General features: G+C 70.2%; 53 protein-coding genes and 1 riboswitch (1 of these 54 running past the window's edge). Of the genes, 37 read left to right on the plus strand and 16 right to left on the minus strand.

Translation table 11 applies throughout. From position 1 onward, the window contains the following. Positions 1-1361, minus strand: a 1361-nt coding sequence (locus ABR571_RS07460) for a DUF222 domain-containing protein (protein ID WP_409452557.1), incomplete at its 3' end; no start/stop codon positions are given. 149 nt (positions 1362-1510) lie between these two features. Between ABR571_RS07460 and tsaB the strand changes: the two genes are divergently transcribed. The 7 genes from tsaB to ABR571_RS07495 are packed head-to-tail and all read left to right on the plus strand — an operon-like array spanning position 1511 to position 8823. After that, a complete protein-coding gene (gene tsaB, locus ABR571_RS07465) occupies positions 1511-2170 on the plus strand; it encodes a tRNA (adenosine(37)-N6)-threonylcarbamoyltransferase complex dimerization subunit type 1 TsaB (protein WP_409452558.1) in 660 nt (219 codons plus the stop codon). Further along, positions 2167-2625 carry a ribosomal protein S18-alanine N-acetyltransferase gene (gene rimI, locus ABR571_RS07470; RefSeq protein WP_409452559.1) on the plus strand — a complete coding sequence of 153 codons (459 nt, stop codon included), beginning with the start codon at positions 2167-2169 and terminating at the stop codon, positions 2623-2625. The genes tsaB and rimI overlap by 4 nt, the downstream gene beginning before the upstream one ends. After that, the gene (gene tsaD, locus ABR571_RS07475; protein ID WP_409452560.1) at positions 2622-3644 is read left to right on the plus strand and encodes a tRNA (adenosine(37)-N6)-threonylcarbamoyltransferase complex transferase subunit TsaD; all 1023 of its coding nucleotides are present in this window, start codon (positions 2622-2624) and stop codon (positions 3642-3644) included. The genes rimI and tsaD overlap by 4 nt, the downstream gene beginning before the upstream one ends. Continuing rightward, positions 3641-3862 (plus strand): hypothetical protein, encoded by a 222-nt coding sequence (locus ABR571_RS07480; RefSeq protein WP_409452561.1) that lies wholly within the window; start codon positions 3641-3643, stop codon positions 3860-3862. The genes tsaD and ABR571_RS07480 overlap by 4 nt, the downstream gene beginning before the upstream one ends. Before the next feature lie 38 nt (positions 3863-3900). Continuing rightward, complete coding sequence (locus ABR571_RS07485; RefSeq protein WP_409452562.1) at positions 3901-6903, plus strand: AMP-binding protein; 3003 nt, start codon at positions 3901-3903, stop codon at positions 6901-6903. Between the two features lie 40 nt (positions 6904-6943). Next, complete coding sequence (locus ABR571_RS07490; protein WP_409452563.1) at positions 6944-7462, plus strand: SigE family RNA polymerase sigma factor; 519 nt, start codon at positions 6944-6946, stop codon at positions 7460-7462. Beyond that, positions 7459-8823, plus strand: a complete 1365-nt coding sequence (locus ABR571_RS07495; RefSeq protein ID WP_409452564.1) for a hypothetical protein — start codon at positions 7459-7461, stop codon at positions 8821-8823. The genes ABR571_RS07490 and ABR571_RS07495 overlap by 4 nt, the downstream gene beginning before the upstream one ends. Position 8824: 1 nt before the next feature. Here ABR571_RS07495 and ABR571_RS07500 read toward each other — a convergent pair whose 3' ends face one another. Further along, positions 8825-9172, minus strand: coding sequence for an MmcQ/YjbR family DNA-binding protein (locus ABR571_RS07500; RefSeq protein WP_409452565.1), 348 nt, complete (start codon positions 9170-9172; stop codon positions 8825-8827). A 189-nt stretch (positions 9173-9361) separates the two neighbouring features. Between ABR571_RS07500 and groES the strand changes: the two genes are divergently transcribed. Further along, positions 9362-9667, plus strand: a complete 306-nt coding sequence (gene groES, locus ABR571_RS07505; RefSeq protein ID WP_409452566.1) for a co-chaperone GroES — start codon at positions 9362-9364, stop codon at positions 9665-9667. A 75-nt stretch (positions 9668-9742) separates the two neighbouring features. Then, positions 9743-11383: a chaperonin GroEL gene (gene groL, locus ABR571_RS07510; RefSeq protein ID WP_409452567.1), complete on the plus strand. Its 1641-nt coding sequence runs from the start codon at positions 9743-9745 to the stop codon at positions 11381-11383. Between the two features lie 119 nt (positions 11384-11502). On the opposite strand, the gene ABR571_RS07515 is transcribed toward groL, so the two are convergent. The 4 genes from ABR571_RS07515 to ABR571_RS07530 form a co-directional block, all read right to left on the minus strand. Then, the gene (locus ABR571_RS07515; RefSeq protein WP_409452568.1) at positions 11503-11784 is read right to left on the minus strand and encodes a WhiB family transcriptional regulator; all 282 of its coding nucleotides are present in this window, start codon (positions 11782-11784) and stop codon (positions 11503-11505) included. A 199-nt stretch (positions 11785-11983) separates the two neighbouring features. Next, positions 11984-12364, minus strand: a complete 381-nt coding sequence (locus ABR571_RS07520; protein WP_409452569.1) for a DUF5319 domain-containing protein — start codon at positions 12362-12364, stop codon at positions 11984-11986. 93 nt (positions 12365-12457) lie between these two features. Then, complete coding sequence (locus ABR571_RS07525; protein WP_409452570.1) at positions 12458-15010, minus strand: ABC transporter permease; 2553 nt, start codon at positions 15008-15010, stop codon at positions 12458-12460. Further along, positions 15007-15768, minus strand: coding sequence for an ABC transporter ATP-binding protein (locus ABR571_RS07530; protein ID WP_409452571.1), 762 nt, complete (start codon positions 15766-15768; stop codon positions 15007-15009). The genes ABR571_RS07525 and ABR571_RS07530 overlap by 4 nt, the downstream gene beginning before the upstream one ends. Before the next feature lie 151 nt (positions 15769-15919). On the opposite strand from ABR571_RS07530, the gene guaB reads away from it, so the two are divergent. Further along, positions 15920-17449 (plus strand): IMP dehydrogenase, encoded by a 1530-nt coding sequence (gene guaB / locus ABR571_RS07535; RefSeq protein ID WP_409452572.1) that lies wholly within the window; start codon positions 15920-15922, stop codon positions 17447-17449. 2 nt (positions 17450-17451) lie between these two features. Here the strand turns inward: guaB and ABR571_RS07540 are convergent, their stop codons facing one another. Both ABR571_RS07540 and ABR571_RS07545 read right to left on the minus strand, forming a co-directional pair. Continuing rightward, a complete protein-coding gene (locus ABR571_RS07540; RefSeq protein ID WP_409452573.1) occupies positions 17452-18126 on the minus strand; it encodes a response regulator in 675 nt (224 codons plus the stop codon). A gap of 85 nt (positions 18127-18211) precedes the next feature. Beyond that, entirely contained in the window at positions 18212-19600 is a 1389-nt protein-coding gene (locus ABR571_RS07545) for a GAF domain-containing protein (protein WP_409452574.1), read from the minus strand. Positions 19601-19870: 270 nt separating this feature from the next. Between ABR571_RS07545 and ABR571_RS07550 the strand changes: the two genes are divergently transcribed. Genes ABR571_RS07550 through ABR571_RS07560 form a run of 3 tightly spaced genes read left to right on the plus strand, consistent with a single transcriptional unit; the run spans position 19871 to position 24589 of the window. Next, complete coding sequence (locus ABR571_RS07550) at positions 19871-20989, plus strand: GuaB3 family IMP dehydrogenase-related protein (RefSeq protein WP_409452575.1); 1119 nt, start codon at positions 19871-19873, stop codon at positions 20987-20989. A 43-nt stretch (positions 20990-21032) separates the two neighbouring features. Further along, positions 21033-22037 (plus strand): glucose-6-phosphate dehydrogenase (coenzyme-F420), encoded by a 1005-nt coding sequence (gene fgd, locus ABR571_RS07555; protein ID WP_409452576.1) that lies wholly within the window; start codon positions 21033-21035, stop codon positions 22035-22037. 5 nt (positions 22038-22042) lie between these two features. Then, complete coding sequence (locus tag ABR571_RS07560) at positions 22043-24589, plus strand: bifunctional FO biosynthesis protein CofGH (protein ID WP_409452577.1); 2547 nt, start codon at positions 22043-22045, stop codon at positions 24587-24589. Here ABR571_RS07560 and ABR571_RS07565 read toward each other — a convergent pair. Further along, a complete protein-coding gene (locus tag ABR571_RS07565) occupies positions 24584-25573 on the minus strand; it encodes a magnesium transporter CorA family protein (RefSeq protein WP_409452578.1) in 990 nt (329 codons plus the stop codon). The two genes, ABR571_RS07560 and ABR571_RS07565, sit on opposite strands and share 6 nt — an antisense overlap. 67 nt (positions 25574-25640) lie before the next feature. Between ABR571_RS07565 and ABR571_RS07570 the strand changes: the two genes are divergently transcribed. The 3 genes from ABR571_RS07570 to ABR571_RS07580 are packed head-to-tail and all read left to right on the plus strand — an operon-like array spanning position 25641 to position 28542. Beyond that, positions 25641-26540, plus strand: coding sequence for an oxidoreductase (locus tag ABR571_RS07570; RefSeq protein ID WP_409452579.1), 900 nt, complete (start codon positions 25641-25643; stop codon positions 26538-26540). A 23-nt stretch (positions 26541-26563) separates the two neighbouring features. Then, complete coding sequence (gene guaA / locus ABR571_RS07575) at positions 26564-28114, plus strand: glutamine-hydrolyzing GMP synthase (RefSeq protein WP_409452580.1); 1551 nt, start codon at positions 26564-26566, stop codon at positions 28112-28114. A gap of 23 nt (positions 28115-28137) precedes the next feature. After that, on the plus strand, positions 28138-28542 hold the full coding sequence (locus ABR571_RS07580; RefSeq protein ID WP_409452581.1) for a cupin domain-containing protein: 405 nt from the start codon (positions 28138-28140) through the stop codon (positions 28540-28542). 32 nt (positions 28543-28574) lie between these two features. On the opposite strand, the gene ABR571_RS07585 is transcribed toward ABR571_RS07580, so the two are convergent. Beyond that, positions 28575-28736, minus strand: a complete 162-nt coding sequence (locus ABR571_RS07585; protein ID WP_409452582.1) for a hypothetical protein — start codon at positions 28734-28736, stop codon at positions 28575-28577. Between the two features lie 433 nt (positions 28737-29169). Here ABR571_RS07585 and ABR571_RS07590 point away from each other — a divergent pair, with 433 nt between their 5' ends. Further along, on the plus strand, positions 29170-29550 hold the full coding sequence (locus ABR571_RS07590) for a PH domain-containing protein (protein ID WP_409452583.1): 381 nt from the start codon (positions 29170-29172) through the stop codon (positions 29548-29550). A 283-nt stretch (positions 29551-29833) separates the two neighbouring features. Here ABR571_RS07590 and ABR571_RS07595 read toward each other — a convergent pair whose 3' ends face one another. Continuing rightward, positions 29834-30646 carry a M23 family metallopeptidase gene (locus tag ABR571_RS07595; RefSeq protein WP_409452584.1) on the minus strand — a complete coding sequence of 271 codons (813 nt, stop codon included), beginning with the start codon at positions 30644-30646 and terminating at the stop codon, positions 29834-29836. Positions 30647-30709: 63 nt separating this feature from the next. Beyond that, positions 30710-30850: riboswitch (cyclic di-AMP (ydaO/yuaA leader) on the minus strand. Positions 30851-31041: 191 nt separating this feature from the next. Continuing rightward, positions 31042-32253, minus strand: coding sequence for a PspC domain-containing protein (locus ABR571_RS07600; protein WP_409452585.1), 1212 nt, complete (start codon positions 32251-32253; stop codon positions 31042-31044). 124 nt (positions 32254-32377) lie between these two features. On the opposite strand from ABR571_RS07600, the gene ABR571_RS07605 reads away from it, so the two are divergent. The 5 genes from ABR571_RS07605 to ABR571_RS07625 all read left to right on the plus strand — a co-directional run bounded on the left by ABR571_RS07605 (position 32378) and on the right by ABR571_RS07625 (position 37551). Next, positions 32378-33556 carry a PspC domain-containing protein gene (locus ABR571_RS07605; RefSeq protein WP_409452586.1) on the plus strand — a complete coding sequence of 393 codons (1179 nt, stop codon included), beginning with the start codon at positions 32378-32380 and terminating at the stop codon, positions 33554-33556. Further along, entirely contained in the window at positions 33553-34218 is a 666-nt protein-coding gene (locus tag ABR571_RS07610; protein WP_409452587.1) for a LuxR C-terminal-related transcriptional regulator, read from the plus strand. The genes ABR571_RS07605 and ABR571_RS07610 overlap by 4 nt, the downstream gene beginning before the upstream one ends. A 146-nt stretch (positions 34219-34364) precedes the next feature. After that, on the plus strand, positions 34365-35705 hold the full coding sequence (locus tag ABR571_RS07615) for an ABC transporter substrate-binding protein (protein WP_409452588.1): 1341 nt from the start codon (positions 34365-34367) through the stop codon (positions 35703-35705). 5 nt (positions 35706-35710) lie between these two features. Continuing rightward, positions 35711-36691, plus strand: a complete 981-nt coding sequence (locus ABR571_RS07620) for a carbohydrate ABC transporter permease (protein WP_409452589.1) — start codon at positions 35711-35713, stop codon at positions 36689-36691. Continuing rightward, positions 36688-37551 (plus strand): carbohydrate ABC transporter permease, encoded by an 864-nt coding sequence (locus ABR571_RS07625; RefSeq protein ID WP_409452590.1) that lies wholly within the window; start codon positions 36688-36690, stop codon positions 37549-37551. The genes ABR571_RS07620 and ABR571_RS07625 overlap by 4 nt, the downstream gene beginning before the upstream one ends. Here ABR571_RS07625 and ABR571_RS07630 read toward each other — a convergent pair whose 3' ends face one another. Continuing rightward, the gene (locus tag ABR571_RS07630) at positions 37552-40275 is read right to left on the minus strand and encodes a LuxR C-terminal-related transcriptional regulator (protein ID WP_409452591.1); all 2724 of its coding nucleotides are present in this window, start codon (positions 40273-40275) and stop codon (positions 37552-37554) included. A 141-nt stretch (positions 40276-40416) separates the two neighbouring features. Here ABR571_RS07630 and ABR571_RS07635 point away from each other — a divergent pair, with 141 nt between their 5' ends. Further along, entirely contained in the window at positions 40417-40746 is a 330-nt protein-coding gene (locus tag ABR571_RS07635; protein WP_409452592.1) for a hypothetical protein, read from the plus strand. 99 nt (positions 40747-40845) lie between these two features. Here ABR571_RS07635 and ABR571_RS07640 read toward each other — a convergent pair whose 3' ends face one another. Together ABR571_RS07640 and ABR571_RS07645 are read right to left on the minus strand one after the other, a co-directional pair. Beyond that, on the minus strand, positions 40846-41181 hold the full coding sequence (locus ABR571_RS07640) for a chorismate mutase (RefSeq protein WP_409452593.1): 336 nt from the start codon (positions 41179-41181) through the stop codon (positions 40846-40848). Between the two features lie 190 nt (positions 41182-41371). After that, the gene (locus ABR571_RS07645) at positions 41372-43078 is read right to left on the minus strand and encodes an APC family permease (RefSeq protein ID WP_409452594.1); all 1707 of its coding nucleotides are present in this window, start codon (positions 43076-43078) and stop codon (positions 41372-41374) included. A 94-nt stretch (positions 43079-43172) separates the two neighbouring features. Between ABR571_RS07645 and pcrA the strand changes: the two genes are divergently transcribed. The 14 genes from pcrA to ABR571_RS07715 all read left to right on the plus strand — a co-directional run bounded on the left by pcrA (position 43173) and on the right by ABR571_RS07715 (position 57397). Next, complete coding sequence (gene pcrA, locus ABR571_RS07650) at positions 43173-45560, plus strand: DNA helicase PcrA (RefSeq protein WP_409452595.1); 2388 nt, start codon at positions 43173-43175, stop codon at positions 45558-45560. A gap of 46 nt (positions 45561-45606) precedes the next feature. After that, positions 45607-46071, plus strand: a complete 465-nt coding sequence (locus ABR571_RS07655) for a group II truncated hemoglobin (protein WP_409452596.1) — start codon at positions 45607-45609, stop codon at positions 46069-46071. A 406-nt stretch (positions 46072-46477) separates the two neighbouring features. Continuing rightward, positions 46478-46618: a hypothetical protein gene (locus ABR571_RS07660; RefSeq protein WP_409452597.1), complete on the plus strand. Its 141-nt coding sequence runs from the start codon at positions 46478-46480 to the stop codon at positions 46616-46618. Between the two features lie 63 nt (positions 46619-46681). Next, the gene (locus ABR571_RS07665; RefSeq protein WP_409452598.1) at positions 46682-47083 is read left to right on the plus strand and encodes a cobalamin B12-binding domain-containing protein; all 402 of its coding nucleotides are present in this window, start codon (positions 46682-46684) and stop codon (positions 47081-47083) included. A 105-nt stretch (positions 47084-47188) separates the two neighbouring features. Further along, the gene (gene sucC, locus ABR571_RS07670; RefSeq protein ID WP_409452599.1) at positions 47189-48358 is read left to right on the plus strand and encodes an ADP-forming succinate--CoA ligase subunit beta; all 1170 of its coding nucleotides are present in this window, start codon (positions 47189-47191) and stop codon (positions 48356-48358) included. A 3-nt stretch (positions 48359-48361) separates the two neighbouring features. Continuing rightward, positions 48362-49237 carry a succinate--CoA ligase subunit alpha gene (gene sucD, locus ABR571_RS07675; RefSeq protein ID WP_409452600.1) on the plus strand — a complete coding sequence of 292 codons (876 nt, stop codon included), beginning with the start codon at positions 48362-48364 and terminating at the stop codon, positions 49235-49237. A gap of 159 nt (positions 49238-49396) precedes the next feature. Beyond that, the gene (locus ABR571_RS07680; RefSeq protein WP_409452601.1) at positions 49397-50194 is read left to right on the plus strand and encodes a hypothetical protein; all 798 of its coding nucleotides are present in this window, start codon (positions 49397-49399) and stop codon (positions 50192-50194) included. Positions 50195-50338: 144 nt separating this feature from the next. Further along, positions 50339-51673, plus strand: coding sequence for a hypothetical protein (locus ABR571_RS07685; RefSeq protein WP_409452602.1), 1335 nt, complete (start codon positions 50339-50341; stop codon positions 51671-51673). A gap of 57 nt (positions 51674-51730) precedes the next feature. Next, positions 51731-53050, plus strand: a complete 1320-nt coding sequence (locus ABR571_RS07690) for a DUF6350 family protein (RefSeq protein WP_409452603.1) — start codon at positions 51731-51733, stop codon at positions 53048-53050. Positions 53051-53059: 9 nt separating this feature from the next. Further along, positions 53060-53629 (plus strand): phosphoribosylglycinamide formyltransferase, encoded by a 570-nt coding sequence (purN, locus tag ABR571_RS07695; RefSeq protein WP_409452604.1) that lies wholly within the window; start codon positions 53060-53062, stop codon positions 53627-53629. 4 nt (positions 53630-53633) lie between these two features. Further along, positions 53634-55205 (plus strand): bifunctional phosphoribosylaminoimidazolecarboxamide formyltransferase/IMP cyclohydrolase, encoded by a 1572-nt coding sequence (gene purH, locus ABR571_RS07700; protein ID WP_409452605.1) that lies wholly within the window; start codon positions 53634-53636, stop codon positions 55203-55205. 44 nt (positions 55206-55249) lie between these two features. Further along, positions 55250-56116 (plus strand): bifunctional methylenetetrahydrofolate dehydrogenase/methenyltetrahydrofolate cyclohydrolase, encoded by an 867-nt coding sequence (locus ABR571_RS07705; protein WP_409452606.1) that lies wholly within the window; start codon positions 55250-55252, stop codon positions 56114-56116. A 1-nt stretch (position 56117) separates the two neighbouring features. Beyond that, positions 56118-56399 (plus strand): DUF3017 domain-containing protein, encoded by a 282-nt coding sequence (locus tag ABR571_RS07710; RefSeq protein WP_409452607.1) that lies wholly within the window; start codon positions 56118-56120, stop codon positions 56397-56399. A 26-nt stretch (positions 56400-56425) separates the two neighbouring features. Next, entirely contained in the window at positions 56426-57397 is a 972-nt protein-coding gene (locus ABR571_RS07715) for a malate dehydrogenase (protein WP_409452608.1), read from the plus strand. On the opposite strand, the gene ABR571_RS07720 is transcribed toward ABR571_RS07715, so the two are convergent. Continuing rightward, positions 57390-57671, minus strand: the 3' portion of a protein-coding gene (locus tag ABR571_RS07720; RefSeq protein WP_409452609.1) for a hypothetical protein. It continues 99 nt past the right edge of the window; only the last 282 of its 381 coding nucleotides appear in the window; its start codon lies beyond the right edge, outside the window; its stop codon occupies positions 57390-57392. The genes ABR571_RS07715 and ABR571_RS07720 overlap by 8 nt on opposite strands.

Consider the following 57671-nt stretch of genomic DNA (forward strand, 5'->3'; position numbering starts at 1 on the left):
TCGATGATCACCTCACTCGTGTCGGAAAGCTTCTTGAGCAGGTTCGGGTCACTCATCGAGCAGGCCGGCGTGGTGGAGGACGTTGTAGCGAGGTGTCTGCGCCGGGGGTCGATCCAGCGGGGCGGGATCCAGGCGATACGACCGTTGAGGAGTTGCGCCGTCCAGCCTTGTCTGACCTGTTCTCGGTGGTCGTGTCCGCACACCAGGGCGCCGTTGTCGACGGTCGTGTTGGTGCCGTCGTAGTCCTTGAGGTGATGTATGTGGCACTGGCCGGGTGGGGCCGGACAGTGGGGGAACGTGCAGCCCCGGTCGCGAGCCTCCATGGCGAGACGTTGTTGCTCGGTATGGAGGCGGTGGCTGCTGCTGTAAGCCGTGATTCCCTTGATCTTGTCGGTGACGACCGCCAGTAGCCGCAGGTCCCCGCCGGCCCATTGCAGGGCTTCGTCAGCGGGAATCTGCGCGCCGTGGCCGGTCGCCGCGAGTCCGCGCCCGGTGCGGTACGCGTCCTCGGTCATCGTGACCACGATGGTGGCGCGCACGCCGGCAGCCGTCGGCAGCGCGTCGGCCCGCTGCAGGATCGTGATGGCGTCGAGCAACGCGTCGTGGCGCCGTTGTCCCGCGGTGCGCGGGTCTTTCACTCCATCAGCGGCCGGCTTCGGGGCGGCGAGGGAGTCGAAGGTCACCAGGAGCCGTTCGGTGAGCTCGGCCGTCGCCTCAAACACCCCTCGGCTGGATCCGTCGGGGCGCACGTGCAGCGTGAGGTCGCGGGTGCGGAGCCGGTAGTCGACGTCCTTGTACTTGCCGTCCGGATCGAGATGGTCGCTGATACGTCGGGCGACCCGAGCCAGCAGCACGGGGTCGAATTGCCCCGCGTAACCGACCAGATCGGCTTCGACCTGGGCGGCGTGTTCCCACCGGACCTGATCGGGCAGTTTCTCCACAGTGTCGACGACGACTCGCGCGTGCCGCTCGGAGACCAGCCCCGCGGCTTGTGCCGCCGCGAGCGTCGGGTAAGCCGGACGGAGGACTTCGCCGGTCAGGCTGCGCCGCTGCCCGGCGGCTTCCGCGGCTCGGACGCGGCTGGCCGCTTCGGAAGGGTCCAGGCGCAGCAGCATGCGGAGGAACTGGCCGGTGGTCCGCACCAAGTGCGCCGCCGGTACGCCCCGACGTTCCAGCTCGAGGATCTGTGCGTGCTGGACGGCCGCGATCCGGCGGCGGAGCCGCTCCGTCTCGCGTACCACCTCGAGCAGCTCGTCCTCGGAAAGCAGAGTCAGGTCGCCCGCGAGCAGGTCGTCCACGGTGGAGTGCGCAGTCGCGACCGCGACCGGGGCTCCGGTCGTGTGCTCCAGCACCGCGCTCATGCCCCGAGTCTGCGGTGAACAGCGGTGGGCGATGCTTGGTTTCGACGATTTGTGGACAACGGTCGACTGTCCACAGCCATCGACCGGGAATTGTCGCCGGTCGGTGCTAGGCGGCACCGGCGGCACCGACGCCATTACGCTGGGTCATCGTGCTCGTACTCGCGATCGACACCTCGTCACCGGCCGTGACGGCCGGCGTGGTGACGGTCGGCGGCGACATCGCCCTCGCCGCCGAGCGCACGGCCCTGGCCCCGCGCGGCCACGGTGAGCTCCTCACGCCCAGCATCGCCGCGTGCCTGGCCGATCTCGGCGTCACGCCGCGCGACGTCGCCGCCGTCGTCGTCGGCATGGGCCCCGGTCCGTACACCGGGCTTCGCGTGGGCATGGTCACCGCGGCGGCCTTCACCGACGCCGCGGGCATCCCCGTCTACGCAGTCGGGTCGCTCGACGCGCTCGGTGCCGCCTGCGCCCACGAGCCCTCGCTGCTCGTGATCACCGATGCGCGCCGGCACGAGGTCTACTGGGCCCGCTATGAATCCGGCCGCCGGCTCACCGGCCCGGCCGTCGACCGCCCGGCCGACGTCCCGCTCGAGGGGGTCACCGCCGTCGCCGGCGCGGCCGCCGAGCTGTACTCCGACGTCTGGCCCGAGCTGACCCGTCGCCCCGAGCACTACCCGGACCCCGTCGCGCTCGTCCGCCTCGCCCTCGAGCGGATCACCGCAGGCGCTCCCTCCGAGCCGCTCAACCCGCTGTACCTGCGCCGTCCCGACGCGGTTGTGCCCGGCGCGCCCAAGACGGTGAGCCAGTGAACGCCACCATCGTCGCCATGCGCCGCTCGCACATCGACGCCTTGATGCCTTACGAACATGACATGTTCGGCACCGAGGCCTGGTCGCGCGGCAGCTATCGAGCCGAGCTGGTCGACACCCGCACGCGCCACTACGTCGCCGCCGAGGGACCGGACGGCGAACTGCTCGGCTGGGCCGGGGTCATGGTGATCGCCGACACCGCGCAGATCCTCACCGTGGGCGTCGTGCCGACAGCTCGTCGCACCGGCGTGGCCCGACGCATGGTCGACGACCTGCTCGCCGAAGCCGTCCGCCGCGGCGCACGCGAGGCGTTCCTCGAGGTTCGGGTCGACAACCTCGCCGCCCGCGAGCTCTACACGAGCGAAGGCTTCACCGAACTCGGTCTGCGCCGCGGCTACTACGACGGCGGCCGGGTCGACGCCGTCACGATGCGCAAGGAGCTGGTCGGTTCATGACCATCGTCATGGGCATCGAGACGTCGTGCGACGAGACCGGCATCGGCTTCGTCCAGGACGGCGTGCTGCTCGGCGACGCCTTGGCGTCGAGCATGGACGAGCACGCCCGGTTCGGGGGAGTCGTCCCCGAGATCGCCGCCCGCGCCCACCTGCAGGCCATGGTTCCGACGGTCCACGCCGCTCTCGTCAACGCCCGGATAAACCTCGGCGACGTCGGCGCGGTCGCCGTCACAGCGGGACCGGGGCTGGCCACCGCCTTGCACGTCGGCGTCGCGGCGGCCAAGGCGTACTCGCTCGCCCTCGGCGTCCAGCTCTACGGCGTCCACCACCTGGCCGGGCACGCCGCGGCCGACACCCTCGAGCACGGCCCGCTGCCCGACCGCTCGGTCGCCCTGATCGTGAGCGGCGGGCACACCTCGCTGCTGTTCGTGCGCGATCTCGTCCGCACCCCGATCGTCCACCTGTCCGACACGTTCGACGACGCGGCCGGCGAAGCGTTCGACAAGGTCGCCCGGTTGATCGGGCTGCCCTACCCCGTTGGCCCGTCCATCGACCGGGCGGCCCGGGACGGCGATCGCACCGCGATCGCCTTTCCGCGTCCGCTCACCGGCGTGAACGACCCGCCGCTCGGCTTCTCGTTCTCCGGGCTGAAGACCGCCGTCGCCCGGTACGTCGAGAAGAATCCAGGCGCCGACGTCAACGACCTCGCGGCCAGTTTCCAAGAGGCAGTGGCCGACGTCCTCACCGCCAAGGCGATCCGCGCCTGTCGGCAGCAGGACGTCGACACGCTCGTCGTCGTCGGGGGAGTGGCCGCCAACAGCCGGATCCGGGCGCTGGCCCAGGAGCGGTGCGATTCGGCGGGCATCGAACTACGCGTCCCGCCGATGCGACTGTGCACCGACAACGGCGCGATGATCGCCGCGATCGGCGACCTGCTGGTGCGCAACGGCGCGTCCCCGTCGCCGCTGGACTTCTCGGCCGTCCCGACCGTCGAACTGCAACAGGCCCAGCTGACATGACACGCACGACCATGTGGGAGGCCAAGGCGGCGGACGGGTGCAGCGACGACCTGGTCGCCTGGGCGCTGGCCCACGCCCAGCCGGACGCCGACGTCTACCGCAGCGCCGACGGGCGGGTCGTGGTCATCGACGCCACCGGACAGGGCCTGCCCGACGCGCCGCCCGTGCTGGTCGCCCGGGCGCCGCACGTGTGGTCTTTCGAACCCGTTCCCCGCTGAGCTTGCACCCCGCCGCAAACAGAGACACAGTGCAAACCGTGGCCAACTCCCCCGACAACCCGGACCCCGAAGAGGTCGACCGGCCGCGTCCCGGCGCAGCGCCGGCGAAGCGCCCCGGCGGACTAGGGCCGGCCTCGGCCGTCCGCTACGCCAGACGTGTGTCCCACACCGCGCGCAACGTTGCCGAGGTGATGCGCTTCGGCGGCCTCGAGACCGACGAGGAGGAGTCGCCCTACACGGTCGTCGCCGAGCAGCCGAACTACCGGCTGCGCCACTACTTCGCCGACGACCCGCCGGCCGGCGCGATGCCGGTCCTGCTCGTCCCGCCTCTGATGATGGCGACCGAGGTGTGGGACGTCTCGCCCAGCACGTCGGCCGTTGCCGCGCTGCACGGCGCCGGCATCGACGCCTGGGTGGTCGACTTCGGCAACCCCGACCGGGAGCCGGGTGGTCTCGAGCGCACCCTGACCGACCACGTGCTGGCGGTCAGCGACGCCGTCGAGCGGGTGAACGAGGCGACCGGGCGATCGGTGGTTCTCGCCGGCTACTCGCAGGGCGGCATGTTCGCCTACCAGACCGCAGCTTACCGCCGTGCCAAGGGCATCGACTCCCTCGTCACCTTCGGTTCCCCGGTGGACACCACCGCCCCCTTGCCGATCCCGATCTCACCGGACGTGGTCGCCCGGCTGGCCGGCGAGCTCGTCGAGAGCGGGCTGCTGCGCCGCGTCGCCCTGCCGAGCTGGATGGTCCGGATGGGCTTCAAGATGCTCAGCCCGGCCAAGTCGGTGCAGGGCCGGGTGCAGTTTCTGCTGGCGCTGCACAACCGCGACGCGCTGCTCCCGCGCGAACGGCAGCGCCAGTTCCTCGACCAGAAGGGATGGACGGCGTACTCCGGCCCGGCGATCGCCGAGTTGCTCGAGCAGTTCGTCACCCACAACCGCATGCTCGAGGGCGGCTTCGTCATCGACGACCGACTCGTCACCCTGGCCGACATCGACCTGCCCGTCCTCACGTTCGTCGGCGCCACCGACACGATCGGGCATCCCGATTCGGTCCGGGCGGTCCGCCGCGCGGCGCCGCGGGCCGACGTGTACGAGGTGACGTTGCCGGGTGGGCATTTCGGCCTCGTCGTCGGATCGTCGGCCACTCGGCTCACCTGGCCGGCCGTGGCCGGCTGGGTCGACTGGCGCACCGGCAAGGGCGAGCTGCCGGACACGATCAAGCCGGCCGAGACGGTCGAGCCCGGCAATCCGCCGCGACCCACCGCCGCGGCGACGGCGATCGCGCAGGCCACCGAACTCGGTCTGGCGGCCGGGCGGGTGGTGGTGACCTCCACCCGCCGCGCTGCTCGGCTGGTCACCAACGTCTCCCGCGAGGCGCCGCTCCAGCTGCCCAAGCTCGCTCGCATCCAGCAGCTCAATCCCACGACCCGCATCTCGCTCGGCCTGCTCATCGACGAGGCCGCCCGGCGCGCGCCGAAGGACATCGCGTTCCTGTTCGGCGACCGCGCCTACCGCTGGGACGACGTCAGCCGCCGCATCGACAACGTGGTCAAGGGCCTGGTCAGCATTGGCGTGCGGCACGGCGACCGCGTCGGTGTCCTCATGCACACCCGGCCGAGTGCGTTCACCGTCGTATCGGCGCTGAGCCGGCTCGGCGCGACGGCCGTGCTGCTGCGCCCGGACGGGGACTTCGCCCGCGAGACGGCGCTCAGCCGTGTCACCTGGATCATCTCCGATCCGGAGCACGCGGCGCCGGCGGAGAAGATCGACGGGGTGACCTGGGCCGTCCTCGGCGGCGGCGCCCCCGACGCACCCCGCCGCGATGTCGACCCCGCCGTCATCGACATGGAACAGATCGACCCCGACGAGGTGGAGCTGCCGGCCTGGTACCGCGCCAACCCGCACCGGGCCGGGGACATCGCGTTCGTCCTGTTCACCGGCGAGGGCACCGGCACGAAGCCGCTGCACATCACCAACCGGCGCTGGGCGTTGTCCGCCCTCGGCACGGCCAGCGCCGCGGCGCTCAAGCCGGGCGACACCGTCTACAGCGTGACGCCGGTGCACCACACGTCGGCCCTGTTGATGAGCATCGGCGGAGCGGTCGCGGGCGGGGCCCGGTTCGCCATGGCCAGCGCCGACGACCCGAACACGTTCTGGGAGGAGGTCCGCCGCTACGGCGCCACGCACGTGTCCTACACATGGACGTCCCTGCGCCCGGTGGTGAACGCCCCGCCGCACCCGAACGAGCAGCACCATCCCATCCGGATGTTCATGGGATCCGGCATGCCGCGCAATCTCTGGCGGCGGACGAACGAGCGGTTCCCGTCGGCGCGGGTGCTCGAGTTCTACGCGTCGGCCGAGGGCGAGGCGATCCTCGCGAACGTCAGTGGGCGCGCGGTCGGGTCGATGGGCAAGCCGCTGCCGGGCACCCCCGAGGTACGGGTCGCGGCCTACGACTTCGTCGCCGGGAAGCTGAAGCTCAACGCCGACGGCTTCGGCCGCGAATGCCGCGTGGACGAGGTGGGGTTGCTGCTCGCCCGCGTCAACCCGGCCGACTCGATGAGCGACGCGACCTTGCGCGGCATCTTCGACAGCGGCGACGCCTGGCGCTCGACCGGCGACCTTTTCCTGCGCGACGATCAGGGTGACCTCTGGCTGGCCGGGCAGGCCGCGGAGGTCGTGCAGACCGCCTCCGGTCCGGCGCTGCCCTCGGGCACGCGGTACGCCCTGGGCTCGATCCCCTGTGTCGACCTGGTGATCGCGTACGGGCTGAACGACGGCGGCGCGGACGTCCTCGTCGGCGCGGTGACTCTGCGCCCCGGTGCCGAGCTGAGCGCGGGCGACCTCGACAAGGCGCTGGGCAAGCTGCCGGCCGTCCAGCGCCCCCGCTACGTGCAGGTGGTGCCGTCGATCCCGGTCACCACGTGGCACCGGCCGCTCTGGCGACCCCTGCAGGCCAAGGGTGTGCCCACTCCGTCGCGCACCCGCACTGTCTGGCGCCTCGACGACGACAACGCGCACTATGAGCCGCTGAAGTAGGCAACGGATCGGCTCTCCGCGCTGTCTACGTGGTGTGGAGGTGCTTGTGGAAGCGGAGACGGGGTTCGCGGGGTTCGTCCGCGAGCACACCCAGGCATTGCTGCGGACCGCCTTCTTGCTGACGGGCGACGGGGCGAATGCGGAGGAACTCGTCCAGGACACGCTCGTCCAGCTCTACCCGAAATGGGGTCGGGTCGAGGCCGCCGACGTGCCGCTGGCCTACGTGCGCCGCTGCCTGACGAACCGCTACATCAACCATCAAAGACGCGCTGCCCGGCGCGAGTATGCCTATGAGGACGTGCCCGAGCGACTCGACGACCGGGACCTGTTCGGCCAACTGGCCGATCGCGACGAGATCTGGGCGGGTCTGCGCGATTTACCCGATCGGCAGCGCGCGGCGCTCGTCCTGCGCTTCTTCGAGGACCTGAACGACGTCGATTCCGCCGCTGCCCTCGGCTGCCGGGTCGGCACGGTGCGCAGCCTGATCAGCCGCGGGCTGGCCACGTTGCGGGAGCAGATGACCCAGCCGCAACCACCCGCGACCGGGAGCATGCGATGAGCGACGAATACGACCGGGATCCGGCCGCGGCCGCGCTGCGCGCCAGCCTCGCCCGGCACGCCGACGAAGCACCGCCCGGCGGCATGCTGGCCGAGCGGATCATCCACGCCGCCCCGACGGCGGCGCCGGGCCGTGGGCGTCGGCTCTGGGGGTGGCGCACCTGGGCCCTGCCGCTCGTCGCGGCCGGCGCAGTGGGCGCCGTCGTCGCGGCCGTCTCGGCCATCGAGAACTACCACCCGAGCGCCCATGGCGCCCCACCGGCTGCACCGCACACACACACGCCCTCGCTGATGACGTCCGCCCCACGGCCGGCCTCGCCGACCCCGACGGGACACGCCGTCGCGCCGGCCGGCCAGAAGGGCCTGCGCGGGGTGCGCGTCCTCGACCTCACCTTCGCCGGTGTGGACGAGGGGTGGGCGCTGGCCTCGGCGGACTGCGTCTCCGGGCCCGGGCGGTGCACGGCGCTGCTGCGGACCACGGACGGCCGGACCTGGCGGGACGTCCGCGGGGGCGGCTTCAACGTGCCGGGCGTCAGGAACTGCGCCGACCCCTGCGTGCGGCACCTGCGCTTCGCCAACGCCCAGGTGGGATACGCCTACGGGGAAGGCGCGTTCTTCATGACGACGAACGGCGGACGCTCGTGGTCGCGCGCGAAGGGCGGCGCAATCCTGCTCGAATCCCTGGACAACAACGTCGTCCGGGTGACGTCCAGCGGCACCGGCTGTCCCGGCCCGTGCGACATCCGGGTGGAGACGGCGCCGCTGGGTGCGGCGAACTGGACCGCGGGCGACCTCGCCGTCCGCGGCCCGCTGTCCGGCTCGGACGTCGCGCTGTCCCGTGGAGGCTCTGCCGCCTACCTGCTCCTCCGGCGCAATCCGGCCGGGGGCGCGCAGGACGCGACGTCGACCCTGTACTCGTCGACCGACGACGGGCGGCACTGGAGCGCAGCCGGGGAGCCGTGTCCGCAGGGCTCCCCCGAGGTCGACTCCGTTGCGGTGACCGCCGCGCCCGATGGCCGGGTGAGCGTCCTGTGCACCGAGCGCTCGGCGCAGCACGGCAGTTTCGTCGCCAACTCGACCGACGCCGGGCGGCACTTCGCCCGTCAGGCCGGCACGGTCCCCGCCGCAACCGCCGGCCTGCTCACCGGCGACGCGGCGACGGTGCTCGTCACCGGCGGCACCGGCCTGGCCCGCAGTACCGACGGAGGGGCGACCTGGCGCACGATGCCCGACGTCACAGGTGCGGTGACCTTCATCGGCTTCGAGTCCCGGCAGGTCGGGCGGGCGGTCACCGACGGTGGTCGCTCGATCTGGACGACCCGTGACGGAGGGGCGACCTGGTCAGCCGTCCGGTTCAGCTGACTCAGGCGCTCACCTGGCCGCGCATCCGCCACGCGTCCGTGACCAGTTCGGCCAGCCGATCGGGGTCCACCTCGTCGAGCCGCAGCATGACCAGCGGCCAGCCGTCATAGCCCGGCGTGGTGAAGAAGAGCTCCGGCTCGCCCAGGAGCAGGGCCTGCTTCTCGGCCTCGTCGCCGACGTACAGGACGGCGACGTCGGTCCGGATCACCCGCCGCGCGCCGGGTCGGCGTTCCGGGTAGGACCACACGAACCCCTTGCCGCCGACGCGGAAGTCGAAGCCCTCGCTGTGGATCTCCTCAACCTGCGGCAGGGCCAGAGCGCACCGACGCACGTCCTCGGCGTCTGCCATCGCACCTCCTGTCGCCGTCCGGAGGGTCAGGCTAGGCGGACCGTCCGACGGCTGAACCGGGTAACCCACCCCGGCGTCGACAGTTGGCACTCACCGCGTTAGAGTGCCAATGAGGGACCGGTTGACCCCCGCGACGGCAGCCGTCCCCGGTAACCACAGAACTTCACACCCGAGAAGGGGAGCCACACCGTGACCGCCACCAAGGTCAGCATCAAGCCGCTCGAGGACCGCATTGTCGTGCAGGCGAACGAGGCGGAGACCACCACTGCCTCGGGCATCGTCATTCCGGACACCGCCAAGGAGAAGCCCCAGGAGGGCACCGTTCTCGCCGTCGGCCCCGGCCGCATCGACGACAACGGCAACCGCGTCCCGCTCGACGTGACCGTCGGCGACGTCGTTCTCTACAGCAAGTACGGCGGCACCGAGGTCAAGTACGCCGGCGAGGAGTACCTCGTGCTCTCCGCCCGCGACGTCCTCGCGATCATCGAGAAGTAGCCTCCACCGTCTCGCCCCGGCCGCCTTCCGCGGTCGGGGCGTTTCGGATGGGCCACGCACATCGAAGGGAAACCCATGGCGAAGATCCTCAGTTTCGACGAGGACGCCCGGCGCGCGCTCGAGCGCGGCGTTGACAAGCTGGCCAACGCCGTCAAGGTGACGCTCGGCCCCCGCGGCCGCAACGTCGTCCTCGACAAGAGCTTCGGCGCACCGACCATCACCAACGACGGCGTGACGATCGCCCGCGAGATCGAGCTCGACGACCCGTATGAGAACCTCGGCGCGCAGCTCGCCAAGTCCGTCGCCACCAAGACCAACGACGTCGCCGGTGACGGAACGACGACGGCCACCGTCCTCGCCCAGGCGCTCGTCAACGCCGGCCTCAAGAACGTCGCCGCCGGTGCGAACCCCATGTCGCTCAAGCGCGGCATCGACGCGGCCGTCGAGGCCGTCAACCTCGCCCTCGACAAGGCCGCCCATCCGGTCGACGACGAGGGCGGCATCGCCCACGTCGCGACGATCTCGGCGCAGGACGCCACCATCGGCGCCCTGATCGGCGAGGCGTTCACCAAGGTGGGCAAGGACGGTGTCATCACTGTCGAGGAAGCCCAGACGATGACCACCGAGCTCGAGTTCACCGAGGGCATGCAGTTCGACAAGGGCTACATCAGCCCGTACTTCGTCACCGACGCCGAGGCGAGCGAGGCCGTCTTCGACGACCCGTACCTGCTCATCACCACGCAGAAGATCTCCTCGGTCGCCGACCTGCTGCCGGTTCTGGAGAAGGTCGCCGAGTCGGGCAAGCCCCTGGTGATCATCGCCGAGGACGTCGACGGCGAGGCGCTGTCGACGCTGGTCGTGAACTCGATCCGCAAGACGTTCTCTGCTGTCGCGGTCAAGGCGCCCTTCTTCGGCGACCGCCGCAAGGCCTTCCTGCAGGACCTCGCCATCGTCACCGGCGCCCAGGTCATAGCCCCGGAGGTCGGGCTCAAGCTCGACCAGGCCGGCCTGGACGTCATGGGCAAGGCCGGCCGGGTCGTCGTCACCAAGGACACGACGACGGTCACCCACGGTGCGGCCGCGCAGAGCGACATCGATGCGCGCGTCGCCCAGATCCGTCGCGAGATCGACGAGACGGACTCCGACTGGGACCGCGAGAAGCTGCAGGAGCGGCTCGCCAAGCTCGCAGGTGGCGTCGGCGTGATCAAGGTCGGCGCGGCCACGGAGGTCGAGCTGAAGGAGCGCAAGCACCGCATCGAGGACGCGATCGCCGCCACCCGCGCCGCGGTCGACGAGGGCATCATCGCCGGCGGCGGAGCGGCCCTCGTGCACGCCTCGAGCGCACTCGACGGCGACCTCGGCCTCAAGGGTGACGAGGCCACCGGCGTGGCTGTCGTCCGGACGGGCCTGGTCGAGCCGCTGCGCTGGATCGCCAGCAACGCCGGCGAAGAGGGTTACGTCGTAGTCGCCAAGGTCCGCGACCTGCCCGAGAACCACGGCCTCGACGCCGCGACGGGTGAGTACGTCGACCTGCTCGAGGCCGGCGTGGTCGACCCGGTCAAGGTGACCAAGGCGGCGCTGTCCAACGCGGCGTCGGTCGCCTCGCTGCTGCTGACCACGCAGAGTGCGGTGGTGGAGAAGCCGGCCGAGGAGGAGCACTCCCACGACGGCCACGGCCACGGCGGCCACGGCCACAGCCACGGCCCGGGTTTCTGAGCCGCCTCCCCGCGATTAACTGCTGTTTTTCGTTCCAGCCTCGTCGTACGTGGCGTTGTTGCCTCTGGCTTCCAGCCCCGCGTGCGGCGAGGCTGGTTCGTTTCCAGCCGTCGGTGCGCTTACGCCGGTTGGAAGGTCAGGAGGGCTTCGCGCTCCTCGACGGACAGGCCGCCCCACACGCCGTACGGTTCGCGCGCGGCGAGCGCCCAGCGCAGGCAGCTCTCGATGACCGGGCAACTGCCGCAGACCGCCTTGGCGCGCATCTCGCGGCGCGCCCGGGACGGCCCCCGTTCGTTCTCCGGGTGATAGAAGTTCGCGGTGTCGCTTCCGCGGCACGCGGCCGCCATCTGCCAGTCCCAGTCGCCCTCGCGGAGGGCGGGAAACCGCCTCACCTCGGCCATCGGCGTCCCCCTGAATGACGTGGATCGCCGTCCTCGGTTGGCGATCGTCTGATCATTCAAAGATCGAGCGCGGCAAAGGTGACGCGTGCGGTTTCCCGACATCGGTAAATGGCAACTCGAAGTCCCAAGTCGGGACCATAGTCCCGGGCGGCCCGAATCGCCCGGCCGCAAAAGCCCCGATTCTCGGCAAAACCCCCGATCAGCGGCGCTTGCTCAGGGCCTGCACCGCGTCGGCGTAGCCCCGGGCGTAGTCCCAGCTGACGTAGGCGTCCTGATCGGGCGCGAAGGCCGGCTCGTGCACGTGCGTTCGTCCCTCACCCAGAAGGGCGCGGAGGTTGGCGGCCATCAGGTCCCAACCGAAGAAATGCTGCTCGCCGCAGTCGCCGCAGTCGACGGTGATGCCGGCGATGCCGTGCGGTTCGAGCGTCACGCGGAACTCGCTGAGCTCGGCGAGGTCGGCCAGGACGTCGGCGCGCTCGTCGTCGCTCAGCGGCTGGGCCGGCTCGGCGTCGTCCAGAAGACCGGCCGGGTCGTCCGGGTCGCCCAGGAACGGGTCCAGGGGGCCGTCATCGAGGTTCATGGGCGTCCCGCCGTCTGCGTCACGCCCTAACGGTATGTCCGACCCCCGCCTCGGCGCCAACCGAGACGGGGGTGGGATTCGTGTCAAATTTCCTCAGGCCGCGGCGATCGCCGACAGCGGTGCCGTGCGGGCGGCGCGGAACGCGGGCCACAGCGCGGCCAGGACGCCCACCAGGGCCGCCAACACCAGGAACAGCGCCGCCTGGCCCCAGGGCAGGCTGATGACGGTCATGCCCTCGGAACGCAGGGTGCGGGCGAACAGCGACCCGAACCCCATACCGAGGGTCACGCCGAGGACGGCGCCGAACACCGCGATCAGCAGGGACTCGACGTAGACCATCCGGCGGACCTGCTTGCGTTGCATGCCGACGGCCCGCAGCATCCCGATCTCGCGCCGCCGCTCGATCACCGACAGCGCCTGCGTGTTGATGATGCCGAGGATGGCGATGACGATCGCCAGGCCCAGCAGTCCGTAGAGCAGTGCGATGAGGCCGTTGATCTGGCCGGCCACCATGCCCTTGAACTCGGTGCGGTTGCGGACGTCGACGATGTAGAAGTCGTTGGTCGCCTTCTTCAGCTCGGCCCGCACGCTGTGCGGATCGGCACCGGATTTCGCGCGCACCAGGGCCACGTCGTCGGACCGGTCGTTCTCCGGCGTCAACGCCCGATAGACGGTGCCGTCCACCGCCCATGGACCGATCAGGTTGTCGTTCTTGAAGACGCCGGCCACCCTCAGAACCTTCGAACCGATACCGGGCACGGTGAACGTGTGCTTCGTCCCCACAGCCCAGTGTTGTTCGGTGGCGGTCTTGTGCGAGACGATCATGTTCAGACCGGACGTCGCCAGCCTGCCCTGCTCCATCCGCACGTGCATGACGGCCGCCAGCGGCCCGTCGACGCCCGAACCGGTGTGGGTCTTCCCATCCACCTTCGCGGTGAGGTCGTGGATCTCGGTGACCGACTGCACGCCGGGCGCGGTGCGGGCTGCCTGCGCGGCAGCGATGGGCAGGCGGTCGTTCGTGCTGAGCACGTAGTCGGCACTGACGTTGTCGTCGAACATCTTGTTGATGCTCGCCTTCATCGACGATCCGACGACGGCGATTCCGGTCACGAGCACGAGCCCGAGAGTGAGGGCGAAGGCGGTGGCGGCCGTGCGTCGCGGATTGCGCACCGCGTTGGTGCGGGCCAGCTGCCCGACCATGCCGAACGGGCGGCCGACCACGCGCCCCAGTGGGTAGATGACCCAGCGGGCGAAGACGGGCGACAGCAGCATCGCCGCCGCACACGCGCCGAGCAGCCCGAGCCCGACCAGCGAGGCCGCCGACGAGGCCTTGTCGGCGGTCGCGCCGGACACCGTCGCGGCGGCGGCCGCGATCCCGACCACTGTCCCGATGGCCGTGCGCCGGCGCAGCCCGGCCGCCGAGGCCGACGCGAACTCCTCGCGCATGGCGGCCACCGGCGCGATGCGACCCGCTCGCCGGGCCGGCGCCGAAGCGGCGAACACGGTGACGACGGTGCCGAGCAGCAGCGAGATCACGATCGTGCGGGTGGACAGCACCAGGCCACCGGACGGCAGGCCCATATTGAGCGCCTCCAGCAAGGCGTGCAGGCCGTAGGCCAGCCCGACGCCGCCGGCCAGGCCGAGCAGGCTGCCGAGGACGCCGATCAGGAACGCCTCGAACACCACCGAGCGGCGGACCTGCCGCCGATCGGCGCCGATCGCCCGCAGCAGCGCCAACTCACGCTGCCGCTGGGCGACGATCATCGAGAACGTGTTGTAGATGATGAACGTCCCCACCAGCAGGGCCACGATGCCGAAGCCCAGCAGGATGTAGGTCATGAAACCGAGCGTCTGCGAGACGTCGGCGGAGTTGTCGGCGCGCACCTGCTTGCCCGTCTTGGCCTGCAGCCCCGGCGCGAGGATCTTCGCGACGCGGGCGGCGAGCGTCTGCTCGGAGACGCCGCGGCTGGCCGCCATGTCGACCGCGGTGTAGTGCCGTCCGTCGGTGAACAGCGACATCGCCTGGTCGCGGCTGAACAGCGCGCCCAGGTAACCGCCGGTGTCGAACGAGACGCGGTAGACGCCGACGATGGTGGCGTCGGTGACGGCGGCATTGGGGACGACGACGCGAACGCGCTCGCCGAGGCTGAGGTGGTACTTCTTCGCGGCGCCGTTGTTGACCACGACCTCGCCGGGGTGCTGCGGCGCGCGGCCCTGCAGAATCTTCGGCACCTCGCGGATGCGGTCGTTCGCAATCCAGGCACGACCCTCGCTGGGGGCGCCGCCGGTGTCGACCTTCGTGCCGGTGTCGTCCACCAACACCAGATCCGCACCGATCTGCGGCTGGACCGCCCGGACACCCGGCACCTTCTCCAACGTCGCAACCATCGATACGGGAACCCCCGTCGAGAAGTCGCCCTTGTCGGTGACCCGCACGTCGAGGCCCTTGTCGCTGCTGGCGAAGATCGTGTCGAAGCTCTTCTTCAGGGTGCCGGTGAAGACGAAAGAGCCGGCGACGAACGCGGTGCCGAGCAGCACCGAGATGACGGTGAGGGCCAGGCGCACCTTGTGGGCGCGGAGGTTGCGCACGGAGACGGTACGCATCGGGCGGCGACCGAGTGGCCGGGCCGTTTCCGTGGCGGTCATGACTCGAGGCCCTTCATGGTGTCGAGGACCGTGTCGGCTGTGGGGGAGCGCAGCTCGTCCACGATCCGTCCGTCGGCGAGGAACAGCACGCGATCGGCGTAGCTCGCCGCCTTCGGATCGTGCGTCACGATGACCACGGTCTGACCGAGCGGGTCGACCGACTCGCGCAGGATGCGCAGGACCTCGGCGCTGGACCGTGAGTCGAGGTTCCCGGTGGGCTCGTCGCCGAAGACGATGTCCGGACGGCCGGCGAGGGCGCGGCCGATGGCGACGCGCTGCTGCTGGCCGCCGGAGAGCTCGCTCGGCCGGTGGCCGAGCCGGTCGCGCAGGCCGAGCGTGTCGATGACCGTGGTGACCCACTCGCGGTCGGGCCGGCGCCCGGCGATCGCCATCGGCAGCGTGATGTTCTCCAGCGCGGTGAGCGTCGGGACAAGGTTGAACGACTGGAACACGAAGCCGATCCGGTCGCGACGCAGGGCCGTCATCTTCTTGTCCGACAAGCCGCGCAGTTCCACGTCGCCGATCGCGACCGTCCCCGACGTCACCGTGTCGAGGCCGGCCAGGCAGTGCATGAGAGTCGACTTCCCCGATCCGGACGGGCCCATGATGGCGGTGAACTCGCCCCGCCACAGGGCCACGTCGACGTGGTCGAGGGCGACGACGGCCGTGGCGCCGCTGCCGAAACTCTTCACCACGTCGGTGGCGCGGGCGGCCGCAACGGCCGGAGGTGCGGATGTGATCGTGTTGTATCGGGTCATGAGGCGAGCCTGTTCCCGACCCGGGCCGTAAACCATTGGGATTCCCCCCGAACCGCCCCTGACATTTGTCCCGACGGAGGTGGGGGTAGCACGGCCGTGCCAACCCGCGCGCGTAGGATGAACTACCGGCGACCGCAAGGAGTTCACCACGTTGGCCCACGACTTCGAGGCCAGTAGCGGCCCCGCCCTTCCGGACAAGTTCGCCTCGCTCGGCCTGACCTACGACGACGTCCTCCTGCTCCCCGGCGAGACCGACGTCGTGCCGGCCGAGGTCGACACCACGTCCCGGCTGACCCGCGAGATCACCATCGCCGTTCCGCTGTTGTCGGCCGCCATGGACACCGTGACCGAAGCCCGGATGGCGATCGCCATGGCTCGTCAGGGTGGCATCGGGGTTCTCCACCGGAATCTGTCGATCGACGATCAGGCCTACCAGGTCGACCTGGTGAAGCGGACGCAGACAGGGATGATCCCCAATCCGGTCACGATCGGGCCGGACGCCACTCTCGAGCAGCTCGACGAGGTCTGCGGCCAGTACCGGATCTCCGGGCTGCCGGTCGTCGACGCCGACCAGCGGCTCCTCGGCATCATCACCAACCGCGACCTGCGCTTCGTCCCGGTGGCCGAATGGGCCCGGACGAAGGTCGACGAGGTCATGACGCCGATGCCGCTGATCACGGCGCCGGTCGGCATCTCCCACGAGGACGCGACCCGATTGCTGCGCCAGCACAAGCGCGAGCGACTGCCGCTGATCGACGGCGAGGGCCGGCTGGCCGGGCTGATCACCGTCAAGGACTTCGTGAAGTCCGAGCAGTTCCCGGATGCGTCCAAGGACGCGCACGGGCGGCTGATGGTCGGCGCGGCGATCGGCTACTTCGGCGATGCGTGGGAGCGGGCGACGCGGCTCGTGGACGCCGGCGTGGACGTGCTCGTCGCCGACACCGCGCACGGCCACGTCCGGTTGCTGCTCGACATGGTCGCCCGGCTCAAGACGGACCCGGCCACCCGGCACGTCCAGGTCATCGGCGGCAACGTGGCCACTCGTTCCGGCGCCCAGGCGTTCGTCGATGCCGGCGCCGACGCGGTGAAGGTGGGCGTCGGCCCGGGTTCCATCTGCACCACGCGCGTCGTCACCGGCGTGGGGGCACCTCAGATCACGGCGGTGTACGAGGCGGCGCTGGCCTGCAAGCCGGCCGGCGTCCCGGTCATCGCCGACGGTGGTCTGCAGTACTCCGGCGACATCGCCAAGGCGCTCGTGGCCGGTGCCGACAGCGTGATGATCGGCTCGCTGCTCGCCGGCTGCGACGAGTCGCCGGGTGATCTGATCTTCGTCAACGGCAAGCAGTTCAAGAGCTACCGCGGCATGGGCTCACTCGGCGCGATGAGCTCCCGGGGCAAGAAGTCTTACTCGAAGGACCGGTACTTCCAGGCCGAGGTGACGACCGACGACCAGCTGGTGCCGGAGGGCATCGAGGGCCGGGTCGCGTATCGGGGGCCGCTGGCCGCCGTGGCCCACCAGCTGAACGGCGGCCTTCGGCAGGCGATGTTCTACGTCGGCGCCCGGACCGTGCCCGAGCTGCAGGACAAGGGCCGGTTCATCCGCATTACCCAGGCCAGCCTGAAGGAATCCCACCCCCACGACATCCAGATGACGGTGGAAGCCCCGAACTACTCCGGTTAGACCTACGCGTCCAGATCGCCTTGGCCGCGGACGTTGGCGCCGAACACGGCCGCTTGGGTCCGCCGCTGCATGCCCAGCTTGGCCAGCAGGCTGGAGACGTTGTTCTTCACCGTCTTCTCGGCCAGGAAAAGGCGCTCGCCGATCTGGCGATTGGTCAGCCCTTCGGCGATGAGGATGAGGATCTTGCGCTCCTGGGCGTTGAGCGACGCCAGGCGCGCGTCCTCCTGCTTGCCCTCGCGGATACGTTGCAGGACCCGGGCGGTGACCGTCGGATCGAGCAGCGACTGGCCGGCCGCGACCTGGCGCACGGCGTCGATCAGGTTCGATCCTCGGATCTGCTTGAGGACGTAACCGGCCGCGCCGGCGAGCACGGCCGCGAAGATCGCCTCGTCGTCGCCGTAGGAGGTCAGGATCAGGCAGCGGACGTCCGGCTGCTCCTCGCGGACGATCCGGCAGACCTCGATGCCGCTGCCGTCGGGCAGGCGCCCGTCGAGGATCGCCACGTGCGGGGCCACCGCCGGGATCCGCCGCAGCGCCTCCGCCGCGGTGCCGGCCTCGCCGACGACCTCGAAGTCGGCGACTCCGTTCAGGAGGTCGGCCAATCCGCGCCGGACGATCTCGTGATCGTCGAGCAGGAAGATCCGAATCACCTGCTGCTGGGTCGCGCCTTCCGTCATGTGCTCTCGCCCCTCTGATGAACGTTGCTGCAGCCAGAACACCACATCATGCGCGGTACCGTACTCGGGGACCGGCGCGGGCGGTTCAGCTGAGGATCCCGGGCGCCTGGTCGCGTCGCTGGCCGCGCGGCGTCAGCGACCGCGCCGCGGCGCTGCCCATGTTCCGGGCCGCCGCCACCGCGGCGCGCGCGACGTGCGGGAAGCGGTTGCGGCGCCGGCGGGGCTCCAGCTCTGCGTCGTCGCGCAGCCCGAACACGCGGGTGCGGATCTCGTCGATCGTCTCGTCCAGGTCGACGATGTGCCGCCGCAGCCGTTCGGACAGGGCGGCGTCGGCCTGCTGCTCGGCCAGCGCCTGCAGCCCGACGCCGGTCGCGAAGAGCCGCTGCATCACGTTGTCGTGCAGATCCTGCGCTATCCGGTGCCGGTCCTCGAGCACGCGAACCCATTCGGCCTCGGCGCGGGTGTCGTTGAGCTCCATCGCCAGGGCGACCTGCGCGGCGAAGGTGGATGCGACATCGACGTCGTGCAGCGTGAACGGCAGGCCCTGGCGACGGAGCATGAGCATCGCGCCGCGGCTGCCCTGCGCGTCCAGCAACGGCACGATCATGGCCGGCCCGAAATCGTGCCGGTTGTCGAAGTCGACATCGGTCCAGAGGGTCACGTCGTGCGTGCGCATGCTCTGCTCGGCCATGATTGTCTTGGCCAAGGTCGACCGGGCCGGGTCGAGGATGGCTCCCCGGGCCCGCTCGGCCCCCAATCCCATTGCGACCGTCACCTGCAGCTGCTGGTCCTCGGTGGGCAGGATCAGGCAGGCCAGGTCGGCCTCGGCAACCCCGAGCGCCTGGGTGACGACGTCGAGCAGCACTTCCTCGTCGTCGTCGGCGATCAGCGCGCGGGCGATCTCGCCGGATGCGTTGAGCCAGTCCCGGCTGCGTCTCGCCTCGTCGTGGAGACGCGAGTTCTCGACGGCGGTACCGGCCGTGTTGGCGAGCGAGACGACGAGATCCTGGTCCTCGGCGTCGAAGCGGCCGGGCAGCGGATCGAGGACGTACAGCTCGCCCAGCACGGCGCCGCGGGCCTGGATCGGCACGCTGAGGAACGAGCGCATCGTCGGTCCCGGCGGCGGGAAGCGGTCGTAGCGGGGATCAGTCGTCAGATCGTCCACTCGGACGGGGCGGGGCGAGGAGAGCGACGCGGCAAGCAGTTCGCCGCTGCGAGGCGGGCGGCCGATACGGCCCACCATGTCGCCGTCGAAGCCGCGGTGGGCGAGGTGCTCGACCGAGCCGTCGGCCGCGACGAGGCACAGAGCGCCGTACTGCGTGTCGAGGAGGTCGCAGGCCGCGCGCAGCGTCCGATCCAGAACAGATGTCAGGGACAGGTCGTCGGCGATCGTGTGATGTGCTTCCAGCAGGCGCCGGTACCGCTCGGCGCCGTCGGCGCGGGGCGGTCCTGTCACCGGACTGCGGCTCGTCACTGGATCGTCCTCGGCGCGCAACGTGTATTGAAGTGGGGTGTCGAAGGCCCCGGTCCCCCAACCGGGGCCGTCGACACTGCTCCGACGTCGGCACCCGCCCCCGTTGGCGCCGCTTCGGAAAGGCTCGGCCGCTTCCGTGCTGAAGCGAAGATGTGCGTCCGGACCCTTCAGTAGAGCCTTCCGGTTCGACCGACGTCCGTCCCAGGTACGACGGCCTCCGACCAGGGGCCTTTGGTCCCCGCTTGCCGAGGCGTGCGGCACACTCTGGGCATGCCTGAAACAGTGGAGATCGGCCTGGGCCGCAGTGCCCGGCGCGGTTATCACCTGGACGACATCGCCCTCGTCCCCACCCGGCGGACCCGGGGACAGGCGGCGGTCTCGACGTCCTGGCAGATCGATGCCCACGCCTTCGACCTGCCGTTCGTCGCGGCACCGTCCGACGCCGTCGTCTCGCCCGCGTCCGCCGTCGAGATCGAGCGCCTCGGCGGCCTGGCCGTGCTGGACGGCGAGGGGATCTGGTGTCGGTACGAGGACGCCGATGCCGAACTGTCCGGCTTGACCGACGAGACCGGCCGCCTCCAGGAGGTCTACGCCAAGCCGGTGTCGCCCGATCTGCTCCGGGCGCGGATCGCCGGGCTGCGGACGGCGGGGGTCCGGGTCGCCGTCCGGCTCTCCCCCCAGCACACTGCTGAACTCGCACCGCACGCGCTCGCCGAAGGTGTCGACCTGCTCGTCATCCAAGGGACGGTCATCTCGGCCGAACACGTGCTGCGGGAGGATCAGCCCGGGCTCAACCTCAAGACCTTCATCGCGGATCTGGATGTGCCCGTGCTCGTCGGCGGCGTGACGAACTACCAGACTGCGCTGCACCTCATGCGCACTGGGGCCGCGGGCGTCATCATCGGCTACGGCGCTCATCTCGGCTCGACCACTCACTCGGTGCTGGGGATCGAGGTGCCCATGGCGACGGCCCTGGTCGACGCGGCGGCCGCCCGACGCGACTACCTCGACGAGACCGGCGGCCGCTACGTCCACCTCGTGGCCTACGGCGATCTGGCGACCGGAGCCGACATCGCCAAGGCCCTGGCCTGCGGCGCCGACGCCGTGATGCTGGGGGAGCCGCTCGCGAGCGCCACCGAGGCGCCGGGGCACGGCCTGTACTGGGACGCGACGGCGTCACACCCCCGGGTCCCCCGATCGGCCATCGTCGACTTCGCCGACGGAGATCCGCACCGGCCCACTCTGGAGGAGCTCCTCGTGGGGCCGACGTCGGACCCCAGCGGGGAGCGCAACCTCTTCGGAGCCGTCCGCCGGGTGATGGGCAAGTGCGGCTACTCGACCGTCAAGGAGTTCCAGAAGGCCGAGCTGATCGTGACCACCACCCGCTGACCCGCCGAACAACCGACGTGACCCGGCTGGAAGTCTGAAAGCCATGAGCGCGGGAATCAAAGTCGGCTACAAGGCGTCGAACGAGCAGTTCGCGCCCCAGGAACTGCTCGGCTACGGCGTGCTCGCCGAGGAGTGCGGCTTCGACTCGGTGTTCGTGTCCGACCATCTCCAGCCCTGGCGCCACGACGGCGGGCACGCGCCCTTCGCGATGACCTGGCTCGGCGCGCTGGGCGCCCGCACCGAGCGGATCACCATGGGGACGTCCGTCCTCACCCCCACGTTCCGCTACCACCCGGCGATCGTGGCCCAGGCGTTCGCCACCCTCGGCTGTCTGTATCCCGGGCGCATCGTGCTGGGCATGGGCAGCGGGGAATCGATGAACGAGGTGCCGCTCGGCGTGGAGTGGCCCGACGGCAAGGAGCGCTTCGCCCGGTTCCGCGAAGCGGTCAAGCTGATCCGACAGCTCTGGTCCGAGGAACGCGTGTCGTTCGAGGGCGACTACTACCGCACCGACAAGGCCACCATCTACGACCGCCCGGACGAGCAGGTGCCGATCTGGCTCGCGTCGTCGGGGCCGGCCGCGACGCGCTTCGCCGGCCGGCAGGGCGACGGGTGGATCACCACCTCGGGCAAGGACCCGGCGCTCTACACGGACACCTTGATGCCGGCGATCGCCGAGGGCGCCGAAGCGGCGGGCCGGTCGACGTCCGACATCGAGATGATGATCGAGGTGAAGGTCTCCTTCGATCACGATGTGGACGAGGCGATGCGGGCGACGCAGTTCTGGGGCGCACTGGGTCTCACGGCCGAGCAGAAGTCCGGAGTCGAGGACCCGGTCGAGATGCAGCGGCTGGCCGACGAGCTCACCGTCGAGCAGACGGCGAAGCGGTTCATCGTGTCCACCGACCCGGACGAGCACGTCGAGAAGATCAAGCGCTATGTGGACCTCGGCTTCAACCACCTGGTCTTCCACGCGCCGGGCCCGGACCAGGCGAAGTTCCTGAAGCTGTACGGCGAGGAAATACTCCCCCGCCTGCGGAGCTTGTGAGCTAGATGGACCAGCCCGTGTCGAGCGGCCTGCGCCGCGCTCTCCGCCGCGCCCGCGACGGCGTCGTCCTCGACGCCACCGAGGCGGAGATCCTGCTGTCCGCCCGCGGGGACGCGCTGGCCGACCTGTGCGCCTCGGCCGCTCGGGTCCGTGACCAGGGGCTAATCGATGCCGGCCGTCCCGGCGTGATCACCTACTCGCGCAAGGTCTTCATCCCGCTCACCCGACTGTGTCGAGACCGCTGCCACTACTGCACGTTCGCCACGACGCCGAACCGGGTCGCTGCGCCGTTCCTGTCGCCGGACGAGGTGCTGTCGATCGCCACACAGGGCGCCGCGCTCGGCTGCAAGGAGGCGCTGTTCACCCTCGGCGACCGCCCCGAGGACCGGTGGCCGGCCGCGCGCGAGTGGCTCGACGCGCACGGGTACGACTCGACGCTGGCCTACGTCCGGGCGATGGCGATCCTCGTCCTGGAGAAGACCGGACTGCTGCCGCACCTCAACCCCGGCGTGCTGAGCTGGTCGGAGTTCCAGCGGTTGAAGCCGGTCGCGCCGTCCATGGGCATGATGCTCGAGACGACGTCGCGGCGGCTGTTCGAGGACCCGCACGGTGCGCACTTCGGCTCGCCGGACAAGGACCCGGCCGTCCGGCTGCGGGTGCTCGAGGACGCCGGCCGTTCCAACGTCCCGTTCACCACCGGGATCCTGATCGGGATCGGCGAGACGCCCGCCGAGCGGGTGGAGTCGCTGTTCGAGCTGCGCCGCATCGCGCGGGCGTTCGGTGGCATCCAGGAGACGATCATCCAGAACTTCCGGGCGAAGCCGGACACCGCGATGGCCCGGATGCCCGACGCCGAACTCGGCGACCTGGCCGCGACGGTGGCGGTGGCTCGGTTGGTGCTGGGCCCGCGGATGCGGATCCAGGCGCCCCCGAACTTGATCGGCGATGAGTACCGGCTGCTGCTCGAGGCCGGGATCGACGACTGGGGCGGCGTGTCGCCATTGACGCCCGACCACGTCAACCCGGAGCGGCCGTGGCCGCAGATCGAGGAGCTCGCGGCCCGGACGGCCGAGGCCGGCTTCCGCCTCGTCGAGCGGCTGACGGTCTATCCCGCCTACATCGCAGCCGGCGAACCATGGCTCGACCCGCGGGTGATCCCGCACGTGCACGCGCTGGCCGGGCCGGACGGGCTGGCCGACGAAGGCGCCGAGCTGACCGGCCGTCCCTGGCAGGAGCCCGACGGCGGCTGGGAGTCCGCCGGCCGTACCGACCTGCACACGTCGATCGACACCGAGGGGCGGACGTCGGACCGGCGAGCCGACTTCGAAAGCGTGTACGGCGACTGGGGCACCGTGGCCACGGAGGCGAAGCGCACGTCGGCGCCGCCGCGGTTCGACTCGGACGTCGCGGCCGCCCTCCGTAACGCCGAGCGCGACCCCGCTGCGCTGTCCGACGCGGACGCTCTCGCGCTGTTGCACGCTGACGGCGCCGAGCTGGACGCGGTCGCGGCGCTGGCCGATGCGTTGCGCGCCGACGTCAACGGCGGCGACGTGACCTACGTCGTCAACCGGAACATCAACTTCACCAACGTCTGTTACACCGGCTGCCGGTTCTGCGCGTTCGCCCAGCGCCGCACCGACGCCGACGCGTACACCCTGTCGATGGACGAGCTGGCCGACCGCGCGGCCGAGGCGTGGGACCTCGGCGCGACCGAGGTCTGCATGCAGGGCGGCATCCATCCCGACCTGCCCGGCACCGCGTACTTCGACATCGCCCGCGCCGTGAAGCAGCGGGTGCCTCACATCCACGTCCACGCCTTCAGCCCCATGGAGGTCGTCAACGGGGCGTCGCGCACCGGACTGTCGATTCGCGACTGGCTCGCCGCAGCCAAGGAGGCCGGCCTCGACACCATTCCGGGGACGGCGGCCGAGATCCTCGACGACGACGTGCGCTGGCTGCTGACCAAGGGCAAGCTGCCGGCGTCGGAGTGGATCGAGGTGGTGACCACCGCACACGAGCTGGGCATCCGGTCGAGCTCGACGATGATGTACGGCCACGTCGACAATCCGGCGCACTGGCTCGAGCACTTCCGCACCCTCGCCCGCATCCAGGACCGCACCGGCGGGTTCACCGAATTCGTCGCACTGCCGTTCATCCACACGAACGCGCCGATCTACCTGGCCGGCGTCGCCCGGCCCGGCCCGACGACGCGCGAGAACCGGATCGTCCACGCGATGGCCCGCATCCTGTTGCACGGCCGGATCGACAACATCCAGGCGTCGTGGGTGAAGCTCGGCGCCGACGGCTGCCGGCAGCTGTTGACCGGTGGCGTCAACGACCTGGGCGGGACGCTGATGGAGGAGACGATCAGCCGGATGGCCGGCAGCCAGCACGGTTCGGCCAAGACGGTCGCCCAGCTGACCGAGATCGTCGCCGGGCTGCCCGGCCGCACGCCCCGCCAGCGACTGACCGACTACGCCGAGGTGCCGGCCGAACGGCTGGCCGCGTCGGCCCGGTTCACCGGCACCCTGCCGTCTCTGTCGGTGCTATAGCCAGTCCTTGCGGCGGAAGGTCACGTACAGCGCGGTGGCGATGGCGATCATCACGACGACACTCACCCAGAAACCCCACCGGTCGCCGAAGCCGGGATACGGCACGTTCTGCCCGTAGAAGCCGGTGACGGCGGTCGGCACCGCGATGATTGCCGCCCACGACGTCAGCTTTTTCATAATCATGTTCATCCGGGTGTCGGACAGGGACATGTTCGTCTCGAAGATCGACGTGATCATGTCGCGCAGGGACTCCGTCCACTCGGCCGCGCGCAGGATGTGGTCGTAGAGGTCCTCGTAGTACGGCGTCAGCTCGGGCGCGTTGTCGTCGCTCGTCGCCCGCCGCATCACCGTGTTGATCACTTCGCGCATCGGCAGGACCGCCCGCCGCGCCCGCACCAGCGAGCGGCGCAACGTGAACGTCGTCTTCGACACCTCGCGGGCCGACTTGGCGTCCTCGGCGAACAGGATGTCCTCAATGCGCTCGATCGAGTCGTCCAGCGACTCGACAGCCGTGAAGTACCCGTCGACGATCTCGTCGAGCAGGCCGTGGATGAGGGTGCGGGTGCCGAACTTGATGAGGTCGGAGTTGTCGTCCCAGCGGCGGACGACGGCGTCGATGTCCAGGGCGTCGTCGAGGCGGACGGTCACGAACCCGTGCTTGGTGCTGAACGCCGAGACGCGGCCGATGTTGAGGTCCAGGCTGTCCCTGTCGTGGGTGATCGCGTACGTCGTCATGAACAGATGAGTGGCGTAACGGGTCGCCTTGGGTCGCTCGTCGTCGCCCTTCGCGTCCTCGACCGCATGCGGGTCCAGGCTCAGCTCCTCGGCCAGACTGGCCAGCGTCGCGTCGTCCGGGTACAAAATGTCCGCCCATACCAGGCAGTCTGGTTCGTTGAGGTATTCAGACACGTCGGCGAACGGGAAGTTCTCGCACTCGAGCTCGCCGTTGCGCCAAACCCGGGTGCGGATGATTGCTTCTGGCATGACACCAGTGTGGCGTGGCCCTCCGCTTAGCGCTCCTGACACGCGTAGCCGCGTACGTTTCTCAATTGTGGGATGGAAAGCGTCGCAGCTGCCGGACCTGACCGGACGCACCGCGATCGTCACGGGGGCGAACTCCGGGATCGGTCTGCAGACGACCAAGCAGCTGGCGGCCCACGGCGCCCAGGTCCTCATGGCGTGCCGCGATGTCGAGCTCGGTCGGACGGCCGCACGTCGCCTGGGCGGCAGCATCAGCGTCGAACATCTCGACCTGGCGTCGGCGGCCTCCGTGCGTGCGTTCGCCGAGGCGTGGGACGGCTCGCTCGACCTGTTGATCAACAACGCCGGCGTGATGGCGCCGCCGAAGCTCGCCTCGACCGCGGACGGCTTCGAGCGGCAGTTCGGCACCAATCACCTCGGGCACTTCGTGCTGACGGGGTTGCTGCTGCCCGCGTTGATCAAATCGGGGGCGGGGCGGGTGGTCACGGTTGCATCCATCGCCCACCACGGCGGGACCGAAGCGGTGCTGGAGGGCAATCTCGGCGACGGCTACCATCCCCAGCGGACGTACTCGAACTCCAAACTCGCAAACCTGCTCTTCGCGCTCGAACTGCACCGGGAGCTGACGGCCCACGGGGTGCCGGTGACATCGACGGCGGCCCACCCTGGAGTGTCGGGCACGGGGCTGGTCGCCAGTCGCGACGGCATGGGCGCCACCCCGTTCATGCGCATCGTCGGATCGACGTTCTTCAAGGCATTCACGCAGTCGCCGTCGGCGGGAGCGCGCGCCATCCTGTACGCGGCGACCGAGGCCGCGCCGGGCTCCTACACCGGTCCGCAAGGGTTCGGCGAGACCCGTGGAAGCATCGGACCGGCCCGCCTGTCCGCCCGGGCGCAGGACGAGAAGCTGGCCCACCGGCTGTGGCAGGTCAGCGAGGAAATGACCGGCTTCCGGTACCAGTGGGAGTGACCGCCGTTCCGTAGACTCCGATCGTGGATTCCGATCTCGTCCTGGTCGTCGACTACGGGGCGCAGTACGCGCAGCTGATCGCCCGGCGGGTGCGCGAGGCGCACGTCTACTCCGAGATCGTGCCGAGCTCGATGCCGGTGGAGGAGATCCTGGCCCGGCGTCCCAAGGCGGTCATCCTGTCCGGAGGGCCGGCGTCGGTCTATGCTGACGCCGCGCCGCGCACCGATCCCGCCCTGTTCCAGGCCGGCGTGCCCGTCTTCGGCATCTGCTACGGCTTCCAGTCGATGACGCAGGCGCTCGCTGGCGAAGTGGCGCATACCGGCGGATCGGAGTTCGGGCGCACGACCGTCACCGTCACCGACCCCGGTGTGCTCCTCCGCGGGCTCCCGGCGATGCAGCAGGTGTGGATGAGTCACGGCGACGCGGTTACCGTCGCGCCGCCCGGCTTCACCGTCACCGCCGGCTCGGCCGGCGCACCGATCGCCGCCTTCGAAGACGTGGCCCGCGGACTGGCCGGCGTCCAGTTCCACCCTGAGGTCATGCACACCGAGCACGGGCAAGAGATCCTGCGCCACTTCCTCTACGACATCGCGGGGGCGCGGCCGTCCTGGACCGAGGCGAACATCATCGACGAGCAGGTCGACGCCGTGCGCCGACAGGTCGGTGGCAAGCGGGTGATCTGCGGTCTGTCCGGTGGCGTCGACTCGGCCGTCGCCGCCGCGCTGGTGCAGCGCGCCGTGGGGGATCAGCTGACGTGTGTGTTCGTCGACCACGGGTTGCTGCGCGCCGGCGAGGCCGAGCAGGTCGAGCGTGACTTCGTGGCCGCGACCGGAGTGAACCTCAAGGTCGTCGACGCCACAGCCCAGTTCCTCGACGCGCTGGCCGGCGCCAGCGACCCCGAGGGGAAGCGCAAGATCATCGGTCGCGAGTTCATCCGGTCCTTCGAGGCAGCGGCGCGCGAGATCGTGGCCGAGGGGGAGTCCGTCGAGTTCCTCGTCCAAGGCACGCTCTACCCCGACGTCGTCGAGTCCGGCGGCGGGACCGGAACCGCGAACATCAAGAGCCACCACAACGTGGGTGGGCTGCCCGACGACCTGCAGTTCGCCCTTGTCGAGCCGCTGCGGACGCTGTTCAAGGACGAGGTGCGCCGGGTCGGCGAGCAGCTCGGACTGCCGCCGGAGATGGTGTGGCGCCAGCCGTTCCCGGGCCCGGGGTTGGGCATCCGCATCGTCGGTGCGGTGACCGCCGAACGGCTCGACATCCTCCGCCGCGCCGACGCGATCGCCCGCGCCGAGCTGTCGGCCGCGGGCCTGGACCGCGACATCTGGCAGTGCCCGGTGGTGCTGCTGGCCGACGTCCGTTCCGTCGGCGTGCAGGGGGACGGACGTACCTACGGCCACCCGGTCGTCCTGCGGCCGGTGTCGTCCGAGGACGCGATGACCGCCGACTGGACCCGCGTCCCCTACGAGGTGCTCGAGAAGATCTCCACGCGCATCACCAACGAGGTGCGCGAGGTCAACCGGGTCGTCCTGGACGTGACGTCCAAGCCACCCGGCACCATCGAGTGGGAGTAGCCTTCGCGGGCTAGCCTGACCTCATGCGCGTCATCAAGAACCGGCTCGTCCCGGCGACTGTCGCCGGCTCGGCGAACTTCACCGGACGGGTCTGGCGCAGCGACTTCCTCGAGGCGGCCGATGATCACTCGCTCGCCGGCCTGCGCCTGTCCTACGACCCTGGCGCCCGCTCGTTCTGGCACGTGCACGACCAGGAACAGGTGATCGTCGGGGTGTTCGGAGCCGGGCTCGTCAGCTGGGAGGGTCTGGACGCGCCCCAGCTGTTGGAGACGGGCGACTGGTGGCACGTCACGCCGGGCGTGCCGCACTGGCACGGCGCCACACCGCACGGTCCGTTCGCACATCTCGCCGTCACGGCGGGCGGCGCCACGCACTGGCTGCACGAGGTCAGCGAGCCCGATTACGCCGCGGGATTCCGCGATAGGTGACGGGCACAGCGCGCTCTAGCCTTTGATCGACGTCACGGGCAGTAGTACGGCGCGAGCGAAGGCACCGACAGACTCGGATGCGGGCCGTGGACGAGCAGTTCGTCGGCGAAGGTGACCTGTCCGGCGTCGAGCAGAATCGTTCCGCGCCCGGTGCGCGAGATCAGGTGGATCGCTGTTCCTTTGACGGTCTGCACTCCGTTGGCGTCGTAGAAGGACGTGCCGGCGCCGCGAGATGTGCACCTGCTGCGTGCCGTTGGGAAAGGTCGTGACCGTCACGTTCTCGGTGAGTGTCGTCGTCGTCTCGATTCCGCACAGGTCGAAGAGGAAGTCGTCCGGGAACGTGTCGGAGTCCTGACCGTGTTCGACCGTAGGCCGGCCACCACCCGCAGCCGTCGCGCTCGGTGCGAACCCGAGGGTAGTGACGATCACCAGCAGGCCGATAGTCCCTATTCGCTTGCGCATGAGCCCTCCTCAAGCCGCGCGGGCAACCTGTGCAGAGGACATCCTTGCGCCCGCGGCGGCGTGGACGCATGAGTCCTAGCACCACGAGCACGAGAGGCTGCCCTCGCGGATCGCCACGTGTCGCGACGTATGGCCATGAGGATCGGCTGCCCCTAAGGTGCACGGATGGCAATCATGAGCTCGCTGACCGGCAACGCCGGTCCCCTGGGCATCGGTCAGGCGCACGACGAGTTCGCTCGGTTGCTCGGACCGGGTGAGGTCATCTACGCGGCGTTCGAGTTCGTGCGCGACGTCATGTTGTTCACGAACGGGCGGCTGATCCTCGTCGACAAGCAGGGCATCACCGGCAAGAAGGTCGAGTACCACTCGTACCCGTACCGCAGCATCCTGCACTTCTCGGTGCAGACCGAGGGTCACCTCATGGCCGAGGCCCGCATGCACATCTACGTGGACGGTATGAAGGACCCGATCGAGAAGGAGTTCAACGACAAGGTCGACATCTATCAGGTGCAGGGCATCCTGTCCGCCTTCGTCGTCCCGAAATAGCCCCCAGCGACTCCGATGCGGTCGCCGCCGGCAAGTACGTGACCAAGCTGTCCGACAGCGGCGCCCGCACGGGCATCCTGGTCGGCGCCTATCTGTTGGTGATCGCCGCGATCCTGTTCGTCTGGTTCCGCCGCGGGCTCGGCGAGCTCTTCGAGTCGCCGTTCACCGGACGGATCGTCGATGGCCTTCCCGTTCCTGTTGGTCGTCTTCGGACTGATGCTGTGGTTCCTCGCCGTCGCGATCCTCGGCCTCGTTCGTCCCGCCGCGGCCCGCTGACGCCGAGTCACACCTTGACGCCGCGCGCGGCCAACCAGGGTTTGGGATCTGTCGCCGGGCCGTGCACGCCGCCGCGGTAGACGCTGAAGTGCAGGTGCGGCCCGGTGGAGAATCCCTCGTTCCCCACCGGCGCGATGACCTGGCCTGCGGTCACCCTCTGTCCCAGCCGCACGAACACCCGGGCCATGTGGCCGTAGAACGACACGTCGCCGTTGCTGTGCCGGATGAAGATCGCGATCCCGTAGCCCGACAGAGGTCCGACCTGGACCACAGTGCCGGCGCCGGCCGCGTGAATCGGCGTGCCGAGCGGTGCGGCCAGGTCGATGCCGTCATGGAACTTGCCCCAACGCGTGCAGAAGCACGAGGTCATGGGCGCGCCCGGTAGCGGGTCGACCCAGCGCGCCCGCACCGCGGTTCGCCGCTTTGCGACGGGCCGCCGCGGGGTGGTGGTGGTCGCCGACGCCGCGACGGCCGATGCCGCGACCGAGGCCGCCGCGACCGACGGCGTCACTGCCGGGTGACCGGAAGGAGCCCCACCCTGGCCGAGCGTGGACCCTGTCTGCCGGACGACCGCGGCTCGCGGGTGGGCGGCGGCGGGGCCGTCGACGGTCGCCAGCGCCACGCCGGCGGCGGTCACGATGACGGCGGCCGAGGCGGCGGCGGTCATCAGGCCGAGCCGGGTGCGCGACCGGCCCCGTCCGCACGGTGCGGCGGCGCCGACCTCGTCGTAGCGGGTGCGCAGCTCGGCGAACGGAATGGGGTCGGCGACGCGGTAGGGGGACGGGCGCCGAGGCTGGGCAGTGCCGGTGTGGCGTCCCATCAGGTCGTCATTGCGCGGGGAACGGCAGGGGCAGGCGTGCGGGTGGGCACGAGTTGAAACTCCACATCTTCCGTCGACCGCCGGCCGGGTTAGCTGACGGATTCCGGCACGGAAGATGCCGTACCGCGCGGATGTGCGCGGATTCACCCCAACGAACCTGGTTCCCCGACTCGGTATCCCGCGATTGCGCAGCGGCTCCGATTAGGCGGCGCCCTCCCGCGCCGCCGGGTGGCGGCTTGTTACGGAACGGCTCCGACGAAGGTAATCACCGTTCGCCCACACTGCAACACGGGCGCGCGGCCACGCCGGACCGAGCGGCTGGCCACGGCATGGACTGACCGCGGGCCCGCCGCGGCTGCGACAGGTCCCGCGGTCAGGTAGGGCGAGCCGACGAGTCAGTGACGCTCGACACGCACGTTGCCGTCGGCCAGATGGACGTCGACCGTGATCGGCGCCCCCGTGGCACCCTTCGGAGGGTCGACGATCCGGCTGAGACCGACTCCGCCGTCGGCCGGCTGCTTGTCATCGACATTGAGCTGACCGAGGTGGATGTTCGCGTCGACGGTGAGGTTCAGCGTCTTAGGGGCCAGAATTTTCACCTGCCCGGCTCCGACGGTGATGTCGATGCGCGAGGGGATCGATTGCCCGGGCAGGTTGCGAAGGTCGAGCACCCCTTGACCGAAGGCGAGCCGGTAGTCCGCCGCTGCCGCGCTGGTCGGCCGCCAGTCCCGCTGTCCGAAGCCGTCGTGCAAGCTCGCGTGGCTGCCGCCGAAGGCGACGACGCCGAGGACGGACGGGACCAGAAGCGAGGTCAGGCTGACCGGGAAGCGGCGCAGGACCAGCCCGATCAACAGCCCTCCGACGAGGATGCCCAGGGCCGTCCAGAAGTAGGTCTGCAACTGGATGCCGGTCGCCGCATCAACAATGCCGAGGACGGTCAAGGCGGCCACCAGAGTGCCGAGAATCGCGATGCGGACCGGTAGGGCACGGCGGCGGCGGGCCCGCGACGCCGCTCGCGACTCGTCGAACCAGGACCGCGCGTCGCGCACCCAGTTCGGCTGATCGGGCGGGAGCGGCGCATCGGCCGTGGGCATGGTCTCGGTCTCGGCCTCGGTCTTGGTCAGGTCGACCGCCGGAGCTGCGTCGGCCGCGGTCGGCGGTGCCGGTCTCGCGCTCGCCTGCATGTCGCGCCGTCCGTAGAAGACGACCAGCAGGACGATGACGGCGATCACCGGGAAGAACGGCCCCGGAGCCCACCAGCTGAAGGCGGCCGCCCACAGGATGAGGCCGCCGACGATGGCCACGAGCCAGACCGGCACGCGGCGCCGGCGCAGCGCCTGGATCCAGCCGTCGATCGGTGCGTGCTCCGTCCCCTCCTCGGGTATGCCCGCCCAGGCGAGCAGGTAGGCGAGGATGCCCGCTCCGCCGAAGAACGCCGACGTGGCGAAGAGGACGCGGAAAAGGACCGGGTCGAGGCCGAAGTACTCACCGAGGCCGCTGGAGACACCGGCGGCGACCCGGTTGCTGCGGCTGCGGCGCAGGAGTCGCCGCGGAGCGGCCGATGGTGGAAGCGGAGGGTAGGTGCCCATTGCGTCAGTCGTGGTCATGGAAACGAGAGTGCCGCCCGAGAAGCCTCAGCCACATCGGGCGTCGCCCCGAGCCGGACCCTGAATTACCGTCTAAGGGCTCCACCTGATGCGGTTCGGCGCCCATGACGGCAATCATGGAGCCGTGACCGCGATTGCTCCACCGACGCGCCGCCTGTACCGGCGCCCGGACCGGGGCATCGCCGGCGGCGTCGCGACCGGCATCGCCGAGCACATGGGCGTCCCCACGAAGATCGTCCGGATCGCGTTCGCCGTACTCGTGCTCGCCGGCGGCCTCGGCATCGCGCTCTACGGCGCCTACCTGATCGTGCTGCCCACCGCGCCGGACGCCGGACGGGGACGCCTGCCGCTGTGGCTCGAGTACGGGATCGCGGGCGTCGCCGGCGTCGCCGCAGTCGGGATCGCCGCGACCTCGCTGCCCGACGGCGGGCTGTTCCTCCCGGTGCTGCTCGCCTGCCTGGGCGGGGCGCTGATCTGGCGACAGGCCTCCGAGCCCGACCGCGCCCGACTGCGCGCGCTGTCCCGGACCTCGCTCGAGGCGGCCGGGGGGCAGCGGCTCGGACGGACCCGGCTCGCCGCCGGGGCAGCGCTGGTCGTGGCCGGCGCCGTGCTCGCGCTGGCCCGCGCCGACTTCACCGCCGTCCGCGACGGTCTGCTGGCCGTCCTCGTCACGATCATCGGGATCGGCCTGGTGACCGGCCCGTGGTGGATGCGGATGATGTCCCAGTTGTCGGCCGAACGGGCCGAGCGCATCCGGTCGCAGGAGCGGGCCGACATCGCCGCGCACCTGCATGACTCGGTGCTGCAGACGCTCGCCCTCATCCAGCGCAACGCCGCCTCGCCGCGTGAGGTGGCCCGGTTGGCGCGCGGGCAGGAACGCACGCTGCGCTCCCTGCTCTACGGCACTCGAGCCGCGTCCGGCCAGTTCGGCGAAGAGCTGCGGACCGCGGCGGCCGAGGTCGAGGACGCGTACGCGGTCACGGTCGAGGTCGTCCTGGTCGGCGACGCGCCGATGAACGAGCAGCTCGCGGCGCTCGCGGCTGCGGCGCGCGAGGCGCTGGTCAATGCCGCCAAGCACTCGGGGGTCGACGCCGCCAGCCTCTACGCCGAGCTGGAACCGGACGAGGTCAGCGTTTTCGTGAAGGATCGGGGAGTGGGCTTCGACATGGATCAGATCGGCGATGACCGGCAGGGTGTGCGCGGCTCGATCATCGGCCGGGTCGAGCGCCACGGCGGCACGGTGCGCATCACCAGCGACAGAGGCACCGGTACCGAGGTCGAGCTGCGGATGAAGCTGCGATGACTCTCTCGGCCGATGGCGGAACCGCCAATGCCCGCGTCGTCCTCGTCGACGACCACGCCATGTTCCGCAGCGGCGTGCGGGCCGAGCTCGGTGGCCGCGTCGACGTGGTCGGTGAGGCCGGCGGGGTCGCCGAGGCGGTGGCGGTGATCACCGAGAAGCGTCCGAACGTCGTCCTGCTCGACGTGCACATGCCCGACGGCGGTGGTCTCGCCGTGTTGCAGGCGGTGTCGAAGACGCTGCCCGACACCCGCTTCCTCGCCCTGTCGGTGTCCGACGCCGCCGAGGACGTGATCGCCCTGATTCGCGCCGGGGCGTCCGGGTACGTCACCAAGACGATCTCGTCCGACGACCTCGCCGACGCCATCGCCCGGGTCGCCGACGGCGACGCCGTGTTCAGCCCGCGGCTGGCCGGCTTCGTCCTGGACGCGTTCCGCGACGCGCCCGTCATGCCGTCCGTCGATCCCGAGATCGACCTGCTGACGCCGCGCGAGCGTGAAGTGCTGCGGCTGCTGGCCCGCGGTTACGCGTACAAGGAGATCGCGGCCGAGCTGTTCATCTCGATCAAGACCGTGGAGACCCACGCCTCCAACGTGCTGCGCAAGCTGCAGCTGTCGAGCCGGCACCAGCTCACCCGCTGGGCCGCCGACCGTCGCATGCTCTGAGCGCGACCACGGGGTGATCCAGGCAGCTTCGAGTGGCGCGTCGCGCCCGAGCGGTCGACGCTGTGGGCCAGGATGCGCGAGCATTCGGGCAACGCTCGACCAGGGCGGACCCGCCGACCGCGCCAGAACCAAGTGAGGGACGTGGCATGCGTGGTGGTTACCTCAGGGTGTCGGGTGCGGCGGCGTTGTCCGCGGTCACCGTACTGGCGCTGTCGGGCTGCCTGGCCGGCAAGGCCAAGACCGCGGGCGGGCTCGGCGTCAACAAGAACACCCGCCCGACGATAAGGATCATGGTGGCGTTCGGTGGCGCCCAGCTGCGCGCCTTCGCGTCGGGTATCGAGCCCTATGCGAAGTCGCGGGGAATCACGATCAAGTGGGCCGACGACAGCAACTTCAACGCCGACATCGTGACGAAGGTGAAGGCCGGAAACGCGCCCGACATCGCGCTGTTCCCCCAGCCGGGCATCCTGGTGCAGCTCGCGCAGCAGGGCAAGCTGGCCGACCTGAACAAGGTGTTGCCGGTCGGTCGGATCCGGTCGCAGCTCGTCGCCGGGTTGCTGGAGCCGAGCACCTACCGCAGCGACGTGTACGGCGTCCCCGCCTCGCTCAACCTCAAGAGCGTCGTCTTCTACCCCAAAAAGGCCTGGGCGAGAGCGGGTTACCCGATTCCGACGTCCCTGGCCGCCCTGGCGGCGCTCGACGTCCGGATGAAGGCCGACGGGCGGACGCCGTGGTGCCTGGGCGTCGAGGACGGTTCGGCGACCGGATGGTCGGCCACTGACTGGATCGAACAACTCCTGCTCGATCAGTCCGGCACCGGCGTCTACAACGACTGGGTGAGCCACAAGGTCAAGTTCGACTCGGCGCCGGTTCGGCAGGCGGCGCAGTACTTCCATACCCTCTTTGCCACGCCCGGCTTCATCCACAACGGGCGGCGGTCGATCACGTCGAGCTACTTCGGCACGGCTGGCAACGCGATGTTCGACGACAAACTCACCGAATCGAACCCGGGTTGCTACATGTACCGGCAGGGAAACTTCATCACCGGCGACGGCTTCTTCCCGAAAAAGATCATCCAGGACCTCGACGCCAACGTGGGCGTCTTCCGGTTCCCGGGCAAGTCCGCCGGCGACAACCCGGTCGAGGGTGGCGGGGACGTGGCCGGGCTGTTCAGCGGGCACAACAAGTACGCGATCGACCTTCTCAAGCACATGTTGACGCCGACGTTCTGCAGCGTGTGCCCGCGGACCTTCGCCTACATGTCGCCGTTCACCGGCTTCGCGCTGTCGAACTATCCCGACCAGGTGGCCCGGGACATGGCCAAGATCGCCTACGGGGCCACGTCCTTCGTCTTCGACGCCTCGGACTCGATGCCCGGCGCGGTCGGGTCGGGCACCTTCTGGAGGCACATGACAGCCTGGATCGGCGGCCACGAGAGCCTCGACACGGCGTTGCGGGCCATCGACGACAGCTGGCCGCGCAGCTGACGCCGATGCTCGGCACCCTGTGGCAGGCGCTGGAGAACACCGGCGTCGGTATCGGCGCAACGGTCGCGCTGTTCGTCGTGCTCAACCGCCTCGGCGAACTCCTGCCGGTCCGCTGGGAGCAGCGCGCCCAGCCGTACCTGTTCATTGGGCCGGCGCTCGTCCTCGTGGGCGTGCTGCTCGTCTGGCCGACTCTGCAGACCATCGCGTACAGCTTCGCCAACAGCGACAGCACGCGCTGGGTGGGGCTGGGTAACTACCGTGCGCTGCTCGTCGACGGCGCGGACGGCTTCCACGCGACGCTGGCAAACACGCTGCTGTGGCTCGCGGCCGTTCCGGTTGCCACCGTGGTGCTCGGGCTGCTCGTTGCAGCGTTGGCCGACCGGCTGCGACCGCGCGCGGCCAAGGCGGCCAAGACCGTCATCTTCCTGCCCATGGCTATCGGCGCCGTCGGCGTCGCCACCATCTGGCGGCTGGTCTTCGCGCCGGATCCGCAGCTGGGCCTGCAGAACGCCGTGTGGCATGGGCTTCTCGGCCAGGCTCCGGTGGCGTGGCTGCAGGACCAGAGGCTGCATCTCAACACGTTCGAACTGATGATCATGATGTTGTGGGGCGTCATCGGCTTCGCCATGGTGTTGTTGTCGGCCGCGATCAACGGCGTCCCGCCGGAGACGGTGGAGGCCGCCCGGATCGACGGTGCGACCGAGTCCCAGGTCTTCTTCCTCGTCGTCGTCCCGCAGATCCGCACCACGCTGGCCACCGTGTTCGTCACCGTCCTGGTCAGCACGTTGAAGATCTTCGACATCGTGTACGTGACCACGAACGGGAACTTCGACACCAACATCATCGGGCTCGAGTTCTTCAACCAGCAGAACGCGTACCAGAACAACGGCTACGCCGCGACCATCGTGGTGATCCTCCTGCTGGCCGTCGCACCGGTCATGGCCTTCCAGGTCCGGCGGTTCCGCGACCCCGGTGCGGTCCGATGACCCGACCGATCGCGCGGGGGGCTCTGGGGAGCTGGCTCGTCCGTGTTGTCGTGATCGGCCTCTGCGCGCTCTGGGTCGTCCCGACCGTGGGAACCGTGGTGACGTCGTTCCGAACGGCCGACGACGCGCAGAGCACGGGTTGGTGGCACGTCCTCACCGATCCGGGCACCTTCACCAGGCTCACCCTGGACAACTACCGCCAGGTGCTCACCGGCCCGGACGCGTTCGGCACCGCGTTCGTCAACAGTGTCGCGATCAGCCTGCCGGCGACGCTGCTGCCGATACTCGTGGCCACCTTCGCCGCGTACGCGTTCACCTTCCTGCGGTGGCGGGGCCGGGAACTTCTCTTCGTGGTCACGGTGAGCCTGCTCGTCGTGCCCAACCAGGTCGCCTTCCTGCCGCTGCTCCGGCTCTACGCCGGGCTCGGCCTGCAGGGAAGCCTGGCGTCGGTGTGGCTCGCGCACGCCGGGTTCGCGCTGCCGCTCGCGATCTTCATCCTCCGCAATTACATGACGACGCTGCCGCGCGACGTCGTTGAGTCCGCGCGGGTCGACGGTGCGAGCCACTTCCAGATCCTGTGGCGACTGGTCATCCCGATGTCGGCGCCGGCCCTGGCGTCGTTCGCCGTCTTCCAGTTCCTGTGGGTGTGGAACGACCTGCTGGTCGCGCTGATCTTCCTCGGTTCGGGCGACAAGGCGCCGCTGCCGGTCGCCCTGGCCGGGCTGCTGGGCGAGCAGAACCAGGGTTGGCAGGCCGTCACCGCCGGGGGCGTCCTGATGATGGTGGTACCGGTGGCCGTATTCGTGGCCCTTCAGCGGTACTTCGTCCGGGGCTTGACGGCCGGCGCGGTCAAGCAGTGATCACGGTCCCGTCGCCGGCGCGACGGCGAGCCGGACGCCGAGTTCGGCGCGGGAGGAGATACCGAGCTTGCGGTAGATCCGGGTCAAGTTCGCTTCGACGGTCTTGGGGCTGACGAACAGCTGGGCGGCGACCTGCCGGCTCGTCAGGCCTTGGGCGATCAGCTCGGCGATCCGCCGCTCGGTCTCGGTGAGAACCTGCGGACCGGCCTGCCGCAGCCCGATGCGGGCGATCTCGGCATCGGCGTGCTCGACCCAGCCTGCCGCTCCGATCCGTTCGAAGCTGTCCCGCGCCTGCTCGAGTGCTTCCTTCGCCGCAGCCTTGCGCCGTAGACGGCGCAGCAGCCGACCCATGTGCAGCAGGGTCTGCCCGCGGTCGAACGGGAACCACTGAGGGTCGGTGTAGAACCGCAACGCCTGCTCGAAAAATGCCAGGGCCGCCTCGTCCGCGCCCTCGGCCGTGTTCAGCAGGCCTTGGCAGCGCAGCACGGCGGCCTGCGCGTTGAGCCGGCCCGACCGTTCGGCGAGAGCCGTGAAGCGGGCCAGCACCGTGCGGGCCTGGTCGAGCTCGCCGGCGCCGATGAGCGCCTCGATGTAACGGCCCTCGTCCTCGAGCAAGGTCGGGTCGGACCGGGCGGAGGTGCTGCCCAGTCGCTGTAGGGCTTCGTCGTAGCGGCCGTCGTAGAGAGCGGCGAGGCCGAGCAACGGGTCGCCGACCGCTTCGACCGTGTCGTGCGCCTGCTGTTCCTCGGCATCAAGCTCCGACGCGATCCGCTCGACCTCGGCGAAGTCGCCGCGTGCGGTCGCGATGACACCGAGCTGGAACCGCGCATAGCGCACGCCGTTGGGTTGTTGCTTGCGCTGCGCGGCATCGACGTGGCGCTCGCACCACCCCTGCGCGTCGTCCAGCCGTCCGCGGCGCAGCGCCACGAAGCCGATCCAGAAGCACAGGTAACCCTCGAACTCGTCCGTGCCGTGCTCGTCGCAGCGCCGTAGGACCTCTTCGAGAAGTTCCTGCGCCTGGTCCAGCTCTCCGGCCAGAGCGAGGGCGATTCCGTACCACATCGCGGCGTCGCCGATCGCGGGCGGAAGCATCGGATCCTGATGGGCGACGATGGCGTCGGCGAACGTCGCGTGATCGATGCCGAAACCGGCGAAGGACTTGCTCGCTGCGACGAACGTGCGCAGTTCGGCGACCAGCGCCGGATCGGCATCGGGACCGCTCTCGGCCAGGCGCAGCGCCTCCGTCCCGTGGCGCAGCGCCGTGTCGATCTGGTCGATCCCGAGCGCGCGCCCGATCTGCAGGTGGGCCCCGATCTGCAGAGCCTCGTCGCCGAGCGCGACGGCGGCGTCGAGAGCGGCGCGGGCCAGCGACAGGCCGCCGTCGTACGCACTGAACCAGCCGAGGCGGGCGAGCTCGAGCAGGGCGCGGGCCCGCAGGCACGGATCGTGCGCTTCCACGCTGAGCTCGCGCAGCTGTCGTTCGGCGGCGTGGGCGTCGCCGACCCGGACGAGGAGGACACCCACCTCGAACTGGCGCTCGTCGAGCTCGTCGGCCAGGCCTTCCGGTGTGGCCGAGACGGCCAGCCGCGCGAGGTCGAGCGCGCTGGCCAGATCGCCACGCCGCAGCGCTCGCGCGCGGGCCTGGTCGAGCAGGGCGGCCGTGTCGGCGTTCGGGCGGCGATCGCCGAGCGCCTGGTGCCGGGCCCGTTCCTCGATGTCGTTGACGACCCCGGCGAGGGTCGCGTGCAGGGCGGCCCGGCTCGCCGTACTCATCAAGTCGTACGCGGCCGACCCGATCAGCGGATGGGTGAAGCGGACCTCCCCGCGGCGCACGACCAGGATGTCGGCGCGGGCCGCCTCGGCCACCGCGTCCTCGTACCCGAGCGCCGCCAGCGTGCGAACGTCCGGACGGGCCAGCGCGGAGGCCGCCTCGACGGCGACCCGCACGTCGTCGGGAAGCGCCGCGATCCGGTTCGACACCAGCATCTGCAGGGAGGGGGGCAGCCCGGTGACGTCACCGTCGCGCGAGTGCCAGTAGCCGGCCAACTCGAGGGCGTAGAACGGGTTGCCCGCGCTCACCTTGGCGATGTAGGCGCGCATCGGACGCGGAATGTCGTCCTCGATGCGCCGGCGCAGCAGGCTCTCGATGTCGTCGACCGCCAACGGCTGTACCGCGCATCGGTCCAGGAGGCCGGCTTCGGCCAACTCCCGGGCCGGAACCGGCAGGGGTTCGTCGGGAGTGCCGCGGCGCGCGAGGACGAACGCGACGTTGATGCCCGACAGCCGCCGGGCCGCGTAGCCCAGCGACCCGGCCGTGAGATCGTCGAGCCACTGCAGGTCGTCGATGGCCACGCAGACCCGGGCAGCCGCGGCCAAGGACTTGAGAAGGCTGGCGACCGCGACCGCGACGTGGTGCGGGTCGCGGGTGATGTCGGCGCCGTCCGAGCGCAGCAACGCGGTTTCGAGGGCCACCCGCTGGGGCCGGGGTAGCACCTCGAGCTCGTCGTCGGTGACGTCGCCGAAGAGGTCGATGAGCGCAATCCCGCCCAGGCGTGTTTCGGATTCGGCCGGCCGCGCAGCCAGTACCCGCCACCCGCGTTCGGCGACGCCGGACACCACAGTCGTCCAGCGATGGGTCTTCCCGATCCCCGGCGGTCCCTCGACCAGCACCGAGCGGGCGCGGTCGGCAACCCCCGCGAGCAGCTGCTCGAGTGCCTGTTCCACGCCAATCCCCCATACGGGCGAAAGAACCACAGTGTAGGGAGCCGGGAGCTGCTCCATGGGGTTTTCCCCGATTCGTCGAGGGGCCCCGTGCGGGCAATCTCAGTTGTGCGAGGACAAGCGGGCACGAATGAGGAGGTTCCGATGAGCGACACCTATATGGCGAAATGGTGGCACATTCTCGGCGAAGCGGTCGCCGAGGCCGACCGGCGGTGCGACGGCGAGATTCCGTGGCACAACTCCTACGCCGACGTCTTCCCGGATGCGCAGGCGCTGCGTCGGGCTCTCGGTTACTACTGGGAGATCCGGATCGGCGGCCCCATCGAGGTTGCGGACTGTCCCGACGCGGCCCACTCGCACCGCGGTCTGCGGATGGTCCTGTCGCCCCGCCAACCGGAGCGGGCCCCGGAGCGGCGAACGTGTCGGGACCGGGTGGTCGGGATCCTCCGGTCCGCTGTCGCGCCGACGGCCTGAACGCCGCTGCCGGGGGCGGTTGGTGCCACTACGGCCGGACCCTCCGGGGGGTGGGCCCGGCCGTAGTTCGTTGCCGCGTCGATGCCGGAGGAGGTCGGGTCAGCGCGCTCCGCGGCAGACCTGAAGGACGGCGTCAGCCAGGGCCGGGCCCTGAGGGCCCAGCGCGGAACGGTAGGTCTGCAGGATGACCCGCTCGCGCCCGAGCTCGACCCGCGTCCCGCCGGCGTTCATCCGGGCGGTCTGGATGCGCGTCGACAGCTTGGCCCGCTCCGCGACGAGCCGCACGATGGCCTCGTCGATGGCGTCGATCTGTCCGCGCAGCACCGGGATCGCCGCGGCGGCCTCCGTCTGCTCGTTCGTCATGGCGGTGGTCATCTCGTTCTCTCTCTCCGTGTCCCGACACCGGCCCGGATCGGCCGGACACTGCCCGGACACGACAAACGCCCCGGGGCTCGGCCCGGGGCGTCAGTTGGTTGGTTGAGTTCAGCCAGCCACAGGCACCGGGGACCGGTACCCATAAAAGAAGCGGCTGGTGTGCACGGATCGATGGTGACACGAGTCCCGCGATGCGGCAAGCGCGTCCCAGCCAACGGGACGCCGTTCGTCCCTGCGGCCGGGGTTGCGGTCAGGCAGCGCCGGCGTTGCCGAGCTCCTTCTGCTCCACCTCGGTCTCGGACTGGATGTCCTCGATGTGGCTCTCGACCCGGTCCTGCGGCAACCGCACCTTGAACGCGATGGCATAGACGACGGCGGTCAGCGCAAGCACGGCCACGAAGCCCCAACCGAAGCCGATGTGCGCGGTGTTGCCGGCGTGCTTCGACTGGTCGGGGTAGTCGCCGAGGTAGCTGATCAGGCAGAGCCCGGCCAGCCACGGCAGTGTCCAGGACGCGCCGGCCTTGAGGTCCAGCGGCTGCTTCTCGCCGCGCGAGAACGCGTGGTACGCCGCGAACAACACGAAGCCCAGCGCGATGGTCACGAACAGCTTCCAGTTCACCTGCCAGCCGGCCCAGTAGACGATCAGGTTCGAGGAGTAGAAGGCGAGGAACGGGATCACCGGGCCGAAGGGGACCCGGAACGGCCGTTCGCGTTGGGGGATCTCCCGGCGCAGCGCGACGATCGCCAGACACCCGGCGCCGAAGGACAGCACGGTCGCGGACGTCACGAAGCCGACGAGCTGCTGCCAGCTCGGGAACGGCAGGAACACGATGAGTCCGATGAAGAAGGTGATGATCAGGCTGACGAACGGGACGCCGCGGTTGGTGGTCCGCGCGAGCACCTCGGGCGCGTTGCCGTTGCGCCCCATCGCATAGGAGACGCGCGAGGTGACGGTCGTGTAGATCAGCCCCGTGTCGGCCGGGGAGATGATCGCGTCGATGTAGAGGACCTTCGCCAGCCAGCCCAGCCCGATGATGGTCGAGATGGCGGCCAGCGGGCCGTAGGCATTGGTGAAGTCGAGGTTGGTCCAGCCCTTCGAGTGGGTGAGGTCGCTCGGCCGGACGGCGCCGATGAAAGCGACCTGCAGAAGGACGTAGATGACCGCCGTCAGCAACACCGAACCGATCACCGCGAGCGGGATGTTGCGCTTCGGATTGCTGGTCTCGCCGGCGAGCTCGATCCCCTGCCGGAACCCGAGGTAGGAGAAGACGATGCCGCCGGAGGCGATGGCGGTGAAGATGCCATGGGCGCCCTGGGTCGCGAAACCGTGGTTGCTGAAGTTCGAGCTGTGGAAGGACGTCACGAAGAAGGCGACGATGACCAGAATGATGACGGCGAGCTTCCACCACACGGCGACGTTGTTCACGCGAGCGAACCACTTGATGCCGAAGTAGTTCACGAGCACGAAGAACGCCATCCCCAGCACGCCGACGAAGTAGCCGAGACCGGTCAGCGTGTGCACCGTCTCGCCGCCGGCCTTGTGCTCGGAGGTGAACTTCGCGTACTTGGTCGCGTACTGCAGCGCACCCTCGACCTCGATCGGCGCAGTGGTCGCCACCGCGACCCAGAGGATCCACCCCGTCGTGAAGCTGGCGAACGACCCGTGCGACACGTGCGGGAACCGCACGACCCCGCCGGAGATCGGGAACATCGTGCCCAGCTCGGCGAACACGAGGCCGATGAGCATGATCATGACCGCGGCGATGATCCAGGACAGAATCGCTGCCGGCCCGGCCAGTTGCGACGCCGTCAGGGCGCCGAACAGCCAACCGGAACCGATGATGGAGCCCACGCTGGCGAACAGCAGGCCGATGACGCCGATGTCGCGGCGCATCCTCGTGTCGTCGGTGCCGGGCTGGTCCGGTCCGGTGGAGCGGTTCTTCGTCTGCGCCGTCATGAGGGCCGTCCTCTCGTCCTGCCGGGAATACCCAAGGTCGACAACTGCGAAACGCCTGAGACCGTCGGAGGGCCGACGTAGGCTGGGCGACGAAATGACTCAGCCCGCCGACGCCCTGTTCGCCGTGCCGGAGGGGACGGATGAGCCGCAGCGCCCCAAGACCCGCCTCGCCGTCGATCCGGCGACGCTGCTGGACGGGCTGAACCCGCAGCAGCGCGCCGCCGTCCTCCATCGGGGCGGCCCGTTGCTGATCGTGGCCGGGGCCGGTTCGGGGAAGACCCGGGTGCTGACGCACCGCATCGCCTACCTGCTCGCCGAACGCGGGGCGACGCCCGGGCAGATCCTCGCGATCACCTTCACCAACAAGGCCGCGGGCGAGATGAAGGAGCGCGTCGCCGCACTCGTCGGACCGCGGGCCAAGGCGATGTGGGTCTCGACGTTCCACTCGATGTGCGTGCGCGTACTGCGGGCCGACGGCAAGGCGCTCGGGCTGAAGTCGTCGTTCTCGATCTACGACGCCGACGATTCGAAGCGGCTCATGACCATGGTGGGCCGCGAACTCGATCTCGACCCGAAGCGCTATCCCGCCCGCTCGCTGTCCGCGCAGATCAGCAATCTGAAGAACGAGCTGGTGACCTCGGACATGTGGGCCGACAAGGCCGGCAACGCCACCGAGAAGGTGCTGGCCGAGGTCTACAGCCGCTACCAGTCACGGCTGCGCGAAGCGCATGCGCTGGACTTCGACGACCTGATCATGGCGACCGTCGGGCTGCTGCAGAACCATCCCCACGTCGCCGAGAACTACCGGCGCCGGTTCCGGCACGTCCTGGTCGACGAGTACCAGGACACCAACCACGCGCAGTACATGTTGGTGCGCGAGCTGACGATGCCCGATTCGACTTCGGTGTTCCCGCCCGCGGAACTGGCGGTCGTCGGCGACGCCGACCAGTCCATTTACGCGTTCCGTGGCGCGTCCATCCGCAACATCCTCGAGTTCGAGCGGGACTACCCGGACGCGAAGACGATCATGCTCGAGCAGAACTACCGCTCGACGCAGACGATCCTCTCGGCGGCCAACGCGGTCATCGCCCGCAACCCCGACCGCCGTCCGAAGAACCTGTGGTCCGACGCCGGGGCCGGCGAGCAGATCACCGGGTACGTCGCCGAGAACGAGCACGACGAGGCGGCCTGGGTGGCGCAACGCATCGAGGAGCTCAGCGATTCGGGCGTCGCGGTCGCGTCCGACGTCGCCGTCTTCTACCGCACCAACGCTCAGTCGCGGGTGTTCGAAGAGGTGTTCATCCGGATCGGGCTGCCGTACAAGGTGGTCGGCGGCGTGCGCTTCTACGAGCGCAAGGAGATCCGCGACGCGCTCGCGTACCTGCGGGTGATCTCGAACGTCGACGACGTCGTGTCGCTGCGGCGCATCCTCAACACGCCCCGCCGTGGGATCGGTGACCGCGCCGAAGCGTGTGTCGAGGTGTTCGCCGACCGCGAGCGGCTGTCCTTCGGTGCGGCTCTCGAGCGGGCCGACGTGGTGCCCGGGCTCGCCCCGCGATCGCTCAACGCGATCCAGGAGTTCACGGCGATGATGACGACGCTGCGTGGGGTCGCCGCCGGCCCGGACGGCACGCCGGCCCAGGTCCTCGAAGCGGTGCTCGACCAGACCGGGTACCTGCGCGAACTGGAAGCGTCGTCGGACCCGCAGGACGAGTCACGGGTCGACAACCTGCGCGAGCTGGTGAACGTGGCCCGCGAGTTCGAGGAGCAACGTAGCGCCGCCGGCGACGAGGCGTCCCTCGACGCGTTCCTCGAGCAGGTCTCGTTGGTCGCCGACGCCGACACGGTGCCCGACGCGTCCGGCGGTGTCGTCACCCTGATGACGCTGCACACCGCCAAGGGGCTCGAGTTCCCCGTCGTCTTCCTCACCGGAATGGAGGACGGCGTTTTTCCGCACATGCGCTCGCTCAACGAGCCTGACGAGATGGCCGAGGAGCGCCGCCTCGCCTACGTGGGCATCACCCGGGCGCGGGAGCGGCTGTACCTGTCGCGGTCGCTGTCGCGTTCGGCGTGGGGCGCGCCGGCGTGGAACCCGCCGTCGCGCTTCCTCGACGAGGTGCCGGGCGAGCTCGCGACCTGGACCGGCGCGGTCGACCGGGTGCCCTTCGTGAACCGCTACGACGACGACGGCCCGTCGCGGTACGGCGACCACGGCTACCGCTCGGGTGGGCCGCGGCGTTCGGCGCAGGAGCAGCTGGTCGCGTCGCGCATGTCGGGCGGGCGCGGCATGCGGGGCGGTGTCGGCAACCGCGCGGTACCCGCCCTGTCTGTGGGTGACCGGGTGACGCACGACGCCTGGGGGATGGGCACCGTCGTCGACACCCGAGGCGACGGCGACGGGGCGCAGGCGCAGATCGACTTCGGCGCGGGCACCGGCGTGAAGTGGCTGATGCTGCGCTATGCGCCGGTCCAGAAGCTCTGAGCGAAATCGCCTTCGCCCGTGCGCCGGCCGCTCGTACAGTGGCGCCGTGAACCCGACTCCCCCGCTGTTCGACTGGGCCGGCGGCGCCGGAAGTTTCCGCCGCCTCATCGACGCGTTCTACGACCGCGTCGAACGCGATGAGCTGCTGTCGCCGTTGTTCCCCGGCGGCGTGCACGAGGCGCACCGGGCGCACGTCACCACGTGGTGGATCGAGGTCTTCGGCGGACCGGCCGACTACACGGCGACGCTCGGCGGGTACCCGGCGATGTTGCGTCACCATCTCAACCTCGGCCTCACCGCCGACCAGCGGTTGCGCTTCGCGACCCTGATGAGCGTCGCGGCCGACGACGCCGGCGGGCCCGACGACCCGGAGTTCCGCGCCGCCTTCGTCGGCTACGTCGAGTGGGGCACCCGGCTGGCGCTGCACAACTCCCAGCCCGGTGCCGAGGTCGTGGGCGATGCGCCGGTGCCGCGGTGGGGCTGGGGCGTCGCACCGCCCTACCAGCCCTAACCGTCACTGGGAGTCGGCGCCGGGATCTCGCGCCGACCGGAGCAGTTGACCAGATCTGAGCCGTTCACCTGGTCATTTGCTCTGCTCGGTGGAACGGATCGGCCCTGTGGACAAAGGAAAAGTTTCGACCAGCTCCGCGCGACGATCGACAGGTGCCCGACCTGATCGCCCCTGACCCGGATTGGTACCTCGACCACGTCGACCCTTCCGGCATCGAACGGCGCCCTATCGGTCCCGTGCGGGCCTGGCAGGGTTCGTGGGACTCGCTGGCGCACCGGCTGCTGGACACGGCAGAGACGACGCCGCCCGTCGGCCCCGCGGAGGAGTACTGGGTCGATTTCATGTGGCCGACCCATCAGCTCGCGCTCGAAGCAGATGGCAGGGGCAAGTACCGGGGCGACGCACTGTGGCAGGAGAAACGCCGGAGATCGCCCTTGCGCGAGCGGGTTACCGCGTCGTCCGCGTCGTGTGGGACGACGTTGTGCAGAACTGGCCGGCCACGAGTGTCTGGCGGCGCGACTTGATGGCCCTCGGCCAGAGCAACTGACCAAATCTGGCCGGCGGAAATGGTCGGCAGCTCTGGTCGGACTCAGGGAGATACGCTCCGGACGTGGCAGACCGCATCCGCATCGTCATCGCCAAGCCCGGCCTCGACGGACACGACCGGGGCGCCAAGGTCATCGCCCGCGCACTGCGTGATGCCGGCATGGAGGTGGTCTACACCGGCCTGCACCAGACACCCGAGCAGATCGTCCAGACGGTGATCCAGGAGGACGCGGACGCGGTGGGCCTCTCGGTGCTGTCGGGCGCGCATATGACGCTGTTCCGCCGGACCATCGAGCTGCTGAAAGAGCACCAGGCCGAGGATGTGGTGGTCTTCGGCGGTGGCATCGTCCCCGACGAGGACATCCCGGAGCTCGAGCAGGCCGGCGTCGCCAAGATCTTCACGCCCGGCGCGACAATGGAAGACATCGTGGACTGGGTACGCACCAACGTCGCCGCGGCCGACTGAACGCCTCCCCGGAGGCGTGAATCCAGTCTCAAGCGAGCGTGCCGACGGGCCGCGGTGGCTAATGTCCAGGGGTTGGTCCCAGACGACAGACGAGGACGAGTCAGCGTGGATCTGTTCGAGTACCAAGCCAAGCAGCTGTTCCAGAAGTACGGGGTGCCGGTCAGCCTCGGGGAGGTCGCCACGACGCCCGACGAGGCCAAGTCGATCGCCGAGAAGATCGGCGGCGTGACCGTCGTCAAGGCGCAGGTGAAGATCGGCGGCCGCGGCAAGGCCGGCGGCGTCAAGGTGGCGAAGACACCCGACGACGCCCGCGCGAACGCGGAGCAGATCCTCGGCATGGACATCAAGGGCCACACGGTGCACCGCGTCCTCGTCGATCCGGGCGCGGACATCAAGGAGGAGTACTACGTCTCCTACCTGCTCGACCGCGCCAACCGGACCTTCCTCGCCATGGCCTCGTATGAGGGCGGCATGGAGATCGAGCAGCTCGCCGTCGAGCGACCGGACGCGCTGGCCAAGGTCCCGGTCGATGCCATCAAGGGCGTCGACGCCGCGGAGGCCCGCGAGATCGCCGAGGCCGCGAAGTTCCCGGCCGACCTGGTCGAGCCGGTCGCCGACGTCCTGGTCAAGTTGTGGGAGACCTTCATCGGGACGGACGCGACGCTGGTCGAGGTGAACCCGCTGGCTCGGGTGGGTGACGGCAGCGTCGTCGCCCTCGACGGCAAGGTGACCCTCGACGAGAACGCCGACTTCCGCCAGCCCGAGAACGCGCAGTTCGTCGACGTGCAGGCGGCCGACCCGCTCGAGCAGAAGGCCAAGGAGAAGCACCTCAACTACGTCAAGCTCGACGGCGAGGTCGGCATCATCGGCAACGGCGCCGGCTTGGTCATGTCGACGCTCGACGTGGTCGCCTACGCCGGCGAGAAGCACGGCAACGTCAAGCCGGCGAACTTCCTGGACATCGGCGGTGGCGCGAGCGCCGAGGTGATGGCCAATGGCTTGGACATCATCCTCAACGACCCGTCCGTCCGGTCGGTCTTCGTGAACGTCTTCGGTGGCATCACGTCGTGCGATGCCGTCGCGAACGGGATCGTGACTGCGCTTGGCATGCTCGGCGACGAAGCGAACAAGCCGCTGGTCGTGCGCCTCGACGGCAACAACGTCGACGAGGGACGGCGCATCCTCACCGAGGCCGCCCACCCGCTCGTGACGCTGGCCGACACCATGGACGACGGCGCCGACAAGGCCGCCGAACTCGCGAACTCAGGGGTTTGAGCAATGGCGATTTTCCTCGATGAGAACAGCTTGATCATCGTGCAGGGCATGACCGGCTCGGAGGGCATGAAGCACACGCGCCGCATGCTGGCCTCCGGTGCGTCGGTTGTCGGTGGGGTCAACGCCCGCAAGGCCGGCACCACCGTCGATCTCGACGGTACGACGCTGCCCGTCTTCGGCTCGGTGTCGGAGGCCATGGGCGAGACCGGTGCGAACGTGACCGTGGGCTTCGTCCCGCCGGCGTTCACCAAGGACTCCGTGATCGAGGCGATCGACGCCGAGATCCCGCTCGCCGTCGTCATCACCGAAGGTGTGGCCGTCCACGACACGGCCAACTTCTGGGCGTACGCGCAGGGGAAGAAGACACGCATCGTCGGGCCGAACTGCCCGGGCGTCATCAGCCCCGGCAAGTCGAACGCCGGCATCATCCCGGCCGACATCACCAAGGCCGGCCGCATCGGCCTCGTGTCGAAGTCGGGCACGCTGACGTACCAGATGATGTTCGAGCTGCGCGACTTCGGTTTCTCCACCTGCGTCGGCATCGGCGGCGACCCGATCATCGGGACTACCCACATCGACTGCCTCGAGGCGTTCCAGAACGACGACGAGACCGACGCGATCGTGATGATCGGCGAGATCGGCGGCGATGCCGAGGAGCGGGCGGCGGCCTACATCAAGGAGAACGTGACGAAGCCGGTCGTCGGTTACGTCGCAGGATTCACGGCGCCGGAGGGCAAGACCATGGGCCACGCAGGCGCGATCGTCTCGGGTTCGTCGGGCACCGCCCAGGCGAAGAAAGAGGCGCTCGAAGCCGCGGGCGTGCAGGTGGGGAAGACGCCGAGCGAGACGGCCCGGCTCATGCGCGACATCCTCGCCTGACGGCGGTTCGCAGCCCTTTTCGTCGTGTATCAGGTGGGCGACCTCTGACTCCTCGACATCGACTCGCCGTGCCGATGGGGCGCGGGATGTTCCGTCAGGCCCCTCCTAGGCGCTACTTTCCTGAGAGAACGGCCCGGACAGTCGATCTAGGAGAGGGACATGACCTTCCAACCGCCACCGCCGCCCCCGGGCGGCAACCCGCCCCCGCCCCCTCCGCCCGGTCAGTGGGGCCCGCCGCCAGGTGGCGGCTACGGGGCTCCCCAAGGGGGGTTCGACCCGAAGAACGTCAACCCGCTCGACTGGGGAATCGTCGGTGCGGGCGTGCTGGCCTTCATCTTCTCGTTCATCAACTTCTACACCTACTCGGCCAAGGGCGGCTTCAGCGGCATCTCGGTCGACCAGAGCGCGTGGAGCGGTTTCCTGAGCCTGCTGGCCATCCTGCTGATCATCGTCGGGACCGCGTTGATCGCGCTCGACCTGTTCGCGCCGCAGGTGAAGCTGCCGATCCCGACCCGGCTCGCCGGACTCGGTGCCTTCGCACTGGCGACGCTGCTGCTGATCATCGCCCTGTTCACCGTGCCGGACTACGGCGGCGGCGGACCGGGCTACGACAGGGCGGTCGACGAGGGTCACGGCTTCGGCTACTGGGCGACGCTGCTCATGTCGATCGTCGGTCTGGTCCTGTCGCTCATGCGGCTGCAGCAGACCGGCGGCAAGCTGCCGGGCGCCCTGGGCAACGTGCCGAACATCGGCGCTCGTGGCCCGCAGGGCGGGATGAGCGGCGGTCAGCCCGGTCCGGGTGGGGCACCGGGGGGGATGAGCGGCGGTCAGCCCGGTCCGGGTGGGGCACCGGGGGGGATGAGTGGCGGTCAGCCCGGTCCGGGTGGTGCACCCGGCGGTACGCCCCCGGCTCCGCCGCCTGCGCCGCCGGGTTACGGCCCGCCGCCACAGCCCTAGGGCTACATCGAGTCGTCCACATGCCGGGGTGCGCATTGCGCACCCCGGCGTTTGTACGTTCGCGCCCCGTTTGGGGGGCTTCGGGCGGGGGGACGCTAGGGTCGGTTTCGCTCAGGTCCCGAAGTCCGAAAGGTTTGATGCGAGATGACCTACGGCCCGCCGCCGGGTAGTCCAGCCGACCAGCCGGGCGGAGGTTACGGTCCGCCGCAGGGTGGTCAGCCGGGGCCTTACGGTCCGCCGCAGGGTGGTCAGCCGGGGCCTTACGGTCCGCCGCAGGGTGGTCAGCCGGGGCCTTTCGGTCCGCCGCAGGGTGGTCAGCCAGGCCCGTACGGTCCGCCGCAGGGCGGTCAGCCAGGCCCGTACGGTCCGCCGCAGGGCGGTTACGGCCCGCCTCCGCAGTACGGACCGCAGCCGGGCGCCCACCCGGGAGGACCGCAGCTCGGCGGACCGTACGGCGGCAGCCCCTACGGCGCCGGTTCGACCAAGCCGGGCTTCGACCCGAAGTCGGTCAACCCGCTCGACTGGGCCGCGCTGGGCTTGCCCCTGCTCGCCCTCATCTTCTCGTTCTTCAGCTACTACAAGTACTCGGCCAAGGGCAGTTTCGCCGACGCGTGCGGCAATTCGTGCTCGAGGACGACGAGCGCATGGTCGGGATTCTTCGGCTGGTTCGCCATCCTGCTCGCGTTGATCGCTGCTGCGCTGATAGCGATCGAGCTTTTCGCCCCGCACGTGAAACTACCGCTACCCACGCGGCTGGCCGCTCTGGGCGCACTCGTCCTGAGCGTGATCTTCACGCTGCTCGCGCTGCTCGTCGTCCCTGACTACCAGGGGGGCGGCTCGGGCTACGACCAGGCCATCGACGAGGGACATTCGTTCTCCTACTGGATCGTGCTGATTCTGCTCATCGCGGCGGCTGTCGTCACGTTCCTCCGGTTCCGGCAGAGCGGCGGCACGCTGTCGGACTTCGGCGGGTCGAAACGCAGCCACCCGGCCGGGCCCGGAGGGCCGGGATTCGGAGCGGCCGGCCGGCCCGGGTACGGCGCGCCCACGTACGCCGGCTCGGGGCCGCAGCCCGGCTACGTCTCCCCGCCGCCGCCGCAGGGCTACCAGCCCCCGCCGTCACAGGGTTACCAGCCGCCGCCGTCCCAGGGCTACCCGCCACCGCCGCCACCGCCGGGCGGTTCCCAGCCGACGCAGCAGCAACCCCCGGTGGGCTACCCACCGCCGCCGCAGAGGTACGGGCAGCCGGGGTACGGCCAGCAGCCGGGTTCCCAGGTACCGCCGCAGGGTTACCAGCCGCAGCCCCCACCGGGTGGCTACCAGCCCCCGGCCGGCGGTTACCAGCCGCAGCCGCCCCAGGGTCCCCCGGCCGGTCAGCCGCCCGCGCCGCAGGCCGCGACGCCGCCTCCGCCGTCGCCTCCGCCGGGCTCGTCGGATGAGCCGGACCAGCCGTCGGCGGATCAGCCCAGTCAGTCCTGAGGGTGCACCGCGGCGCGTCTGCGGCTGATCGACAGCGATGTTTGCCAGCCTGGACGGGTGCCTGCCGCCCGCGTCGACTCTTCCTTGTCGCGCGGCGCCCGGTCGGCTGACGCGGCGCCGGGACCGTCGGCGCCGCGTTCGATCCGGCTCACCGCTGCGTGGACCGGCGCCGGCGCGGCGCTGGTCTGCGCTGTCGTCGCGATCGCTGCCGTCGCCGTGTGTTGGCTGCCGGCTGCGGGGGAGACCGGCAGCGCTCGCTCGGCATTGCACGCCGGCGTTCTGACGTTCCTCGCCGCGCTGCACGGTGGGATCACCGTCGACGGGCTGTCGGCCGACTTCGTCCCATTGGGCATGACGCTGCTCGTTGCTGCGGTGTCCTGGCGGGCCGGCGCGGGACTGGCCCGTGCCGCCGACGACGTCGAAGACCTGACGCTGCGGTCGCTGGCCGAAGCCGCCGCAGTGCAGGCCGGCACCTTCGCGGCCGTGTGCGGCGTCGCTGCGGGCTTCGCGACGCTCGGCACGAGCAGCGTCTCGGTGGTCCCGGCGGTCCTCGCCGGGCTGATCCTGTTCGGCGGCACCGGCGGGATCGCGTTCGTCCGCGCAACGGCCCTCGGATCCGAGATCGGTTCGCGGACACCGGACTGGGTCGGGCCGTCCCTTCGAGCCGCCGCCGCCGGAGTCGCCGTGTACCTGGCGGCCGGTGCCGCGCTGGTCATCGGCTCCCTGGTCGTCCACCATCAGCAGGTCGAGGCCCTGTCGCGCCAGGTCGGCGGCGGCTGGTCGGGTGCGCCGGTCCTGCTGCTCGGAGCCTTGGCGGCGCCGAATGCGGTCGTCGCCGCGGCGTCCTACCTCGCCGGGCCGGGTTTCGCCCTCGGCTCCGGAAGCGGGGTCGGCCTGAGCTCGACGGTCCATGGCACCGTCCCGGCGTTCCCACTGCTCGGCGCCGTGCCCAGCGGACCGGCCACGACACCGGTGTGGTTGCTGGCCGGCGCGACGCCGATCGCCGCCGGGCTCTGCCTGGCCCGGGTGGCCCGCGCCGACGCCGAGTCCTGGCGGCTGCGCCTGCGCAACGCTGCCGCGGCGGCTGCGGTGGCCGTCGTCGCCGGCATCGCCCTCGCGTGGCTGGGCGGCGGCGCAATCGGAAGCGGACGCCTCAGGGCCTTCGGCGCGTCGCCCTGGCAGTTCGGCCTCGCGCTCGGCGCCGGGCTCGCCGTCGTCAGCGGGGCCGCGCTCGGTGCGCTGGCCGGCGTCGCCTGGTGGCGCTCCCGCGACGACGAGCTGCCGGGCGTGATGCGGGCAACGCTCACCGCAGTCACCTCGATGGTCACCCGCGACGACCCCGGCGACGCCGACGAGGACGGCAAACTCGCCGGGTAGGGTGGCCGCGTGCGCAGGGTGGCCCGGATCGTGATCCTGGCCTCGGGCAGCGGCAGCACCCTGCAGGCGATCCTCGACGACGCCGATCTGGGTCGGCAGGTCGTCGCCGCGGGCACCGATGTGCCCGGCTGCCCGGCGATGCAGCGGGCCGAGCAGGCCGGCGTCCCCACCTTCTCGGTGGCACTGCGCGATTTCGCTGGCCGCGCCGCGTGGAACGACGAGCTGGCCTCCGTACTGGCGAAGTACGAACCGGACCTCGTCGTCCTCGCCGGCTTCATGCGGATCCTGGCCCCACAGGTCGTCAGCCGGTTCCGCATCGTCAACACCCATCCCGCCCTGCTGCCCGCCTTCCCCGGCGCGCACGCGATCCGCGACGCCCTGGCCGCCCGAGTCACCAACACCGGCGTCACGGTCCACTGGGTCGACGAAGGCGTCGATACCGGTCCGGTCATCGCCCGGGCCGAGGTGCCGGTGCGGCCCGGCGACGACGAGAACACCCTGCGTGCCCGCATCCAGGCCGCCGAGAAGCCCCTTTACCGCCAAGCCCTGCGACAGCTATGCCGAGAGTTGGAGTCATAATCTGATGACCAAGATCGCCGTCCGCCGCGCCCTGGTGAGCGTCTATGACAAGACGGGCCTTGAGGAGCTCGCCCGCGGGCTGCACGAAGCCGGAGTCGAGATCGTGTCGACCGGATCCACCGCGGCGCGGATTCGCGAGGCCGGCGTTCCGGTGACGCCGGTGGACGAGGTGACCGGTTTCCCCGAGATCCTCGGCGGTCGGGTGAAGACGCTGCACCCGCATGTGCACGCGGGCCTGCTCGCCGACCAGAACGACGCGTCCCACGTCGAGACGATCACCGGCCTGGGTATCGCGCCGTTCCAGTTGCTGATCGCGAACCTGTACCCGTTCGCCGAGACGGTCGCGAGCGGGGCGTCCCACCCCGAGGTCATCGAGCAGATCGACATCGGCGGCCCGGCGATGGTGCGGGCCAGTGCGAAGAACCACGGCTCGGTCGCCGTGATCACCAATCCGGCGCGCTACGCCGACGCGCTCGCCGCGGTCCGGGACGGTGGTTTCGACCTCGCCGCCCGTCAGCGCCTCGCCGTCGAGGCCTTTCGGCACACCGCGGTCTACGACATCGGCGTCGCGTCCTGGCTCGGCAGCGTCGTCGCTCCTGACGACGAGGTGGGCGGGCAGTCCAGCGGGTTCCCGGGGTGGGTGGCGGCGAGCTGGGAACGCGCGGGTGTCCTGCGCTACGGCGAGAACCCGCATCAGCGGGCCGCGCTGTACGTGTCTCCCGACTCCAGCATCGGCATCGCCCACGCCGAGCTGCTGCAGGGCAAAGAGATGAGCTACAACAACTACGTCGACGCCGACGCGGCCTGGCGCGCCGCATACGACTTCCAGGACCCGTGCGTCGCGATCATCAAGCACGCCAACCCGTGCGGTATCGCCGTCGGGGCCGACATCGCCGATGCCCACCGCAAGGCCCACGCGTGTGACCCGACGAGCGCGTTCGGCGGAGTGATCGCCACCAACCGCCCGGTGAGCGCCGAGATGGCCGAGTTCGTGGCCACGATCTTCACCGAGGTCCTGGCTGCACCGGCGTTCGAGGATGCGGCGCTCGAGGTGTTGCAGAAGCGCAAGAACCTGCGGCTGCTCATCGCCGCCCCCCGCCCCGAAGGCCCGGGCGTCGAGCTGCGGCCCGTGTCGGGCGGGCTGCTGTTGCAGAGCGCCGACCGCATCGACGCGCCGGGCGACGATCCGGCCACCTGGACGCTGCAGGCCGGCGAACCGGCCGACGTGCAGACCCTGGCCGACCTGAGCTTCGCCTGGCGGGCCGTCCGTGCCGTGAAGTCGAACGCGATCCTGCTGGCCTCCGACCGGGCCACGGTCGGGGTCGGCATGGGCCAGGTGAACCGGGTCGACTCGTGCCGCCTCGCGGTGGACCGGGCCGGCGAGCGCGCGGCCGGGTCGGTTGCCGCGTCGGATGCGTTCTTCCCGTTCGCGGACGGACCGGGAGTGCTCATCAGCGCCGGCGTCCGGGCGATCGTCGAACCGGGCGGCTCGATCCGCGACGACGAGACCATCGCGGCGGCGAAGGAAGCGAACGTGACGCTCTACTTCACCGGCACCCGTCACTTCGCGCACTGACCGCCTGCCCGGTCGGTCAGCGCGAACTGGCAGGATGTGGCCACGTGACAGCCACGACGCTCGACGGAACCGCCACGCTGACAGCGATCAAGGCGGAGCTGACCGAGCGGGTGTCGGCGCTGGCCGCGCGGGGGATCCGTCCCGGCCTCGGCACCGTCCTCGTCGGCGACGACCCGGCCAGCCGGTGGTACGTCAACGCCAAGCACAAGGACTGTGCCGCGATCGGGGTGACGAGCATCCGCCGGGATCTACCCGCGACGGCCACCCAGGAAGAAGTCGAAGCGGTCGTCGCCGAGCTCAACGCCGATCCGGCGTGTACGGCATTCCTCGTGCAGCAACCGACGGGCCTCAACGAGTTCGCCATCCTCGCCGCGGTCGACCCGGCGAAGGACGTCGACGGCCTGCACCCGACCAACCTCGGTTGGCTGGTGCTGGGCAAGCCGGCGCCGTTGCCGTGCACGCCGACGGGGATCATCGAACTGCTGCGCCGCTACGACGTGCCGATCGCCGGCGCCCACGTGGTGGTGGTCGGTCGGGGCATCACCGTCGGTCGGCCGCTGGCGCTCATGCTCACGCGTCGCAGCGAGAACGCCACGGTGACGGTCTGCCACACGGGCACCCGTGACCTCTCCGAACAAGTGCGGCAGGCCGACATCGTCGTGGCGGCGGCCGGCTCCCCGTCGCTGATCACCGCCGACATGGTCAAGCCGGGCGCGGCCGTGCTGGACGCGGGCGTCAGCCGGGTCGACGGCAAGATCGCCGGCGATGTCGCGCCGGACGTCGTCGAGGTCGCGGGGTACCTCAGCCCGAACCCCGGCGGCGTGGGACCGATGACCCGGGCCATGCTGCTGCGCAACGTGGTCGAGGCCGCCGAGCGCGGCGCGGCCGCTGCGCAGCCGGCCAGGGCATGACGTGCTCGGCCGGGCGCTGCGCTGGATCGAGGAACAGCTCCCCTTCCTCGTCGTGCTGCTCGTCGCCGGCACGGCGTTCGTCTACCTGATCTTCGAACCCGGACGTTGGGGTCGGGGGTCGGGCGTCGTCGCGGTGGCCGTGCTGCTCGCCGGCGTCCTCCGCGCGACGTTGCCCACCCCTCGCGCGGGCATGCTCGCGGTGCGCGGGCGGTGGGTGGACACCGTCGCCTACTTGGCCCTCGGTGGCGTGATGCTCGTCGTCGACATCCGGCTGCACGGCTGAGCCGGGGGTGGCCTAGCCTGCACAGCATGGCTCCCGTCACCGTCACCGTCACCGGCGCCGCCGGCCAGATCGGCTACGCCCTGCTGTTCCGTATCGCCTCCGGCCACCTGCTCGGCCCGGACGTGCCCGTGCGACTTCGGCTGCTGGAGATCGCGCCCGCGCTCAAGGCCGCCGAGGGCACCGCGATGGAGCTCGACGACTGCGCCTTCCCGCTGCTGTCGGGCATCGACATCACCGATGACCTCAAGACCGCCTTCGACGGCACCAATGTCGCCCTGCTGGTCGGCGCCCGTCCGCGCGCGGCGGGGATGGAGCGCGGTGACCTGCTCGAGGCCAACGGCGGCATATTCGGCCCGCAGGGCAAGGGCCTCAACGACCACGCGGCAAGTGACGTCAAGGTGTTGGTGGTCGGCAATCCGGCCAACACGAACGCGCTGATCGCGCAGAAGAACGCGCCCGACATCCCGGCCGGCCGGTTCACCGCCATGACCCGCCTCGACCACAACCGGGCACTTTCGCAGCTCGCCGGCAAACTCGAGGTGCCGGTGACGGCGATCGAGAAGATGACGATCTGGGGCAACCACTCCGCCACCCAGTACCCGGATCTCTACACCGCGCAGGTCAACGGGCGCAGCGCCGCCGACCAGGTCGACGAGAAGTGGTTCAAAGAGACGTTCATCCCGACCGTTGCCAAGCGGGGTGCCGCCATCATCGAGGCACGTGGCGCGTCGTCGGCGGCCTCGGCGGCCAACGCCGCCATCGACCACGTCTACGACTGGGTGAACGGCACCGAGTGGACGTCGTCGTCCATCGTGTCCGACGGCTCGTACGGCGTTCCCGAAGGGCTGATCAGCTCGTTCCCGTGCCGGGCGGTGGACGGCGAGTGGGAGATCATCCAGGGCGTCGACATCAACGACTTCTCGCGGGAGAAGATCGACGCGTCGGTCGCCGAGCTCACCGAGGAGCGGGACGCGGTCACGTCCCTCGGTCTCATCTGATCCGCCGCGCCTCTGCTGCAGGCTGGGCGCCGGCCAGCCTCAGGGCGGCGGTGACGTAGTGATCGGCCAGTCGCGCAGGTGAGACGTTACGGCGCGGGTCGTACCACTCGCTCGTGCGGCTGCACATGTCGAGCACCATCACGGCGACGCGGGTCGCCGCGTCGGCGCCCCCGATCAGGTCGAACGCCTTCGCGCCGGCGCCGGTCCGGAGCAGTTCGCTGAGCTCGGACCGCAATGCCCGCCGCCGCCGGACTATCTGCAGGTAGCGGTCGGG

Source organism: Jatrophihabitans sp., assembly GCF_046262535.1.
In the GTDB taxonomy this organism is placed as follows: Bacteria; Actinomycetota; Actinomycetes; order Mycobacteriales; family Jatrophihabitantaceae; genus Jatrophihabitans.

Bases quoted from the DNA above. Each gene is read 5' to 3' on its own strand.
- tsaD (WP_409452560.1), top strand. From the start codon at position 2,622: ATGACCATCGTCATGGGCATCGAGACGTCGTGCGACGAGACCGGCATC.
- ABR571_RS07480 (WP_409452561.1), top strand. From the start codon at position 3,641: ATGACACGCACGACCATGTGGGAGGCCAAGGCGGCGGACGGGTGCAGC.
- ABR571_RS07495 (WP_409452564.1), top strand. From the start codon at position 7,459: ATGAGCGACGAATACGACCGGGATCCGGCCGCGGCCGCGCTGCGCGCC.
- ABR571_RS07500 (WP_409452565.1), bottom strand. From the start codon at position 9,172: ATGGCAGACGCCGAGGACGTGCGTCGGTGCGCTCTGGCCCTGCCGCAG.
- groL (WP_409452567.1), top strand. From the start codon at position 9,743: ATGGCGAAGATCCTCAGTTTCGACGAGGACGCCCGGCGCGCGCTCGAG.
- ABR571_RS07515 (WP_409452568.1), bottom strand. From the start codon at position 11,784: ATGGCCGAGGTGAGGCGGTTTCCCGCCCTCCGCGAGGGCGACTGGGAC.
- ABR571_RS07520 (WP_409452569.1), bottom strand. From the start codon at position 12,364: ATGAACCTCGATGACGGCCCCCTGGACCCGTTCCTGGGCGACCCGGAC.
- ABR571_RS07525 (WP_409452570.1), bottom strand. From the start codon at position 15,010: ATGACCGCCACGGAAACGGCCCGGCCACTCGGTCGCCGCCCGATGCGT.
- ABR571_RS07530 (WP_409452571.1), bottom strand. From the start codon at position 15,768: ATGACCCGATACAACACGATCACATCCGCACCTCCGGCCGTTGCGGCC.
- ABR571_RS07540 (WP_409452573.1), bottom strand. From the start codon at position 18,126: ATGACGGAAGGCGCGACCCAGCAGCAGGTGATTCGGATCTTCCTGCTC.
- ABR571_RS07550 (WP_409452575.1), top strand. From the start codon at position 19,871: ATGCCTGAAACAGTGGAGATCGGCCTGGGCCGCAGTGCCCGGCGCGGT.
- fgd (WP_409452576.1), top strand. From the start codon at position 21,033: ATGAGCGCGGGAATCAAAGTCGGCTACAAGGCGTCGAACGAGCAGTTC.
- ABR571_RS07560 (WP_409452577.1), top strand. From the start codon at position 22,043: ATGGACCAGCCCGTGTCGAGCGGCCTGCGCCGCGCTCTCCGCCGCGCC.
- ABR571_RS07565 (WP_409452578.1), bottom strand. From the start codon at position 25,573: ATGCCAGAAGCAATCATCCGCACCCGGGTTTGGCGCAACGGCGAGCTC.
- ABR571_RS07580 (WP_409452581.1), top strand. From the start codon at position 28,138: ATGCGCGTCATCAAGAACCGGCTCGTCCCGGCGACTGTCGCCGGCTCG.
- ABR571_RS07590 (WP_409452583.1), top strand. From the start codon at position 29,170: ATGGCAATCATGAGCTCGCTGACCGGCAACGCCGGTCCCCTGGGCATC.
- ABR571_RS07595 (WP_409452584.1), bottom strand. From the start codon at position 30,646: ATGGGACGCCACACCGGCACTGCCCAGCCTCGGCGCCCGTCCCCCTAC.
- ABR571_RS07600 (WP_409452585.1), bottom strand. From the start codon at position 32,253: ATGACCACGACTGACGCAATGGGCACCTACCCTCCGCTTCCACCATCG.
- ABR571_RS07610 (WP_409452587.1), top strand. From the start codon at position 33,553: ATGACTCTCTCGGCCGATGGCGGAACCGCCAATGCCCGCGTCGTCCTC.
- ABR571_RS07615 (WP_409452588.1), top strand. From the start codon at position 34,365: ATGCGTGGTGGTTACCTCAGGGTGTCGGGTGCGGCGGCGTTGTCCGCG.
- ABR571_RS07620 (WP_409452589.1), top strand. From the start codon at position 35,711: ATGCTCGGCACCCTGTGGCAGGCGCTGGAGAACACCGGCGTCGGTATC.
- ABR571_RS07625 (WP_409452590.1), top strand. From the start codon at position 36,688: ATGACCCGACCGATCGCGCGGGGGGCTCTGGGGAGCTGGCTCGTCCGT.
- ABR571_RS07635 (WP_409452592.1), top strand. From the start codon at position 40,417: ATGAGCGACACCTATATGGCGAAATGGTGGCACATTCTCGGCGAAGCG.
- ABR571_RS07645 (WP_409452594.1), bottom strand. From the start codon at position 43,078: ATGACGGCGCAGACGAAGAACCGCTCCACCGGACCGGACCAGCCCGGC.
- pcrA (WP_409452595.1), top strand. From the start codon at position 43,173: ATGACTCAGCCCGCCGACGCCCTGTTCGCCGTGCCGGAGGGGACGGAT.
- sucD (WP_409452600.1), top strand. From the start codon at position 48,362: ATGGCGATTTTCCTCGATGAGAACAGCTTGATCATCGTGCAGGGCATG.
- ABR571_RS07680 (WP_409452601.1), top strand. From the start codon at position 49,397: ATGACCTTCCAACCGCCACCGCCGCCCCCGGGCGGCAACCCGCCCCCG.
- ABR571_RS07685 (WP_409452602.1), top strand. From the start codon at position 50,339: ATGACCTACGGCCCGCCGCCGGGTAGTCCAGCCGACCAGCCGGGCGGA.
- purH (WP_409452605.1), top strand. From the start codon at position 53,634: ATGACCAAGATCGCCGTCCGCCGCGCCCTGGTGAGCGTCTATGACAAG.
- ABR571_RS07715 (WP_409452608.1), top strand. From the start codon at position 56,426: ATGGCTCCCGTCACCGTCACCGTCACCGGCGCCGCCGGCCAGATCGGC.